Source organism: Streptomyces sp. NPDC088817, from assembly GCF_044750345.1.
In the GTDB taxonomy this organism is placed as follows: Bacteria; Actinomycetota; Actinomycetes; order Streptomycetales; family Streptomycetaceae; genus Streptomyces.
Map to the genome: position 1 here is coordinate 113,136 of NZ_JBIVJN010000019.1, position 57,671 is coordinate 170,806.

Below are 57,671 nucleotides of genomic sequence, written 5' to 3' on the forward strand. Positions count from 1 at the left end.
CCAGTACGCGGCCGCCCTGCTGAACTCCGAGATCGCCGCCTGGGTCACCCCGCAGAAGGACGTCCCCGAGTTCCGCCCGTCGCAGTTCGTCACCTCCACCGACACGCTCTACCTCCTGAGCAAGGACGGCGGAGGCGGAGCGAGCGCACTGATCGCGGCGTGCGCGGACTCCGTGATGCGGGCCGCGACCGCCCAAGCCGAGCGCGCCGGCGGGCGCCTCGACCCACCGATGCTCGCGATCCTCGACGAGGCCGCCAACGTCTGCAAGATCTCCGACCTGCCGGACCTGTACTCCCACCTCGGCAGCCGCGGGATCATCCCGATCACCATCCTGCAGTCCTACCGCCAGGGCCAGAAGGTCTGGGGCGACACGGGCATGGACGCCATGTGGTCCGCCTCCACCGTGAAGGTCATCGGCTCCGGCATCGACGACCCGGACTTCGCCGACAAGCTCTCCCGGCTGATCGGCGACCACGACGTCGAAACCACCTCCACCTCCCACTCCGAATCCGGCAAGTCCACCTCCGTGTCGATGCGGCAGGAACGGATCCTGCCCGCCGACGCCATCCGCGCCCTGCCCAAGGGCACCGCCCTGTGCTTCGCCACCGGCATGCGCGCCGCCATGCTCGACCTGCGCCCCTGGTACCTGGAGCCCAGCGCCGACGAACTGTCCGCGGCCTCCGCCCGCGCCTCAAAAGCCATCACTGCCCGCGCCGTCGCCAAGCACACACCCGCGCAGGACGGCTTCGGGCCTGCGGCCTGATCACAGCCCCCGCCACCTCCACTGGAGCCCATGGCCCTCACCGACCACCACGACGTCTTCATCGGGTCCACCGACGACGGATACACCTTCCTCGTCCTCAACCGCCGGCTGACCGACGCCGCTTCACCGCCCGTGCCCACCACGACCGCACCGTCTACCTGCTGCCGCCGGGAATCCCCCAGGACGCCCACGAGCGAGCCGGTCAAGCGATGTACGGGCTGCTGGAACGCACCCACGACCTCGTCGACCTCTCTTGGACAACCCGCTGGAGTCTGCACGGCCCACTGCCCGAGCCCGACCTGCGCATCCAGTTCACCGACGGCATCGTCACCGTGACCGCCAAGACCTCCGAGGCCCGCTCCCTCCTGGACCAGCACGACTTCACCCTTCACCAGACGGATCCTCACACCGGCCCCCGGCCGAGCTGGACGAGCGCGGCCTGCTCGGCGTCGTCGTGGGTGTCGAATCACACGCCTACGCCCACGGAGTCGCTGTCCGCGTCGGCCTCGGTATCGCGACCCCCACTGCGATCCCCGTCACCACACGCCGCACCACTTTCGCCACCGTCCCCACTGGCCCGGCTGCGAACCCGGCCCGGGGACGCACCCGCTGACCCCTACGCACCGGAGCCCCACCACCGCCATGCGCCAGATTGACCTGCTCGCGCAGATCGACCATCTCCGCAAGCTCGGTGCCGACTTCACCGCCCTGCACACCACCGTCACCGCCCTGAACGCCCAGCCGGGCAGCGAGATGCTGCAGCAGCTCGGCCCCAAAATCCTCGCCATCCACGAGCTGGTCGGCCGCGCCCTGGTACGCCTGTCCGCACTCGACGGCAGCCAGTACACGGCCATACCCGGCAGCCGTTCCTCCCTGGAAACACTCAGTGAGGTCGTCGCCTCCGCCTCTCTCGCCGCCTCGCAGCTGGCGAGAGCCGTGGCCGACAACCCGCTCGAAGCCGCCGCCTTCGCAGGAGGCCCACCAGTCGACGACGCTGCCTTGCGGCAAGCCCGACACGCCGAGGCCAGGCCCCTCCTGGCCGAGAGCCTGACCACGGCCGCCCACCACCTCGACCTGTGCGCGACGTGCTGCCAGTACACGGCGACCGGGATCGCCCGCGACCTGAAGGACCACCCAGAACACCGCCCGCTGCCGCAGTTGACCGACGCCCAGTACACGGCGCTCGACAAGATCGCCCAGGGCGGCGCCCGCCGCTACGAACGCCGCGGCGGAAGCAGGAGCGTCATGGCCGACGACGGCAGCAGCATCCACGCCACGCCCTTCGCCGTGCTGGAGAAACACCGCCTGGTCCGAATCGACACACAGCGCTCCGCCATCGTCGGTCAGGACATCACGGTCACGGCCGCCGGAAAGCTGGTGCTGGACACCCAGCGGCCCGGACCGACGCCCTCAGCGTCACCGGGCAAGGTACCCACGCCCGGCAAGCCGGGCGGAAGGCGCCGATGAACAGCCTTCGCCCCCACGAAGCGGGCGTCCTTGTCACCGCCGTCGCCCACGCGCTCCACGCGCAGCGCTGAGCAAGTCGGCCAACCTCCCTATCGTCTCACTGTCAGGACTCACCATTTCCCCCACTCCCCAGTTCCGCGCCATATCACTCGGCGCGGGAATCCAGTCCAGCGCCATGCTCGCGCTTTCCGCCGAAGGCATCCTCCCGAAGGTCGATTACGCCATCTTCGCCGATACAGGCTGGGAACCGGCTGCCGTATACGAGCATCTCGACCGCCTGGAGGCAGAGATATCCGCGCCTGCCGGGATCCCCGTGCTGCGCGTCTCCGCCGGAAACATTCGATCCGACGCGCTCGACCCGAATCACCGGTTCGCCTCCATGCCGCTCTACATCCTGAACCAGGACGGGAAGCAGGGCATGACCAGACGCCAGTGCACAGTTATCTGCACCTCTCCTCCTCGTTGGTCACAGTGACCAACAACTCGATCAAGGAGAGCGAAGTGGATCTACGTCACGAACTGATGGAGGGCCGGGCCCAACTGCCCCGAGCCGGCGCCGTGGTGGACACCGGTGAGGCGCACCCCCCATTCGTGGTCGTCAACGGCATCGGGCACGAAGTGGAGCCCGTGACCGCGTACCTGCGCGACCTGGCGCTGAGTGACAACAGCCCGTTGACCTCCCGAAGCTACGGATTCGGGATGCTGCGATGGTTCCGGCTCCTGTGGCTCCTCGATGTCGCCTGGGAACGGGCGACCGAGGCGGAGGCAGCTGTCCTGACCGGCTGGCTGCGTACGGCACCGAATCCTCAGCGTCGTCGGCGCAACCCTCAGTCGCCGCCCGCGGGGACGGTCAATCCGCGGACCGGAAAGCCGTATCTCAGCGCCGGATACGCCCCGACGACGATCAACCACGCATTGTCCGTGGTGAGCGGCTTCTACACGTTCCATGCGCACTACGGGCGCGGTCCGGTGGTGAACCCCGTCCCCGTTTCGCCGCAACGACGCCGGGCGTTGAGTCACCTGAGTCCGCTGGAGACTAAGCCAGTTCTGGGCCGGTCCAGGTTGCGCCAGAAGGTCGCACATCGGCCCCCTCGGTCCATTCCCGACCTCTTGTGGGACGAGCTGTTCACCGCGATGGGATGCGAGCGGGATCGGGCCCTGCTCGACTGCTACGTCACCAGCGGCGCCCGCGCGGAGGAACTGCTCGGTGTCGGTACGAACGATATTCACTGGGCCAAGCCGGGCCTCTACGTCATCTCCAAGGGCACCCGCGAGCGCGAACTCGTTCCGATCTCGCCGGAAGCCTGTGTCCGGCTGGCCCGCTACCTGGACAGCACCGGCACACCGCAGGCCGGTGATCCCGTCTGGCGGACTCGGCACGGGCAGGACCGCCCGCTGACCTACTGGGCGATGCGACGGGTGGTCCAGCGGGCTCAGCAGAACCTCGGCACCAACTGGACCTTGCACGATCTTCGCCACACGGCGGCCCACCGGATGGCCAACGGAGGCAAACTCACGCTGCCCGAGGTCCAGACCGTGCTCAGGCACGCCAACATCCAGACCACCAGTCGCTATCTGGCGGTGCGGGTCGAGGAGATCTTCGACGCGCTCCTGGAGCACTACAATCAGCCCCGGCCACAGACGAGTTACCCGACCGGCTACTCCACCGACGACATCGCGGCGGTGTTCGGTGCCTAAGACCGCCGCGAGCCCCACCACCGGCGTCAGCCGTCGGCACGGCCCGATCCCCGAGGGCCTCGACTATCCCAGCCGATTCGTCGGCGGCTCGATCGCGCCGCAGCCAGCCACCGCGGCCGCGCCGCCCCGCCCGTTCGGTGACCTCTCCACCACCAGCGCGATGTCGATCGCGAGGCTGGTCGTCGAGGTCTGGGAGGGGGGCGTGTCCACTCGGCAGCAGCGCGGCATGGCCGCCCGCGCTGTGCTGGACTACCTAGCCGGTTACCCCGGCCTGACCTGGCAGGAGCGGTGGGACGCCAGCCCGGTCGGGCAGGGGCTGGAGCACGTGAACGACCTGGAGTGCCGGCGCAGTCCCAGCATCAAGCTATCCACCGGCCTACGGGCGCTGATCTGCCTGCGGGTCATCGAGCCATCCCTGGTCGTCTTCCGGCGCCACCACATGTCCAGCTTCGCAACGATGTTCATCGCCGCCCAGGGCGACCCGCTGCTCGACGACTTCGTCAAGCAAGTCGAGGTCCACCAGCACTCCTATGCGCACCGCACCGAGGCGTTGTACGACCTCTGCGTGCTGCTGGCCTCCCAGGGCGTCGCACTGAGCGATGTAACGGCGCCCGCGCTGCTGCACTTCGCGCAGGAAAACCGGCGCGCGTGGGCGCTCGTGAATCCGGGGAACAAGGCCGGGAACCGGCTCCGCGGTCAAGGCGTATGGCATGTCCTGCACGCTGCGGGCCACCTGCCGCCGACCGTTCCACCAACCATGCGCGCTGCTCTCATGCGCGGCCAGAAGAGCGTCGAGGAACTCGTCGATCACTACCCCATCCGCAACCGGGCCGTCCGCGGCCTGCTGATCGAGTACTTCACCCGCCGCCGCGCGGACACCGACTACGGCACCCTGAAGAACCTGGTCCTGCACCTGGCTCACCACTTCTGGGAGAAGATCGAGCGCATCAGCCCTGACCAAGCCGACCTGCGCATCTCTCAGGAGACCTACGACGCCTGGCGAAAGATGATCGCAGTCAAGGACAACGGTGCTCCGCGCGCCGGGGCCGACGGACTGGTCATCTCGGTTCGCAGCTTCTACTACGACCTGCACACCTGGGCGGCTCAAGAACCCGAACGGTGGGCTACCTGGGTCGCCCCATGCCCGGTCCCTCCGTCTGACCTCCACGGGCTGGGAGCACGCCGTCGGCGGATCAACGAGCGCAGTGCCGACCGCACCCGACAGCGCCAGCCGCTGCTACCTGTACTCGTCGCGCACGTGGAGTCCCGCTACGACCACTCCCGTCAGCTCCTCAAACTCGCCGAGGAGACCGGCGAAGGAGAGACATTTACCTTCTCCGGCACCAGCTACACCCGGGTGCTGAGCGAATCCGATCGCAAGCTCAGCCGTCACAGCGCACCCATTCCACCCCGTCTACGGAACAACGACAGCGGCGAGATGGTCCACATCGCCGCCGAGGAGGAAACCGCATTCTGGGACTGGGCGGCGGTGGAGACGCTGCGGCACTCCGGCGTGCGCATCGAGGAGATGTGCGAGCTGACCCACCTCAGCATCCGGCAGTACCAGCGGCCCAACGGCGAAGTCATCGCGCTCCTGGTCATCGCGCCATCCAAGACCGACCGCGAGCGCGTCATCCCGATGTCCGCCGAGCTCTTCCACGTGATCGCCTCGATCATTCGTCGCCATGCCCGCACCGGCCGGCCGATCCCGCTCGTCACGCGCTACGACCCGCACGACAAGCTCTGGAGCCCTCCGATGCCGTTCCTGTTCCAACGGCAGAACGGCACAGTTCCCGCGATCTTCAACCCCGGCACGATCCAGAAGATGCTGGAGCGGCGCTGCCTCGCCCTCGCCGAAGTACACCCCGGATTCAAGGGACTGAAGTTCACTCCGCACGACTTCCGGCGGATCTTCATCACCGAACTCGTCAACAGCGGCCTGCCGATCCACATCGGCGCGGCCTTGCTCGGGCACCTGAATGTCCAGACCACTCGTGGCTACGTCGCGGTGTTCGACGAGGACGTCATCCGGCACTACCAGGAGCATCTGGCACATCGACGCCAGATTCGGCCCGAAGGCGAGTACCGGGACACTACCTCCGAGGAATGGACCGAGTTCGAGGAGCACTTCGATCGTCGCAAGGTCGAGCTCGGTTCCTGCGGCCGCCCTTACGGCACCCCCTGCCAGCACGAGCACGCTTGCGTCCGGTGCCCGATGCTGCACGTCAACCCCAAGATGCTGCCCCGTCTCTCGGAACTGGAAGAAGACCTCCTCGACCGCCGAGCACGCTCCGAAGCCGAGGGCTGGACCGGTGAGACCGAAGGCATCGACCTCACCCTCACCTTCCTCCGGGCCAAGCGCGACGAGACGCAACGCCGAGCCCAGCGACCACCCGTCGACCTCGGCATCCCCGTATGCCGCCGTCCGGAAGACCAGAAATGACCTTCCCCAGGCCGATGACGGTACTTTCGGCAGCGCTGAGGTCAGGAGCGCTGGATTCCAAGCTGGCTTGCGGCGGCGTTCACGGTCTGTGCGAGCAGGACAGCGATCGTCATCGGCCCAACACCGCCAGGCACCGGGGTGATCAGACGGGCGCGGGTGAGGGCGGTGTCGAAGTCCACGTCGCCGACGTTGCCCGGGTTGTATCCGGCATCGATCACAATCGCGCCGGGCTTGATGTCCTCACCCTGGATCAGCCTGGGGCGTCCCACAGCCGCCACCACGACATCCGCTTCACGGACGATCCCCGACAAGCCCGCCGTCCGGGAGTGGCAGTACGTCACCGTTGCGTCCTTGGCGAGCAGGAGCATCCCCACCGGCTTGCCGAGGATGGCGCTGCGGCCCACCACGACAGCGTGCTTGCCCGCGAGGTCGACGTCGTACGCCTCCAGCAGTCGCATGATCCCGCCCGGCGTGCAGGACACAAAGCTCGGCAGGCCAAAGCTCATCGCGGCGAAGGAATGCATCGTGACCCCATCGACATCCTTCTCCGGGGCGATCGCCTCGAACGCCGCGCGCTCGTCGATGTGCGGACCACAAGGATGCTGCAGAAGGATGCCGTGCACCTCCGGATCGGCGGACAGGCCAGCGAGGGTGTCGATCAGCTCAGCGGTCGTGGTCGTCGCGGGCAGAGCGATGTGCCGGGACTGGATACCTGCTTTTGCGCACCGCGCCCGCTTCATGCGGACGTACGTGACCGACGCGGGGTCCTCTCCCACCAATACGGTCGCCAGACACGGCGCAGTGCCCGTGCTCTGCGAAATCTCCGCCGCCTTGACAGCAGCCTCTTCGACGATGCGCTTGGCCAAGCTGGTGCCGTCCATGAGCTGGGCCATCTGAGTCGCGGACACGATTGTCCTCCAGGCGTTGCTGACTACTCGCCCAGGCGCACGGCAACGACGTCTCGTCAGACCGCTCCCCGGTGGTACTCCACCTCAGCGCCAGTCACGGCCCGCACCGCACTGTAGCCGACCGACTGCTCACACAGCGCAGCACCCTCACTCCTGACCCGCCCACGACCTGCTGGGCGGTCACCGATCATCCGACCCACCCCTATCCAACTCGGAGGCACTTTGACGAGTCACATACCCCCATTCACCCGTGAGAGTGAAGTGCAGAGAAGCACGGGCGAGTACAAGATCAAGCCGATCAAGAAGAAGGTCCGCGAACTCCTCGGATACCCCCACCCGCAGCGCATCCCGAAGGACGTGTACGTCGAGCAGTGGGTCGGCATTTCGACGGACGAATTCCATCGCGCCAAGGACGCCGACGTCCGCTACATGAAGAACGTCCACCCGTTGATCGAAATGGGCTGGTCCCGGAGCGACTGCATCCGCTACCTAACCTCACGCGGCGTCGCAGACACACCGAAATCATCGTGCCTCGGATGCCCTTTCCACGGAAACGCACAATGGCGCCACATCCGCGACACGAGCCCCGCAGAATGGCAGGACGTCGTCGCATTCGACGCCGCGATCCGCAAGGGGAACGCCCGCGCCAACGCCGCCGGCAACAAGCTGCTCGGCCAGGCGTTCCTCCACCGCTCACGCATGCCCCTCAGTGAGGCACCGATCGACCACGTCACCGCCGCCGAACGCGCCGCCCTCCAAGGCGAGCTAGCCGACGCGGAGGAGCTGGAGCACGGCGTGGTGGACGGCTGCTCTCCGTGGGCATGCCGCGGGGACGCGGACGCGCCGATGCAGGACGACTTCGGGCTTGCCTCTTGATCCTCGACCTCTTTGCCGGTTCAGGCGGCTGGAGCCACGCCCTGACGGTGCTAGGTGCTCGGGACGTCGGCCTGGAGTGGGACAAATGGGCCTGCAAAACCCGCGCCGTCGCCGGGCAGTTGACCATCCGGACCGACGTTGCCCTGTACCCGACATGGCCGTGGGTCGGCAGGACGCGGGGGCTGATCGCGAGCCCGCCGTGCCAGGCATGGTCGATGGCCGGCAAACGCCTCGGCCTGGTGGACCAGCCGCTCGTGCACGAAGCGGTCGCAGACCTCGCCGCCGGCCGAGACACACGTGACCGGATCCTTGCCGCCTGCCAGGATGATCGCTCACTTCTCGCGGCCGAACCGATGCGCTACCTCCACGCCCTGAACCTCGCCGGGGAGCCGGAATGGGTCGCCATGGAGGAAGTACCGGACGTTCTGCCCCTGTGGAAGCAGTACGCGGCCATCCTGCGGTCCTGGGGCTTCTCCGTATGGACCGGCATCCTCAACGCCGCCGACTACGGAGTCCCGCAGACGCGACGGCGGGCGATCCTGCTCGCCTCCCGCGTCCGCACCGCCGAACCGCCCCCACCGACCCACGCCCGAGAGGCAGAACCCGAGTCGCTGTTCGGGCCAGGCCGCGCCCGCTGGGTCAGCATGGCGGAAGCTCTGGGCTGGGGCGCAACCGACCGGCCCGTCCCAACAGTCTGCGCCGGCGGCGGGCCTGGAGGCGGGCCCGAGCCGTTTCCCTCCGGTTCCCGCCAGGCTCTAGCCAACGCTCGCGACCGCGGCCACTGGCAGCCCCAGCACGCCGGCGCACACGTGGTGCTCGAACCCCAGACCCGCGGTGCGGGCTGGACCGCCCGGCATGGTGCACGACCCGCCACTCCCGCCCACGAGCCAGCGCCCACGTTCACCAGCAAGGCCACCCACTGGAAGTGGTCCCTGCGCAGCAACAACCAGGCCAACGCCACCATCCGGCCAGCGACCGAGCCGGCAGGAACACTGTTCTTCGGACACCGCGCCAACGAGTGCACCTGGATCGCCGAGCCCGCCAGCACTCCACCACACGAGGAAGCCCACCCCAGGCCCGCTCCCATCCGGATCACCGCCCCGGAGGCCGGCATTCTGCAGAGCTTCCCCGCCAACTACCCCTGGCAGGGAAACAAGGGCCAGCAGTTCTCCCAGATCGGCAACGCCGTCCCCCCGTTGCTCGCCGCCCACCTCCTCGCACCGCACCTGCGCATGCCCCTCAACCCCGACGACTTCACTCTGGCCGCCTGATGCCCCACACCACCGACACTGACGAGGACGACCACCCCGACACTCATCCGCCGCAACCGGTGTACTACGCCGAACAGGCTCTCCTCGGCGCCCTTCTCCTTCAACCTCACCGCCTGAACGACATCACCGAGATCGAGCCCGACTCGTTCTCCCACCCCGCGCATCACGCCCTGTTCACCGCGATCCGCACCCTGGCAGCCCCCGACCCGGCCCAACATGCCAAGAACACAAAGTGGCTTGACGAGGTTCTCGCCACCGCGCGCGAGCACGCCCGAGGACTGACCGCCTCCTACCTGCACACGCTGATCCAAATCTGCCCCTCGCCCAGCCACGCATCCGCGTACGCACGGATGATCGAGACCGATCACGCCCGCCGCGCCCTGGAACACCACGCCCACCGCCTCACGCAGACCGCGACGGACGCCACCCTCTCCCAGCCCGTGGCAACGACTCTCGCCGCAGCCGACGCGCTTACGGCCTGCCTTGCCGATCTCGCCGCACGGTTCCCTCCACACCCCGGCGCCCTGCCTCGCACACCCGCGCCACCGCCGCCCCAGGCGCAGGACGCCGACGACGAAGCGGTCGACGAGGAACGGTTCCTGCTCGCGACCGCGACCGCCCACCCCGCTGAAACTGCGCAAATGCGGTGGTTGACCGTCCAGGACTTCACCCACCCTCTGCATGCCGGCCTGTGGCAGTGCCTGACCGCCCTGACCCGACGCGGCGCTCCCGTCGATCCGGTCACAGTCCTGTGGGAAGCCCAGCAGCGGGGCCTGCTCACCGCCGAAGTCGAGCCGGCCGGCCTGCTCAACCTCCTCACGGCAACGGCAGGTTCCCCGCAGTACTGGGGCGAGCGCATCCTCCAACGCTCCCTTCTCACGACCGCACACGAGACCGGTCGCCGCATCGAGGCATACACCGACGACCCAGCGACCACCCCGTACCAGCTCGTCATCGGCAGCCGCCGCGCCCTGGCCGACCTCAACACGCTCCGTACCCGCTGGGACCACGCCACCTCGCCGACACCCCCTGGCAGCCGTCCCACGCGCACCAGGGCCGCGACTCCGCCCCGGGCCGGACCGCCACGCACCGCCACGCCGCCTACCGCCCGCATCTCCCGCTGACCCCGACCGCCGATGGCCGGACTCCCGATGGCCCGGCCACCGGCAGAAGAGAGCGCCAACTTCGTGTCACCGCCTGTTGAAGACGCACACGTCCGCCTCGATATCCACCCCACGCACCCCAGCGCCGTGACCGCCGTCCTCACCGGCACCAACCAGGACCTGGCACGCAGTGTGCTGACCGCCTACGGCTTCGAATCCCTCGATGAGCACACCCTGGTCATGGCCCGCATCGACCACGAGGAGCCCTACTGGGCCGAGAAAGCCGCCCCGGCCCTCACCTCCCAGGGCATCACCACAGAGATAACCGCCCGGCTACGCGGAGCGATCGACGAAGAATGGGAATGGGCCAACTACCCCATGCCCTGGTGCTCACGAGAGGAGGTCCGCGAGGTCTCGACCGAAGCCCAGAAGATCTACGACGACATCCGCCACGGACGGCTCCTCATCCACGCCCACGCCGAAGACGGCCACACCATCGTCGCGGTCGGCACCTACCTCGACAGCGGCACGAGCGTCTACCTCCACGGCGAGAACCACCTGCGCCAGGTCGCCGACACCTTCGACTCACCCGCCCAGGCCCTGATGTCCTTCGAACGCGCCCACCAAGACACGATGCGCCCTGGCCCCGCACCGACGACCGACGCCGAGCGCCAGGCAGCCGAAGCCCGCACCTCGCTCACCACAACACCCCAACCCGAACCGGCCACCCCGGAGCCGGAGACTGTCCCGGCCTACACCGCAGATCCCGGCGACCACGACGCCGCCCTCGACCAGTTCCTCAACACCCACGGCGACTGGGAGAAGTGGCGGACCTGGTCCGACGCCACCACCCACGCTATCCACGAATCCCAGACCCTGCGCATCGAGCGCGTCCACGAAGCACATCCCCGCGAGGCCGCCTGGACCGTGGCCGCCTACGAGACCCCCGTCTCCGACCGCATGTGGCACCTCACCATGACCGGCACCACGCCCGCACCCATACTTCAGACCCTGCTGGACAGCCTCGCGGAAGGGGACGCATGGGAGAGGACGATCGGCAGCCCCACCACGGAGAAGACCGTCACCCAGGCCACCCGCGCCCTCACCGACGCCGGCTGGCGGCACACCGTGGACGGACGCTGGATTCGATGGGAGACCGCCCAGGGCGACGCAGGCGTCCAGTTCGACGCCTTCGCCGCCCAGAGCCCGCAGAGCACTCTCGCCACCTGGACCCTGTGGGCCGGACCCAGCATCAGCCACCCCGCCTGGGCCATCCACGCCTCTCCGTACACGCCCGCCCCGGTGATCGCCCGCCTGACCGAGGAACTCGCCCACGGCACCGGCACGCGTCAGTCCGCATCCGGCGCACGCCGGCAGCTGCCGCTCACCACACCACCGGTACCCACCGCTCGCTCCGCGTCCAGTACGGCGCCAAGAAGGTAACCACAGCATCACTCGTAACGGCGAATTGATACCAGGCGACTCAGGTTGCGCGCGTGGAGGTCGGCCGCTGCGACAGTGTCCGGGTGATTCCCGCAGACGTGAGTGATGCCCCGCCCCTAACCTACGCCGACAGCGTGGACGTGCCCGTGCTGTTCCGCAGCGGGCCAGCGAAGCGGCCCTACAAACAGTGGCGGACTGCCAAGCACCAACCGTGGACCTCACCGGGCGCGTTCCCGGCGAAGAACAGCTGGTACCTGCCGACGACCACGTGGCGGGAGATCGTCAAGGCTGCCACCGAAGTGGGCCGTGACGTCACACCTTGGCTGCACCAAGCGCAGCAGCTGGCCCGCGGCGAACTGGTCGCCCGCGTCGCCCCGCTGTACGCCTACCTCGGCATGCACGACGTCACCCCGAAGCATCCACTCCCGCACAGTGCCGGTCGGCGCCTGACCGTGAACGCCGTATACGAGCACGGCACCGAGCGCACCGCCAAGAGCATGCTCGGATACCGCCTGGGCATGACCATGGCCGAATGGGCCTGCCGCTCGCTGATGGGCCTCGGGCAGACTTGGCACCTGGAAGATGGTGGCCCCATCCCCTCCCTCGCCACTGACTTCAAAGATCCGGCCCGAACCCTTCCCGACCTGTGGGGTTTCCACGAGGCCGAGAACGCGTATTGGCTGATCGAGGCCAAGGGCGGCAACGTCCGCAAGAACCGGCTCGTCGAGGGATGGGAGCAGCTCGAAGAAGGCAGCAAAGTGCTGCACGCCTACGCACACCGCCGCATCCTGTGCGGCGCGTCCGTGCAGCCCCAAGGCGACCTGTTCATCACCATCGACCACGACCAGCACCCGGGCCAGCCACCGCAACCGGTCGGCGCCCACACCACCCCCGCGGCGCTGGGCGCCCCTGAGGACCGTCTCACTGACAGCGACGACGCCCTCCTGAGCACCGCCCGCACACAGATGCTGGCCTACCTTGTTTTGCGCTCCGCCCCGCCCTCGCAGCTGCGCACCGTCGGTCTGTCCGCAGACCGCTCCCCCCGCCGCCGCAGCGGACTCACCACGCCCCTGGAACGGGACCCCGCAACGCGTGCGCTACGGGCTCACGCCCGCGCCGAGACCACACAGGCCGATCCGGAGAGCCTTCGCCTGCACGCACGGACCATCGGCATGGACGACTTCCTCACCTGCCGCATCCCCGGCACCGAACTGCGCCTGGGCATGTCGCGCCGCCTGTTCGCCGCCTGCGAGCAACTGCACCGTGAAGATCGGCTGATCGCCGAACGCACCCCGGGCTTGCGTGCAGAGGACCAGCGCATCGCGGACGAGCCGGCCGACGAAGAGGCCGAGGAACAGCGCCGCCGCACCCAGCGGCGCATCTTCCGTGAGGAGTTGGAGCTGGGACGCCAACGCATCGAGCCACGGGTCCGCGATGCATACGAGCAGGCGACCACGCGCCAGTGGAGTGACCTCCTGTCCGGACATCCGGAGCCGCCACTGGACGTTGACGACCACCCTGGCCTTCTCGAAGCAGCCACCCCTGAGACCTATCTGGCGCTGCGCGCAGACGACCTCCCGCACCACCACCGCTGACTGACAGTTTCGCGCAGCCACCGCAGCGCAGACGCACGTGACCCCGCGGACGGGGGACACCGCAGGGTCACATTCGCAGGGTAGCGCGCAGGGTCACCTGTGGGCGTCCGCCGCGCAGAACTCCCCATGCATGGGCTCGGTCGGCAGAGCGGCGGGCAACGCACCGTGGGATTGCTGGTTGGCCAAACCGGCGATCCCGCGGATCATCAATGGCCCACTGCCGCTACCTATCCCAGCGTTGAAAGAATCCGCGGAGCTCCACCGCCGGCTGCCGAGCCGCTCAGGGCCTCTACGCCTCTCCGTCCTGCACACCTCATGCCGCCCCGTATGCGAGTCGGAACAGATCCTGAGCCCGACCCAGGTCCCGCTCGCCTCGCAGCTGGACCTCCAGGTCACCTGTGCCATGGTGTCCGAGACCCCTCACGTCCCGCGTGAATCCCGACACCAAGTCGACCTGCCTCGGGTCGGCCTTCAGAGGGCGTTAAGTCCGTTTCCGGTAGCGGCCGCGTCCGGGTTGTTCGAGGAGTCCCTGACGGACGAGTCGTCCCAGGCGGGAGCGGGTGACGTTGATCGAGGGCTCGTCGGTGGGCAGGCCGAGGTGCTCGTGCAGGTCGCGGACGCGGAACACCTTCTCGGGGCGCTCGTTGAAGGCAGTCGCGATGCGCTGGTAGACGGTACCGGTCTCCGCGGAGGCCGTTTCGTGGTCGGGCGGGGCGAGGCCATCGATGACCTTGCGGGTGGCGGTGAGCTCGGCCAGGCGGGCCTCGACCTCGGTGAGGGCGGTGGTGAGCTGCTCGATCTGCTCGCGCAGGTTGTCGGCTCGTTGGGCGGTCTCGTCGTGTTCGGTCTGCAGCAGCCGCAGGAGTTCGCAGACGTTCACGCGGCCAGCTCCACGTCGTCGCGCCAGGCGGGGGTGGGGGTGGTGAGGCGGCGGAGCATGCCGGCGGTGGAGGCCCAGTAGACGCGGGAGGCCGCGTTGTCGGGTCGGTGGTCGTAGTCGCGGGCGAGGCGCCGGTGCAGCATGAGGGTGCCGTTGACCTGCTCGACCACCCACCGCTTCGGTTGCGGGACGAAGCCCTTGCCTGCGTCGTCGGGGTTGCGTCGGACCACTTCGACGGTGATGTCCTTCACCGCCCCGTGGATGATCACGGCGTCCTTGAAGCCCTGGTCGACCAGGACTTTCTCCAGGCGCATCCCGCATCGTTCGGCCGCCTGGTCCAGCAGGGCGATGCCGGCCTCGTTGTCGTGCGCGCTCGCGGCCAGGACCACCACGCCGATGATCAGGCCCATGACGTCCACGGCGAGCCCACGCTTGCGGCCAGGCGTCTTTTTGTTCGCGTCCAGTCCCGTCGTTTTCTTCGGCACCCCGGCCGCCACGCGGACGGACTGGGTGTCGATGATCACGAGGGACGGGTCCTCTAATCGTCTGGACCGCTCCCGCACCTGGCAGCGCAGGATCTCCTGGATCCGCTGGTCAAGTCCGTCCTGGCGCCACAGGGTGAAGTAGTAGAACACCGCCGACCAGGCCGGGAGGTCGTGCGGCAGGAGCCGCCACTGACAGCCCGTCCGGTTCTGGTAGAGCAGCGCGTTCACGACCTCGCGCAGGTCGCAGGAGCCCGGGGCCCCGGTCGCCGACCGCGCCACCCGCTCCTGCTTCCACGCGGTGACCAGCGGCTCGATCAACCCCCACTGCTCGTCGGACAAGTCGGTTGAGTACGGCATCCGTTCCATGCCCGCGACTCCACCATGCACACGACATGACGCGAGGATGGAACCGTCCCATCACCCACGAACGGGCGACACCACATCACCAGGAACGGGACTTAACGCCCTCTCAGATAGACCAGAAGCTTGGTCTTCTGCGGCGGGCACACGCAGGCGAAATTCCGCAGACGCTGATACGCCCGGTAGTGCTTGCGCTGCACCCGGCTCACCCCGTCCCCGAGGCCGAGCAGCGTCTCGTCAACCGCCTGCGCAAGGCTCGCCAGCGCAGCGCCCTGTTCATCACCCACGGAACCGGCTGTCGGCGATTCCTGAAAACTTCGCGAAGCGTTGACACCGGCCGACTGCCGCGGCACCCGCCGTACGACCAGCGCACGCCCGCTGACGGACGCCACCGTCTCAAGGCCAAGCAAGTCTCTGCCGAAGAGCCGGTAGCGGACCAGGTCGATGCTGCGCCGGTGCTCGCGCACAGCGTGCACGTCGTAGCGGGTGAAGTCGCCAGCGATGCAGATCAGCCTCGGTGCGCTCCACAGCACCTGAGCCGCGACCGTAACCCCGAGCCGGTCGCGGACCAGGTGTTGGAACTCAGCACGGTGGTCCATCAACCAGCTGAGGTAGAAAAGACCCTGATTGATCACACCCGAGTCGACACCGCGCTTGTACTCGACAATGACGGGCGCCCCGTTCTCATCGAGACCGAGCGAGTCGATCCTTCCGCCGTGGACCGGCCCAGTGCTGTACTCACTCGCCAGGAACCGCACGCCGAGAAGCGCCTTCATATTTGTGAACGATCGCGTAATTCCCCAGGGCGAGCGTCACGTAATTCCCCAGGTCCTGGCCTTGTCTATGTCTACTTGATCGAGGGCTTGTTTGTCTTCTCGGTGCTGCCGCGAGGCCGCTTGTTGGGCCGGTAGCTCGGACCGTTCATGATCACCTGATGGCTGGTGTTGATCAGCCGGTCCAGGAGTGATTCCGCGACGACGGGGTTGGGGAAGAGCGGATACCAGTCACTCGGTGCCCGGTTGCTGGTCAGGATCAGCGACCGGCCCTGCCGCTCGGAGACGAGTTCGTAGAGGTCATCGGCCTGGGCGGCGGTGAGCTGGCGCATCGCGAAGTCGTCCAGGATGAGCACATCGGGCCGTACCAACTCGCGCAGCCGGCGGTCCCAGGTGCGGTCCGCGTGGCCGCCGGCCAGGTCTGCCAGGACGCGGCTGGTCTTGGCGAAGCGGACGTTCGCGCCCTGCCGGATCGCCAGGTGCCCGAGGGCCTGGGCGACGTGTGTCTTGCCGACGCCGACCGGCCCGAACAAAATTACGGACTCTCCGGTGTGCAGCCAGCGCAGTGCCGCGAGGTCGCGGATCTGGGCCGCAGGCAGTTTCGGGGAGGCGGAGAAGTCGAACTCCTCCAGGGTGACCTGCTGCTCGAACTTCGCCCGGGCAAGACGCCGTTGGAAGGCGACGGTTTCCCGGCGGGTGATCTCGTCCTGGCAGAGGATCTGGAGGAACTCCAGGTGCCCGAGCTCGCCGCCGTGGGCCTGGGCCAGACGGGCGTCGAGGGTTTCCAGCATGCCCGAGAGCTTCAGTGCGCGAAGCGCGTCCCGCAGGGCGGTGTCCATGATGCTCATCACGCCACTCCTTCTTCGTGACGGTGGTCATCACGGTCGTCGTTCGTCATGTCGGGGGTCGCGGCGGTCGCAAAGAGCCGCTGAGGTCCGTGCAAGAAGGCCGCGGCTCCGCCGTCGCCGGAGGTTTCGGGAGCCGGTTCACTCTCGGTGCCGGCGACGAGGATGCCCTTGATCGTGCGATAGGACGGGTCGCCGACCAGGGTCGCCTTGGCGCAGGCGGCCTCCAGCCGTGTCTCGCTGTACTTCTTGCGCAGGCCGAGGATCCCCTGGGCGGCGCGGAGCCGGTAGAGCGCGTTGACCTCCAGCAGTCCGTCGATCACCTGCTGGCAGGCGGCGCCGACCTGGACGGACTGCGTGCGGCACCAGGCCGGGGTCCGCATATGGAAGGCGATCTTCTCCGGCGGGTAGTCGCTGGAGTGCGTGCGTTTGCCCTGCTCAAGAGCCGCGTGGGTCTTGACCAGTTCACCGTCGTGGAAGATCTGCACGAACGCCGCCGTCGAGCGGACATCGACCCGCTTGCCGATCAGTTTCCACGGCACCGAGTAGAGAGTGCGGCCGACCTTGACGTGGATGTCCGGCCCCACCGTCGCTCTGGACCAACGAGCGAGCACGAACGGTGTCTTCGGCAGCGGCAGCAGCGTGGACGCTTCGACGGCATCGAACACTGAGGCCGGGGCGGCCCCGCCCAGCGGGCGGCACTGCCGCTGCCCGGCGACCTCCCGCGACCAGCGGACTGCCTCGGACTGCATCTGCTCGAGCGAGGCGAACTCCCGACCCCGCCAGAGCGAATCCCGGACATAAGGCATAGGGCGCTCGACCCTGGGCTTGTCCTTGGGCCGGCCAGCGCGGGCCGGATCTACCAACGCGCCGTAGTGACGGGCGAGTTCGGCATACGCTTTGTTGATTTTGGGGTCGTAGAGGTCGGGCTTGTCGACCCCGGTCCGCAGGTTGTCGGGCACCAGCCGGCGCGGGACACCGCCGAAGAAATGAAACGCTTCGACGTGGGCTTCGGTCCAAGAGTGCTGGTCCAGATGGATCACCGGACGGACGAACATGTGCCGTGAGCATGGCAGCACCATCACGAACGCCCAGATCCGGTGTCGCTTCCCGCTGCGCGGGTTGATCCACGGGCCGAGGAAACCGTAGTCGATCTGGGCCTCCAGGCCCGGCTCGACCTCGTCGCGCAGGACGGTGACCTGCGATCGCTTGGTCTCCTCGGGCAGTGTCGCCGCTATCCACCGCCGCAAGCTGGACACCGACACCGTGAGCCCGTGCTCGTCCCGCAGGCGTTGGTGGATCGTGGAGACGGTCACCGTCCCCAGCAGGCTCTTGATGTAATCACCGTGCTTGTCGATCTCGGGCCAGGTCACCTGCCGCAGCCGCCTGTCGGCGAGCTCGGGGAACCAGCCCTTGATCAGCCCGGCCCAGTCCTGCTCGGTCATCGCCGGGCCGCCCGGGGTCATCCCGGCGGCCTCCGCCGGGGCCAGGTACTTCCTGATCGTCTTACGGTCCAGTCCCAGCGACGCGGCCAGCTCGCTCTTGGAGCGGCCCGCATACCAGTGGACGTAGATCTCGGTCACATCGACCACGTTGAACGTTCTCCTTGCCATCGTGCGCTTCCCTCGACCTCGAACCACTGATCGAGGAAGCGTCCGTCTTCTCGACGGCCAGGACTATGACCCCCACCACCCGCGATCCCCCTGGGGAATTACGTGACGGCGGGGGTGGGGAATTACGTGACGCGGAACCCGTCCCACCTGGGGAATTTCGTGATCGCCGACAATATTCGATTCCACCAGTCCCTGCACATCCGCCTCGGCCTCAGCAAGACGCGGCGTGACCTCCGTCACGCCGCTGCCTGTCGTCTGGAACAGCCTCAGGCTCGACACCTTCCCCTCCCCGGCTCGAAGATCACCAACACCGAGTAGGTACGGGAATGTTTCCGTCAACGGCCCCCAGGCCGTGAAGATGATGTGAAACCCGGCCTGTACGTCCAATCGGACACTCGCCGTCCACGTACGCATCCTGACCGTCAGCGAATGCCGGCGGCTCGCTTGAATGCAGCCGTCCGCTCCTTCTCGGCGGCAGTCCTGCTGTGTCCGTGCAGAGTGCGCCGCAGTGCCGTGGCAACGTGAGGAGCGGGCCGTACGGCGTGTCCAAGTGCGGTCGCAGTGGGAACAGTCGCGTTCCGCAGCACAGGGGAGATCTCGTCCGCGAGGTTGCGGGGCGCGGTGTCAGGGGCGTGTGTGAAAAGCGCTGCGATGACGGGGCTGATGCGTTCAGTCGTGCTCTGGCCCTGCGAAAGGGCCGCCACGAGGGCCTTCCAAAGGCGTTCGGGGTCGGGGCAGGCTGTGGCCATTAGGATGGCATGCTCTTCGGACCATTCGCGTCCCGTGATGGCGTCATCGAGGTAGTCAGTGATGGCCTGGGTAGCCTGCGGGCTCGAGGAGATGAGTGTGAGCAGCGCCGGAAGAGCGGTGCTGCTTGCTGTGCCCAGCGCTGTGATGAGGGTGTCTGTCGATGCCTGGGCTGCTTGATCGGCGAGGGCGGGGCAGCGGCCGTCTGCGGCTACGAGCAAGGCCGCTTGGCGGTCTTGGCTGATCGCGGGCCACAGACTTGTGGCGTACTGCCACAGTGCTGCGTCGTTGGTGGCCAGGAGGTGCTGGACGAGCAGTTCAGGTAGTTCGTTGCTCTGTGCCAGCTCCGGGCGGTGTGCCGCGGCCATGGCCAGCGAGCGCTCGTGTTCCGGAATGCCAGTCCAATGCTGGGCGATCCAAGTAAGCCATTGGGGGCTCACGGCTTGATCTGCTGCGTAGTGGGCGGCGAAGGCCGCGTTCTCAGCCGGCTGTGTACCCATCCGGTTGTACATCTGTTGCAGCACCTGACCGAGCCGGGCGGCACGGGTTGCAGGATCGTTCAGCAGGACGTGCAAGCTGGAGAATAGGTCCGGGCCGAGGGGCAGATGGTTTTGACCGAAGTGTGGGGTGAACTCGTCGATCAATGCCGTGCCCGCCTCCCGACCAGCGTCGGTACTCATGACGGCGGCAAGGTGTCCGCGAGCGAAGGCGCCTTGCTCGCCGTCGGCGGTGAGGCCGGCAGTCAGTGCCGTCCGGCAGTTGCGCGCGGCTTCCTGGGTTGTGGGGTCGTTGGTCGTGACACGCATGAAGGTTAGGAGAGCTTCCGCAAGCGCATTGGCCACGGTGCTGTCGGAAGCAGCCAGCGGTCCAAGGTGACCGGCTATGGCAACGGCGCAGGTGGCCGCGTCCTGTTGCTGCAAGTCAGCCAGAATTCCGGCTGCCGCCATAGCGAGTTCCTGACAGGTGTGCGCCGTTTGAGCAAGCGCGTCGGCGACAACCACGCTCACTTGGCGACCGCTGGGGGCTGTGCGGTCACCGAAGATCCGCAGCCAGTGGTGAAGAAGCGCAGCCGTCTGCTCGGAACTTGCGGCATCGTCGTCGTCGATGAGGAAAGCAGCCGCGTGCTCCAGCAGTTCGGTGGCAAGCGTCGCACCGAACTCAGCATTCGAAGCCGTGGCGCTCCCCCATCCGTCGTCGGGAACCGTGCGCTGACGCAGGAGTTCCACCGCGTGCACGCGCAGCGCATCGTCGTCCGAGGTCAGCCATTCCAGAATCCCGTGCACGACCGGTCGTTGCCACTGGTGATGTTCGGATGCCTGCTCGACGGCCTGACGCACCTCCGCTGCCGTAGCAGCCTTGTCTGTAACGCGGGCGGTCATTGCCAGCAGGGCGTGGTACGCGCCGGCGGGCCACAGGGCGCGTTGCACCGCGGACGCTTCAGCATGGCTAACGAGCCAGGCTTTCAACTCCTCGGTGCCGCCCGTGCGGACAAGGATGCGGAAGTACTTCTCCAGGGCGGGACGCAGTTGGCGGCCGTGATCATTTGCAGGCAGGGGAATCAGGGCCTGGGCCCAGGCGAAAGCAGGCTGTTCTGCCGAGGGTACATTTCCTGGCTCCTGGGCAGGCGGGGCGCTGAGGCTGACGTAGAGGGAAGGCAGGTGGGCGGGTGGCACGAGGTCGAGGATGCCAATGAGGTGATGGGCTGCAACGGGGGTACCAGTCTGCGTCCGCCGGCTCGCGACGCGGTCCGTCAGGGTGAGCAGAGCGCGGCCGACTGGGTCGGCGTCGGAGCCGAGATGGTCGGCGAGGCCAGGCATCCGCGCAAGGGCTTCCACGGTCGCTGCCATCGTGTTGTCGAGATCCTGACCGGGTCGTGCTGACTCCAGGGAGTGGATTGCGGCGAGCAGTACTCGTTCGCGCATGTCAGCTACCTTGAGGCGGTCGCGGAAGGCGTCGGCATCGCGTTGGAGGAGTTCACGTTGGACGGCCGCGGCTTGGTCACTGCCCAGAGCCCGACTGGCAGGGGTGGAACCCAGAGTGAGGAGCGGCATCAGGTGTGCGGGACGGCCTGCCCGCATCCTGAAGGCTGTAGCCCGCAGATAACGCAATCCGGGGTGCGCTGCAGTGTCGAGACGGGGCAGGACACCAACGTCCTTGGACCCTTCTGCCGTACTGTTCCCCTCTTCGCTGTCGTCCTCGGAGCTGTCTACTGGGCTGCTGTCCTCATTGTCCTTGCTCGCGGTGTAGGGGGCGAGCAGAGGATCACGCAGCGCACTGGCGGAGCCCAGCAGGGCGTCGTCCAGGAGCGCGAGCAGGTCGTGCTCGGCGCGGATGTCGTCGTACAGGGCACGGAAGTCGTGCCGTAGCACGGTCAGCCGCGCCAGGGTGATGGGGTAACCGGTGACTTCGCCGTGTGCGATCCACGCACGCGTCCCGTGCTCGCGTCGGATTGCGAGACCGTAGTCGGCAAGGAAGGCGTTGAGAAGGCGAATGGCATGCCGGGGATCACGGACCTCTGGGTGGATCAACGTTTCAACTACGTCGCGCACCGCCGAGATGCCACCCAAACGGGCCACCACCTGGTGGGGCTCGGGATAGGAGAGGAGGTGCTCGATGTATTGCCTGAGGTCTGCGTCGTGATGCGCGGGCAGGACCAGGCGGACAGTGAACAGTTTGTTCAAGTACTCCTGAGCGGCCTCTTCTGTCGCCTTGCGTTCGGCGGCCCTGGTGGGAGCAGGAAGACTACCGCGGTGTGCCTGATGCGCCGGCCGGTGGGCCAGGCCGGGACGTACCCCGACGATCGCCTCGCGAACGATGTCTTCGTCGCAGGAGAGCAGGAAAACTGGCGGGTGCCTGTGATACGTGCCGGTGAGCAGGAGGCTACGGACGGTGGTGAGCGCTTCGAGTACCTCACTTGCCGCCAGACGGTCGATGTCGTCGATGGCAATGACCAGTCGGCGGTCAATGGCGTCAATCAGACCGGAGAACACCTGCTCCAAGTCGTCGGTGGATTCCGGGCGTGGTGAGGTGAGGGTGATCTCGTTTCTCTTCAGAGCGGACAGTGCCCCGTCCCTGGCGGTGCCCAGTACACACGCCACGACCGCTGCGCCCGACAGGGCAGTAGTCAGTGGGCGGGCGCCGGCAGCGGCGAACCAGGTCCAGGCCGGCACGTCGCCTCCGATACCGCTAAGGTGGCCGACCGCGACAGCGGCTACGCCGAGCAGCCAGATCGTGACCAGGGAGGCGAGAAGCCATCCCAGAGCCGCGCCAGCCGCGATGGGGTAGCTGTACCAGGAGCGCTTTCCCGGCTTGGCGGACTCAGCGGTAGCGCGCGGTGCGGTGCGCTGTCGGCCGCCATCCAGACATGCTCGTTCGGACTGCCACTGCTCGCGGCTGATGAGGCGCTGCCGCAAGGCTTCGTCAAGCAGTCCGTACAACAGCCCTCTTGCTCGCGCTGAGCCGCTGTGCCGTTCAGCGCTCAGGTGCAAGATCGCCCACTGCCGGTCGTCCTTCAGATCCGCTGCCAGCAGACGCACGACGGAGGACTTGCCACTGCCGAACGGCCCCAGCAATCCAATCGCCAGCGGTTGGGTGGCACCACGGACAATGTCAAGAAGTTCACGGCCCACTGATTGATGGTCAAAACGATCCTGCTCACGTGAGGCAATCGCACAGTCCTCGATGATCCACGGACGCTGTCGTGCCATGTCGTACCGCTCCGCTCCGAACCTGTTCCACACGGGTGAACGGATGATAGGAGCCAGCACTGACAACCGGCGCCCAGAACGTTGACTGAGCAGCAGACATGCATGCCGGACACAGCCAAGGTGCGGCACAGAGGCAGCGGGGACACCGGCGCCCGACTCGTAGGTGACAGCGTTACAGTGCGAGCTGCACGGGAGACCCAGGTGTACCAGCCGCGCAAGGACCGTAAGCTCGGCCCCGTCTGCATCGGCCCAAGCCAGAACACGACTGGCACCCACCCCGTAACCGCCTGGGTTCGCTTTCTACCTCGGCAGATACGGGCTCGCCTTGCCGTGCCAGCTGATGCGCAGGGTGTCGCGGGCGCGAGTGGCTGCCACGAAGAGCAGGGAGCGGGCCTTGAGTTCCTCGCGGGCGAGGCGGTTGGGGTCTGTGTCGCGGTAGCGCTGGATGAGGGACGTGCGGGGGATGACGCCGTCCCGGGCACCGACGATGGCGAGTTTCTGGTATTCGAGGCCTTTGAAGCGGTGCATGGTGCCCACGTGGATGTCGCCGTCGCCCTTGACGCCGTCCTTGGTCAGCTCGGCGACGGTGAGGCCGGCCTCGGTCGCCAGGTAGTACATGACCTGGTTGACGGCTTCGCGGTCGGCGACGCAGACGGCGATGTTGCCCCGCGGGTCGCGGGGTTTGCCGTCGGCTCCGCCGGTGGCGAGTTCTTCGCGCCAGGTCCGAAGTGTGGTGGCCAGCTGGGTGAGTTCGTCGTCCCAGGAGTCGCAGGGGACGAGTTCCGGGGCCGGGCCGCGGAGGACCGAGCGGTAGCCGTCGAGGGTGTCGGTGCCGTCGTCGAGGTCGTCGAAGGTGATCTGGGCGCTCTTGGGGTTCACCACCTCCATGGCGCGGTTCAAGATCTCGCGGGTGGTGCGGTAGCTGAGGGTGAGGCGGGCGGCGCGGCCTCGGATCTGGACACCGACGGTACCCAGGGTCACCTGCTGGTCGTAGATGCGCTGGTGGGTGTCGCCGGCGATGAACATGTCGTCGTCGCCGGGGGCGACCATGGCGCGCAGCATCTTCCAGTGGGCGGGGCGGAGATCCTGTGCCTCGTCGACGACGACGTGCTGGTAGCGGTGGCCGAGGTAGTACATGCCGGAGCTGTCGTCGCGGTGGATGAGGTCCTTGCCGCCGACCTCTTCCTTGTGTTCCTGACGAGCCTTGATCTTCGAAGCGCGCTGCATCTCGAAGCGGGCGGCGCGTTCGGCGGCCTGGCCCCAGGTCTCGCGGTTGTCCTTGTCGAGGCGGGTGGTGAACTGCTCGAGGATCTTCCAGATCTGGGCGCGGTCGGGGCGGCTGAGGGAGCGCCCGCGTCCTGCGCGGCGGGCGTCGAAGTACGCCTTTCGGGTGCCGAGGGACTGACCGAGGATCACCTGTTCCCATTCCTCGTAGAGGAATTCGGCGTCCCAGCGCTTCTCGTCGAGTTCGAGGAGGATCTGGCGGAGGGTGTTCAGAGCGACGCTGTCGTAGATGCGCTGCTTTCCGGCGCCGGAGAGATTGTTCTCGTTGAGGACACGGGCGGCGAGCTGGTCGATGTGCGTGATGTCGACGCGGGCGAGCTGCTCGGGTTCGAGGAGGGAGGCGAGGCGGGCGCGCAGGTCGGTGGTGAGGTTCTTGGTGAAGGTGGTGAGCAGGATCGGCTTGCTGTGGCCGGGGGTCAGCTGTTCGGCGAGGTGCTTGACGCGGTGCAGGGCGACGATGGTCTTGCCTGTGCCGGGGCCGCCGGAGACGCGGAAGGGGCCGCTGTAGCGGCGGTCGACGAGCTTGGCCTGGGCGGGGTGGAGGAAGACCTTCCAGGCGCGGAAGTCGCCCTCTTCGAGGATGTCCTTGAGGGCGTCGTCGACGGTGGTGACGGCGGTGCGGGCGAGCGCCGCGTCCAGGTCCTGCCGCTCGGACTCGTCGAGTTCGACCTCGACGGGGGCGGTGATCTCCTTGCGGACGTCGTCGAGGGACAGCCCGGCGGCGAGGCCGTACAGGATGTCCTTGGTGAGGAGGGGGGCGCCGGAGACGAGGGCGTCGAGCTCGTCGCTCCCGGTGACCGCGAGGGCGAGGTCGATGAGCTGCTCGGCAACACCGAGTCCACGGAGGTCGTCCGCAGTGAAGCTGGCCAGGAGCGGCTCGGCCGTGTCCGGTACAGGGGTCGGCGTCTCCGGTTCGTCTCCGGCTTCGGGCTGCTCGGCCGGGGTGAGCGTCATTCCGGCCCGCTGGAGAACGCTCTGGCCGACCACGGACAGGTCGACGAACTCGATCTCTCCCGTGATGCGGTTGATCGCGACGGAGAGTTCTTCGTAGACGTGCTTGCGGTGCCGTACGGCGACGACGAGCCACTTCTGGTGGCCGCGGCCGTCGATGCCGATCTTGGCGAGGAGCGCCCGGTAGGACTGGTCGATCTTGGCCCGGTAGACGCGGCCGTCGCCCTTGAGCGGCTTGAGGTCGAGACCGGGGTGGTCGGGGTTCTCCCGGAAGCGGTGGCAGAAGTCGTAGAACTTGCCCTTGACCGAGCGGTCGAGCTTGTACAGCTCCTGTTCGGCCTTCTCGTACAGGCTGAGCCGGGCGGTCATCGGTGCGTCGGGCCTTCCGTGTCGGGGAGCAGGGTGAGCAGGGTGTCGAGGTGGTCGAGCCAGTCGGCGGCCGTGCGCAGGGTCCAGCCGTCGGCGGTGTACGCGGCGTCCCGCTTGCGGAGTTCCTCGCTGTCGTGTCCGTCGGGGTTGACGACCACCGCGACCTTGATGCCGGAGCCGGACCAGGCGAAGTCGGCCTGCCAGCCGCGCTCGTCGAGTTCGTGGCCGAAAGCGGGGGCTTTCTTGCCCCGTTCGGCCAGCTTCCTGGCAAGCCGGGTCAGGTCGGAGTCGGGTTCGTCCTCTTCGAGGATTTCGAGGATGTCCTCGTCCCAGGCCGCGTCCCGGAGCAGGTCTTCGAGTGCCTGCTCGGCGACAGAGGACGACGAGGATGCCGAGGACGAGGTGGTCGAAGACCGATCGGTCTCTGCCGTCTCCGCCGGAGCTGTCGGGCCGTCCTCCACCTCGTCCGCCACGTCTGCCGTGGCCGTCTCAGGGTGCAGCTGGGTGATGAGCGTCTCCAGTTCGCCGAGGCCGCCTCCGACGCGGAGGACGTCCACCTCGAAGTCGGCGGCCCGGCTGCTGGCGAGTTGTACGCCGTCGCCGCCGGTGAAGGCGAGGAACTGGAGCAGGTTGGACCAGTAGAGCCAGGACCGCCAGCGGAGCCTGTGCTCGGCGGTGCCGAGCCGGTCACCGTCGTGGTCGTCGAGTACGGCGATGGCGCACCAGCCGAACCCGCCCGTCACCTCCGGTCCGCCGGTGGGGTCGACGGTGTGGAGCAGCGGCAGGGCGTGCTCGTCGGTGGCGAGGAGGACGAGGATCTCCCCGTTTCCGGTGACGGGTTCGACGTCGGCCGCCGGGTTCCCGCCCTTCGCGAGGGAGCGGAGGGCGCTTCGCAGCGTGTCGCGGGCCTGCGCGCGGTCGACGTTCTGTGCCAGTGGTTCGGGGGCGCTGAGGAGGCCGCCGACCAGGGCCGCGGCCCGTCGTCCCCACCGGGTGCGGGAGGGGTCGCGGAGGTAACGGAGGAGAGTGTCGATGGGGTTGGTGAAGACGGCGCCAGCGAGGTTGGCGCGGTCGCCGCCGAACTGCTCGTACCAGTCCTTGGCGGTGTCCTGTCCGGTGCGCCGGTAGGGCGGCCACACCGGGCGGGCTTTGGCGCGTTCGCCCTTCTCGAAGAGGAGAAGGTCGTCCCAGGTGATCTGGAAGACGAGGGCTCCGCCGGCCCGCAGCTCGTCCCGCTTCCTGCCGTCGGCGGCGATGCGGTTGTGCTCGCGGGTGGCGTGGTAGCGGTGGCCGTCGAGGAAGACGTGCACCTTCTGGGGGGTGCCGTTGGTCCTCTCGAAGGTGAAGTCGGTACGGGTGAACTCCTCGTCGCGCTGGGCGGTCAGCCGCCATGCCGTGGAGCCGGCGAAGCGGAGGTGGCCGCTGTGCGCGCCGCTCTCCTCCAGGGCGGTGTCGTCCTGGTCGGTGCTCCAGGTGCGCAGGGCGGCGAGGAAGCGGGCCTCGAAGTCGGACTCGACCTGCCGGTCCAGGCCGATCGCCTCAGTCGTGGGGACTTCCTCGACCTGCCAGTGGTCGACGGCGTTGCCCTCGTCGTCGGTCGGGGGGCGGCCGTTCTCGTCGACGGGGCCGAGGAGGCTGTTGATGATCTCCAGGGCCGAGCGGCGCGAGACCTCGTCCTGGTGGCGCTCCTCGGCGTAGCGGTGGAGGCAGCGGTGGCAGGCGCGGCGCCCCTCGTCCTTGCAGGGACACTTGAGCAGCATCTCGCGCGCCTCGGCGAGGGTGTCGCGGAAGGCGGCGGGCCGGGTGAGCCGGTCAAGGTAGCCGGTGCCGCCGGGGAGGCGGTCGTACAAGACGAGGAAGTGCCGTTTCTCGCCGGTGGCCCTGTCGGGCATCTTGGCGAGGGTGGTGTCCAGGTGGGCGGGGTCGCCGCCGAAGTGCCGGTCGACGCCGAGGCGCAGTGCGGCCCGGAAGGAGTGGATCTTCTCGTCGACGAGCACGGTCGCGGCCGGGAGCAGGATGCGCAGGGCCTCGGTGGTGAGCTGGTGGGCGAGGAGCACCGGTTCCTGCTTCGGTGCGTCCGGGCCCCTCTTGCCCCGGCGCAGCGGGCACCAGGGCTGGTGGTGCTTGACGGCCGGGTTGCGTACGGCGGAGGTGTCGAGGGCGTCGGTGTCGTGGTCGAAGACGGGTCTGCCATCGGCGGTGGCCGCTCCGCAGGCGGTGCACACGTGGAAGGGTGCCATCCGGACGTCGTGTCCGGCGAGCTCGTCCTCGGGGCGTGCGTCGAACCGGAGCGGGCCGACGTTGATCTTCCGGATGACGGCCTTGCGGGAGTAGTCGACGCCGAAGGTCTCGCGGGTGTGCCGCCAGGACGCTCCGGGCTCGATGTGCTCGGCCGGGATGTCGACTGCGTCGACGACGGTGTAGAAGCGCTGTTCGCGGTCGTCCTTGTCGTCGCCGATGCGGGCGTCGTCGCGCTTGTCGCGGGAGGTGACGACGGTGGGTTCGATCACCTGGTGCAGGCAGGAGCCGTCGTCGGCGATGGCGGTGCTGTGGCAGCGGGGGCACGGACTGCGGTCGTCGGCGGCGTTCTCGGTGCGGACGTAGCCGCACTCCCGGCAGAAGCGCCAGGGGGTCCAGTCGGGTCGGGTGGAGCTGCCGATCTCGATGCCGGTGATCTGGTGCTTGTAGCCGTTGACGTAGAACGTGTTGCCGGGCGCGAGTTCGGACAGCGCGTAGCGCTGGGGGCGGTCGTAGGGGCGCATCTTGGAGTTGAAGCGCTCCCGCCCGGTCTTCGGGTCGGGGCCTTCGGGCCAGTACAGGGTGGCGTTGAGGGTGGTGACGGCGTCGATGAGGGCGTAGTTCGGCAGCAGGCCGAGGTCGCAGAGGGCCTGCTGGGCGGTGGTGAGGCCGCGTTTCATCAGGCGTTTGCCGACGGCCCGGTGTTCCGCTTCGAGTTCGGCCTTGCGGCTGCGCTGTTCGTCGTCGTTCTCGTGGAGTTCGCGGATGGCCTCGTCGATGAACTTCAGCCTGCGCCGCAGTTCCTCCTCGCCGCGCTTCCACTGCCGTCCGGCTTCCTCGACGGCGCCGCGCAGCCCGCGTCCGGCGTAGGCGCGCAGGTCGTCGGCGGCCTTGGGACTGACGCCGGTGGGGAACAGGTCGAGGAACGTCTCGACGAGTTCGGCGGCGCCGCCGAGCGCGGCCTCCACGAGGTCGGCGAGGTAGCCGGAGGGGCCGAACAGGGCGGGCGCTTCGTGCGGGATCGCGGCGAGCGGCTTCCCGTCGGCGCGCTTGAGCCGGCCCTGCGCGGCGAGGTCGAGGAGGTGGGCGAGGTACTGGCGGCGCAGGATCTCGATGGCGGACAGGTGGCTGCCGGGCGGCACGATCTGCCCGGCGATCATCTCGCGGGGCTGGTCGAGGTAGTACAGGTCGCGGCGGCTGCGGTCGGGGATGGTGAGGAGGAAGGCGTTGCCGGTGCGCCGGCCGGCGCGGCCGACCTGCTGGACGTAGTTGGCGGCGCGGCGGGGCAGCGCGGCGAGCACGACGGCCGACAGGTCGCCGATGTCGATGCCCATCTCCAGCGTGGGGGTGCAGGAGAGAACGTTGGGGTCCTTGAACCCGCTGCCGTCGCGGAACGCCGCCTCCACCCGTTCGCGTTCCGGCCGGGTGAGCATGCCGGTGTGCTCGGCGGTGATCACCTGGTACGTGCCGGCCTTGCGGTAGAGCCTGCGGTAGTAGTCCTCGCGGTGGTCGCGGTCGCGCCGGTGCCGGCCGAGCCCCTCGGGCCGGTTCCCGGCGACGAGGCGGCCGGTGCGGCAGCGGTACGCAGGGCACTTCTGGCCGTCCCACTGGGGCAGCAGGCCGGGGTGGACGGTCTGTTCCCAGAAGCAGGAGGGGCAGCGGACGAACGCCTCGTTGACCTCGCTGTCCTTCAGGAGCTGCACGTCGACGGCGCCCGGCTTGAGCCCGTAGATCCGCAGACTGCTGTCCTCCGGGGTGCGTACGGCGAGCAGTCCGGCGGCGACGAGTTCGGGCAGCAGCCGGGACCAGAACTCTGCGGCCTGCTCGCGCGGCAGCCCGAGGCTGCGCTGAGCCCACCGCTCGTACCAGGAGAGCCGTCCGGTGGCGAAGTCGAACTCACTCCTGGTCTTCGGCGCGCTCAGCAGGAACACGGGTGCGGCGATGCCCTTAGGGAAGGCGCGCATGCCGGGGGTCCGCCCGCCCCATATGAAGTACCGGCTGGTGCCGGCCTCCTTCAGGTACCCCTCCAGCCAGCGGTGGCCGATGGCGCCCCGGGTCCGCAGCCGTTCCAGGAAGATCCGCAGGAAGCCGAGGTAGCGCTCGTCGTCGAGTGCGTCGGGGACGGGCAGTTGGCCGCCCTTCCCGTACGGCGCGGTGTGCGCGGATCGGACGAGGTCAAGCGCGGCCTCGGGGTCGGCGATGCGCACCTGGGCGGCGGCGGTGCGGGTGAGTTCCAGGGTGCGGCCGTTGCGGGACCGGAACCCGAACTCCATCAGCGCCTCGAAGGCGAACCGCTCCCCGATCAGCTCCCAAGTCTTGCGGTCCCCGCCGCGTCCCTCGCCGGACAGCAGTCGCTTGACGCCCTTGAAGTCGTGAAGGTCGGTGGGGACGACGGCGGCGAGGGTCGCACGGTCGGTGGTCGCGGCGACCACGTCGGCGATCAGGTCGTTCAGCGCGGTCGGAGCGTCTTCGGACAGGTGGCTCTTGAACAGGGCGCGCAGCGAGAAGGTGTAGGAGCGGCTCGCCACGAACCCGGCCCGGTGCGCGGCGTCCTGCACCGAGTCGTTGAACATCAAGGTCTTCGTCTCGCCTTGCTTCTCGTCGAGCTCCCCGCCGGTGAACAGCTGGGTGACGGAGGCGGCGGCAAGGGCGGCGGCGCCGGTGCCGAGGAAGCGGATCGTGTTGCGCGAGCCGCAGGCCGGGCACCAGTCCTCCTCGGCGGCGGTGGTCGCGGTCTCCCCCAGGAACACGAGCACGAACGCGGAGTCGGAGCCGGCCAGCCGGGGGCTGCCGGTCTCCTGGTCATAGTCGGCGACCGGGTCGGGCAGACGAAGCCTGCGCTTGGGGCCGTCCAGGACACGGAGCTGTCCGGCGCCGGTCACGCTGAGGGCGTTCGCGTCGGCCCGTCCGGCGGCGCGGCCTGCCCCCTCCATGGGCGCGGCTCCGGAGCCCTCCCTCGCCTCGCCGTCTGTGGCGGCGATCAGGTTGCGGACCCGCATCTTGTCCTGGCTGACCGACGCCCGCCGGATCTTGTGCGTGTCGACCTCGACGTCCAGGTCGTCGGACTCCGGGGTGAACACCGCCCAGCCGGAACGGCCGCAGTCACGGCAGTACACCGCGGGCAGGAACAGGTTCGCGGCCTGTCCGGCGGTGGCCGTGGTCACCGGAGCGGTGCGCGCCGTCTCCCCCTCGGCGGTCTCCGGTGCGCCAGCCGTGTCCCACTGGAACTCGGCCTTCGGCCAGGGCAGCACACCACGTACGAGACGGGACACCGACCGCGCCCACTGGTGGACCTCGACCTGTACGAAGGGGCGCGGCTTCTCCGGAGTGGAAGCAGGATCGCGGGCCACCGAGAGCAGCGCGACGAAGCGGGCAAGCGCTTTTGCCGCGACCTCGGGCCGCAGCGTGATGGTGCGGCCCCAGGCCTGTGCGCCGCTGCGCCACATCAGGTCGAGGACCTCGGGCACGGGACGCACCTGCCCGTCCAGGGCGTGCAGCACGGCCGAGGTCAGCGGGTGCTTCTTGAGGACCCGGCCGAGCGCGTACGGATCGGTGTCTCGGCTACCGGTGACGGCCTCGGCGAGCGCGGCGAACTGCTCCTCGCCGAGGGTGGGGTCGGGCAGGGCCGCCAACTCGTCGGGGGTCGGCGCGGGGACGAGTGGGTCGAAGTCGTCGCGCGGGACGAACTCGTCAACGGTCAGCCGCTGTTCGCCGACGACCGCGTCGGGATGGAACTCGGTGCCGAACACCTGGGTCGCCACGTCGAGCAGTTGCCGTACTCCATCGGCGTCCGCCCCCGAGGCGAGGGTCGCCGAGGTGGCGACCGGGCAGATGCGGCCCAGCGGGCGCCCCTTCTCCGAGGCCCCGACGGCGGAGGCGAGCCGGCGCAGCAGCATCGCCACGTCGGTGCCCTGCGCGCCGTCGTAGGTGTGGAACTCGTCGACGACGACGTAGCGGATGTCGGAGTCCGCCCACAGCGGGGCGTCGGCGGCGCGCTGGAGCAGCAGGTCCAGCATCTTGTAGTTGGTGATCAGGATGTCCGGCGGCGTCACCTGCATGTCGGACCGGTCGGTGAACACCCGCCCGTACCGGGTGGCCGCCCGATCGCCGATGTAGAGCCCGGCCCGCACCTTGCTCAGTTCGGGGTGCTCGGTGAGCAGCCCGTTGATGCGCTGTGCCTGGTCGGTAGCGAGGGCGTTCATCGGGTACAGGAACACAGCCTTGACCCCGCCGCGGCCTGCTGCCCGCTCGCGCGCGCAGTGGTCGAGAACAGGGTAAAGGAACGACTCCGTCTTGCCGGATCCGGTACCGGTGGTGACGAGCGTCGGCCGGGGCGTCCGCCCGCCTGCCGACGACAGCCGCTCGAAGGCGACGGCCTGATGCGCGTACGGCGTCCAGCCGTCCGTACGCCGCCAGTCCAGGTACTGCTCCCACGTCCCTGGGGCGGCCGTTACGAACGGCGTCCGCAGCCGCAGGAATGGCCCCCGGAACATGCCGGTGTTGTCGTCCCCCAGGAACCGGTGCAGCGCCTTCCGCGCGCCCTCGTCGGTCAGCGCGTACGTGGTGGACAGGTACTGGAGCAGACTCTCCTTGAGCCCCTCGGCTTCGAGCGTGGGCCTCACGGCTTCGGCACCTCCTGCTTGACCGGGTCCCACTCGCCGGCGGCCACTGCGTCGTCGAGCCGCTTCTGGAAGTAGGCGTGCGCTTCCCGCATCTCGGTCTCGCGGTCGGCCTTGTAGAAGGGGGCGGTGTAGCCGTCGGGGACGGGGGTTTGGGGGGCGGGGTTGGTGGCGGGGTCTTGCTTGTGGGCCTTGAAAGCCGGGTCGGCCTGGTACTTCTCGAACTGCTTCCAGTGGTCCTTGTCCTGGCCGTGGCCGAACGTGTACCGGTCACCGGCGATCTTGCGTTCGGCGGCGTCGAACCAGGTCACCCGGTCGAAGTCCTGCATGATCGGGAAACGGGCACGGTACATGGTGATGAGCGTGTCGGCGTCGATGCCGAGCCACACCGCCACGAGGGCGTCGATCTCCACGAGGGCGGCGCGGCGGGCGTACTCGGTACGCAGGGGGGTGTCACGCTGCCAGGTGGGGGTGGTCTCGTGGAGTTTGGTGGACATCAGAGGCCAGGAGTACGCCCAGGGCTCGTATCCGGCCCACTTGGGGTCGTGGAGTTCCTTCCAGAGGTCGGCATAGGCGGTGGTAAGGCAGTTGAGGCGGAGGGTGCGGAGGAGGAGGGCGGGGGCGAGGGGATGATCGGCCTGGGGTGCAGGCAGCGACTTCGACCGCGTCTCGTGCAAATGCGAGGCATTGATCGTACGAAGGAAATAGTCCAGTGGAAGCGCCGACCACATGCCGCTGGCAAGGACCGTTTCGACCTTCCTTGCCACCATAGCGCTCCGCAAGCCACCCACGTGCCCTGGCTTGGGCGGGAGCAGGGAGACGTAGAGAGCACGCTCAGTGTCCGGCGCGATCTGATTTCTCCATGCCATACGGTAGAACTCCGTGTACGGCTTCGTTGCACGCGCCACAAAGACCTTGTCAACCGAGTCGTACGGAACCTCCCTCGGCAGACACCCCAGCCCCTCCGCTAGCGTCCCCTTCACCGCCCGAATTTCTTCGTCCGAAGCCCGTAGCCATTCCAGCTCCTCGTAGTCCAACCACCGGTCTTGCGCATCCCGATACGTGACCTCGTCCGCGACCCTCCGGTACTCCGACTCCGGGACCGCGTTCGACGGCAGCTCCAGGTGATTGAGTCCGCGTACCTCGCCGCCACCCTGGCTGGGCTGCTTGAACAACGGGTTGGCCACACCGATCTGCGGGCCCTTGAGGACGACGTCCTCCCAGGTGTCCGCCTGGTAGTCGTCCCTGTCCTTGAGATCCTTGTTGTAGTCGATCAGCGGCGTGTCCTCATTGGGACCATGGACAGACTTCTTAGCTCCGCTCTCGTCGAATCCGCGCGTGATCTGTGGAGAAAGCGCACCAAGCCGCAGCGGATACCCCGCGAGCGCGTCGATGGCTGGGTCCTCGGCCGTACTCACCGGAGTCAGCAGACGCGCTCGTTCGACGGGGACGTCCTGCTCCCCCGAAAGCCTCTGCCAACGCGCCAGGGTGTCCGTGGTGACCTGAACGACACGCTTGCTGTGCGGCCGCTCGTCCCAGTCCCCGTCGAACTTCACACCCGGCGCGTCGCCCTTGCCGTCGTGTGTGGCGGACAGCCGCAGCACATCAACGGAGAAAAGCCAGGACAGGTGCTGGAAATCGATCTCGCCCTTCGTGCCGTAGATGTGCACCCCGAAGTGGCTGGACCGGCCGACGGGCGGCGGGAAGAACCGGTTGCCCGCGTTGACGAAGTCCCCGTGCATCCGCAGCCTGCGGTAGGTGGCCTCACGGAGCGCGGCCTCCTTGTCCCCGTTGAAGTGGGTATCGGGGTGAACCAATCCTGTGCTGCCGAACGCCGCCGTGTGGTCCCACACCTGACACATGAAGGCGCGGTAAAGGTCGGGCTGGCTGCCCGAGATCAGCGGATACACCTGCGGTGCCGCCAGATAGTCGGCCAGCGTGACCGTGGTCGTCACCTCCCGCAGGGTGTACGCCGCCACTTCCTCCCTGGCCAGCTCAGCCATGCGCCGCCGCTGCTTCTCCGCCGCCGAAGGCTTCTCGGTCAGCATGAACCACGGCTCGAACTCCGCTACGACGGCGTTCTCCTTCCACTCCGGCCGCACCCACGGCGGGTTCCCCACCTGCAGGTCGAACCCCCCGCTCTCCGTAAACGCGAGCGCGAAGTCCAACTCCCAATGCAGGAAGCCCTGTTCGGTCGCAATGTCCCGTACGACGCGCATCCAAGGAAAGCGGTCCTCAGGGTTACCCAGGTCCATGCCCATGAGACGTGGCAGCTTCTGCTCGAAATCTTGAAGCGCTTCGAGATTCTCGAACTCGCTAAGCAGGTTCGCCTCGGCCACCGAGAACGTTCCCAACATAGCTTCGAGGAAGTCGAGCCAGTCATCGAGTGTCTGCAACGGGATGACCTGGCGGCGTTCGGCCTGACGCTCTGCCTCCTTCTCAGCGTTCTGCTGCTTCCTGCGCTCATTCTTGGCAGCGCGTTCTTCCTTCTTGCGTGCGGCTTCCTCGTCCAAGTACAGCTTCTTGTCGAACAAGCCGCCCTTGCCGTCCTCTTGCTGCTGGACGTCGCTTCTGGACACCTCCGGTGCCGGGCCTTCGTGCTGCCCTGTGGTGCCCAGAAGAGCGCTAAGTCCCTCCACTACGTCGGTGCCGCTCACCGGCGTGGTGTACTCACTGTCCGTACCGTCCAGCAGCCCTGCCTGGTGCGACGGCCAGAACCACAGTGCGCACCAGGCATCCATGACGTTCTTCAGTCGCCAATACGGGGTGTCGATGGCCTCGAAGAGGTCCCTGTACACCTTCTCCTTCGACAGCCGAGCGCCGCTGCCCTCTGTCGCGCTCTCCCGCTCACGGCGCAGGAAGGCGTACTCCTCGTCCCCGACCGGATCGGCTCCCCAGACGTCGATGCTGCGGGCGATCTCCCGTTCCGACAGTTCCATCCGCTTGACGACGAGCTTCCACAGAAACTCCACGCGCCGCGCTGCGTCCCGCAGCCTGGTGTACTGGGAGGCGACTTCGTCACCGGTCTTCCGGTCGATCCTCGGCGTACCAGCCTGGGTGTATTTCCGCTCCGGCTTCTTGAGGATGCCCTTCTTCCACTCCTTCAGCTGCTCGACGTTGTCGCCCGCCAACAGCCCCAGCAGCTTCTTCGCATCGCCACTCGCCCCCGTCACGGCTGCCCACCCCGGCGTCGGCAGCAGGAACTGGTGCACCGCCCCGTCTGGCAGCGACTGCCACTGCCCGCCCGCCTCGTTGTCCCTGAACGGCAGCGGGGTCGGGGCCTGGGTGTCCTTGGCGTTCAGCCACAGGGCCTTGCCCTTCCCCGGCGCGACGTCCTCCGCCGCGTACACCGCCCGCTTCCCGCCGATCAGCGAGTTGCCCCGCCGCAGGTGGAGCCCAAACCAGGGCGCCCGCATCCCCGGGTGCATGGTGTTGAGCCACAGCGAGACCTCGGCGAGCTCGACGCCCGTGGAGTTGAGGTCCACGCCGTACGCGTTGTGCAGCGCGATGTATGCCTTGACCTTCTGCTTCTCCGTCAGGGCCTCGGAGGTCGGGATCGACCTGCCCACCTCGTCCTGCCGTCGCCGCAGGTACTCCTCGGCGACCTGGTTGATCGCCTCGTTGAGGAACGCCCCGGAGCCGAGCGCCGGCTCGCAGATGCGGTACTTCAGCAGCTCGGAAGCGCGGGTCTTGACGACGTTCCCCGCCTCGTCCTTCTCCTGGTCGAGGCGGTGCTTGAGGGCCAGTTCGACGGTGACCTGGGTCAGCGACTCGGGGGTGTAGTAGGACGCCGAGGTCTCCCGGTCACGGCCCGCGAGGCGGTAGACGAAGGTCCCCGCGGGGTACTTCCTCGGTCCGCGCAGGCCCTTCTCCTCGCGGTCCCGCTCGTCGTACTCGACCCAGGTGTTCTCCGGGTACTCCTTGAGCCGGTGCGAGGGGACCAGCCAGGAGCCCTTCTCGGGGTCGCCTCCCTTGGCGACCTCGCACAGCTCCTCCTCGGCGATGATGCCGGTGTAGGACATCAGGCCCTCGTAGACCGCGCCGAGCTGGTTGATGCCGAGGTTGCGGTACGAGATGAAGCCGCCGCGTTCGCCGCGCCGCTTGGCCTTCTTCATGGTGAGCAGGCGCAGCACCTCGTGCAGGGCGCTGTTGCGCAGGCGCAGGTCGAGCCAGGCCGGGCCGTAGGGGCCTTCCTCGTCGGCGCGCGGGTCGCGGGTGCCGAGGCCGATGAGTTTCACCGACGCCGGTTCGAAGAGTTCGCTGCGAAGGGGCTCGAAGCGCAGGCCGCGGCCCTCGCTGCGCTGCTTGGCCTTCTTCTTGCGGGTCTCCGTGTCGTCGCCGGGTCGCTCGTCCCACGGCTCGGTGCCGTACGCCCGGTGGCCGTGGTTGACCTTGTTGAACAGGACGTCGAGGGATGCGTGCAGGTGGAATCCGTTGCGGGCCCTCTCGTCCGTCAGCTGGGTGTCCCGTTCGACGAGTTCGCGCAGGCGGGCCACCGAGTAGCCGGCCTCGTAGGTGCCGTCGTCGGCCGGGAGGATGCCCAGTTCGGGGCGGGCCTCGGCGTAGAGGAGGAACAGGATGCGGTAGAGGTAGCGCAGTGCCTCGCGGGTGAGCTGGCGGGCGAAGGGGTCACCGGGGGTTTCGAGGTCGCGTGGTTCGAGGCCGGCCTGCTCCAGGCGGGCCAGGACCTCGTTGGCGATGATCTCGACGGACTTCTGCAGGCCCTGGCGCAGCTCGCCGGAGACGCCGACCGCGTTGTCGCGTGACGCCTTGACGAGGGCGTCGAGGGCGGGGCCCTTGCCGTCTTCGGCCGGGGCGAGCGCGTCGTGGCTGAACAGTCCGGCGATCGTGGCGAGTTCGCCGTACTGCCTGCGGTCGTAGCGCTCCAGGGCGGCGTCGAGGTTGGCGGCCAGGTAGCGGCCCTCGCCCCATACCTGCCGGTCGGCGAGGACGATCACGCCGCCGCAGAGCAGCAGGACGAAGCGCGGCGCGCTGCCGCCCTCGCCTCCCAGCTCGCTCTGGAACAGCCAGGTGGCGAGCGCGTGGCCCGACTCGTAGGTCTCGCCGCTGCCGACCGTCCGCACCGGGTGGAGCAGACGGCCGTAGGCGTCGGCGTCCAGGGCGGTGTCGTTGCTCGCGGACCAGCCGCAGTCGACGGCGACGATGTTGTCGCCGTGCCAGGCGACCTGGACGGTGTGGTCGCGTCCGGCCCGGTGGACGGTCAGTTCGCGCGGGCCGGGGGCTGCGTCGGCCTCCGGGTAGCCGAGGGCGGCGAGGACCTTGCGGTGCCAGTCGGCGACGCGTTCGCGCCACTCCTCGTCCTCGTAGGTGTTGAGGCGCTTCTCGAAGTCCTCCTTCTCGGGGTACTCGTCGTCCTCGGCGTCGGCCTTGGCCTGCTCGGCGAAGAACCCGCGGTACTTCTCGTCGAGGTAGACGGACCGCAGGCCTCGCAGGGCGACGCGCGGGGTGGGATGCGTGACGTTCTCGTCGGACTCGCGGTCCGCCCAGGTGGCGAAGACGCCCTTCTTCAGGCCGTCGGCGAGCTGCTCGGCGAAGTAGTGCGCGGAGAGGTACTCGCCGCGGTTGGAGAAGGAGTCGAAGTCGGTGCTCATCGGGCGCTCGTCTCTCCGGCGTCGGGCAGGGCGGTCGCGGCGGGCAGGGCGGTGGGCGGCGGTACGGGGGTGGCGGTGAGCGGTTCGAGGACGGCGAGGAGCCGCAGCAGCGGGGCGCCGGAGGTCCGCAGGGAGCGGATCAGCGTCCTGCGCCGGTCGGCCGTGAGGTTCACGTCGTTCTTCGCCTTCTGCGAGCGGCGGGCCGCGGCGGTGAAGAGCGCGGTCTGCTTCCACTCCGTCACGCGCTTCTCGTACGGCGCGAGGACCGCGTCGATCTGCTGCGCGTACTCGGCCTCGCGATCGGTCAGGAACCGCCGAGCCTGTTCAACCGCGGCCGGCACCAGCGACTGGAGGTGTGCGAGGTTCACGGGCGCGGCCCGGCCGGGCATGGCGGGGCCGACCCGGCAGGCGGCCAGGAACGCGTCGTCGATCCGGTGGACGCGGGGGGCGTCGGGCAGACCGGTGACGGCCATCCACTCGACGACGGTCGGGCGGCCGGCCTTGTTCGAGTAGATGCCCTGGAGGAGGTACACGGGGCCGTCGAGGGCGGCGGGCAGTGCCGGGTCGATGTCGGCCGCCTTATCGGCGTCGGGGTCGAAGGCGAGCACGAACGCCTCGTCGTGGCGGAGCGCCGCGAGCGCCTTGTCGGTGACCCAGTCCAGCACGGGGTGCACGTCGGAGACGTGACTGACGTTGGGCCACTGGCTCTCGGAGTCCTCACGGGCCACCTTCAGGCGCTTGGCGGCGAGGCCCTTGTCGAAGGTGAGGCGGATGCGCGCTTCCTTGTTGGCCGTGGGGAGGATCTGCTGCTCGGTGAGGTACGACTTGGGCAGGGCCTTCAGACGGTGGAGAAGGTCCGGCGGGGGCTCGAAGGCGATGGTGCCGTCCTTCTCGCGCCGCAGCTTGAGGGCGATGTCCGGGCTGATGGGGTGGCAGACCTGGCGGAGGGCCTCGTCGAAGTAGTCGGCGGTCGCCGCCGTACCGCCGCCACCGCCGCCCGTGCCGAACAGGCTGGGCACGGTGGCACGCGGTACATCGTCCGTCGGCTTCTTCGCCCCGACGTTGCCCAGCAGCCGGCCGAGCATGGCCTTGGCACCGCCGCCCGCCGCCGAAGACTGCTTGATCGACTCCTCGACAGTGCGGCCGGCGATGAGGTCGCGGGTGAGGCGGTCCTCTTCCTCCTTCGCCCGGTAGATGCCGGTGACCGCCTCCGCGGTGCCCTCGATGCGGTGGGCCTCCTCCTCCCTGGCGAGGAGCTTGGCTCCGACCAGGCGGTCGTCCAGCGGCAGGGACTCGCCGGTCTCGGCGTCGGTGCGCCACTCCACATCCCCGGTGAGCACCAGAGCCCGGAACTGCGGGTTCTTCTCCTGCCCGTAGCGGTCGATACGGCCGTTGCGCTGCTCGATGCGAATCAGCGACCAGGGCAGGTCGTAGTGGATCAGCTGGTGGCACTGCTGGTGCAGGTTGACGCCCTCGGAGGCGACGTCGCCAGTGAACAGGAGCCGGACGGGCGCGGTGCGCAGGCCGAACTCCTCGACGATGCGCTTCTGCTCGTCCTCACCGGTCGCGTCGCCGTGCATGACCTCGACGACCCCGCCGTACGCCTTCCACGGACGGGACTTCCTCTCACTCGGCTCCAGCTGCTTCGCCGCGGAGAAGCCGAGCCGGGCCGGAACGGTCTCGGCCAGCCACTTCAGGGTGGGAACGCGCTCGGAGAAGACCACGACCCGGGTGTCCGAGCCGGGGCCGACGCCGATCTCCTTCAACGCCTCGACCAGGGCGTCGAGCTTGCACGAGTCGTCGTCGCCGATGTCGTCCGCGAGGCGGGCCAGGTCGACGATCGCCTTCCGCTCGATCTGCCGCGCAGCCTCCAGCTTGGCCGGATCCTGGTTCCTGCGGCCCTTCAGGGGCTTGGCGAGGGTCTTGGTCCGGGCGGCGATCGAGTCCTGCAGCGCCCGGTGGGAGGAGAGGAACCCCTTCAGCAGGTTGTAGGCGACCATCGGGTCCGCACACACGGAGGAGGCCGCCGGGTCGCGCGGGATCCAGCGCGCGGCAAGCTCCTCCAGGACGGCCTGCTCCTTCGCGGTGGCCTTGGCGACCACCGGCCGGGACGGGCCTCGGTCCGCCCAGGCGCCCTGGAGGGAGTCGCGTACCTCGGGGTCGGTCTTGGTGCGCCGGATGTAGAGGTGGCCCAGGTCCTTCACGTCGTAGTCGGAGGTGTCCGCGATCGCCGCCTCGTCGAGCATGCCGATCAGCTCGGCGAAGGACTCCCCGTCGCCGTTGTGCGGGGTGGCCGAGGCCAGGACGAGGGCGTCGGTGCGGCGGGCGAGGAGGCGGGCCAGGGTGTTGTTCTTCGTGCCCCGGTTGACCAGGTTGTGCGACTCGTCGATGACGACGGCGTCCCAGTCGGTGTTCTCCAGGTGGTGGGCGTAGACGTCGCTCTTGAGGGTGTCCACGGAGATGATCGCCCGCTTGAAGTAGGCGAACGGGTTCCGGCCGGCCGGGATGTCCTGCTGGATTCGCTGAATGCCGGTGGAGTCGAGGCGGACCAGGGGGATGGAGAAGCGGGTCCACAGTTCGCGCTGGAACTGCTCCAGGACGTGCGCCGGCGTCACCACGAGGATGCGCTCGCCGCGGCCCCGGCGGATCAGCTCGGCGAGGAGGATGCCGATCTCCAGGGTCTTGCCGAGACCCACCACGTCCGCGACCAGGATGCGGGGCTGCGGGTTCTCCATGGACAGGGCCAACTGGGCGGGGCGGAGCTGGTGCGTCTGCTGGTCCATGAGGAAGTTGTCGGCCAGCGCGAGCCCGTGCTCCGTCTGCGGCAGGGCGGTCTTGCGGATGACGGCCTCCAGGTAGAGGCGCGCCGTGCGGTGGTTCGGGGAGGAGTCGGGGACCAGACGGGTCTTGTCCGGGTCGAGCGGCTCGATCTGGTCGAGCCGCTCGTAGAAGACGGCGTCCTTGCCTCGCACCAGGGAGGAGACGCCGGTGACCTCGACCATCCAGCCGTCGTACGTCGTGTCGGCGACCCTCTTCACCAGCCACTGCTCGTCGCGCACCAGGACCTGGGAGCCCGGGGCGAACCGGGGGCGGCGCGAGCGCGTCGCCGCACCGGCCGGGGCGTCGGCGGAAGCGTCGGCCGCGGCCTGCTCGCGGTCCGCCGCGTCAAGGGTCCCCTGGACCGTGGCCGCGCCACCGGCCTCCCCCGAACCGTCCACGAACCGCTCCGTCCCCTTGTCGTCCCTGATGTCCCGCATACCGCTCCCACCGTTTCTTTCCAGACACTTCTCGCCCGCCACGGGCCGTGACGCGGCGGCGCCTGTCACCTTGTCGCTGTCTGCCCCGTCTGCCTGGCGCACGACTCGGACGGCACGCCGGTGCCGTCCGCTCGCTTCCCGTTCACAAGGCCGGTTGCATCGCGTACCTGGCCCTCAGGTCCTCGGCCACCTTCTGCGAGGCTGGCTTCCGGCCGGGCCTGCGGGGAGGCTCAGGCGGTGTCCGGTCCGTGGGGCGGGACGTCGTCCGCTCACCGTCGTCCCGGTCCTTGCCCGGCTGTGCGACGACGGGTTCGGCGTCAGGGCTCTGCGCTCCCGCCGGGGCCAGAGGCGGCAGCTGCTCCTCACCCTCGCCCTCGTCCTCGGCCAGGTCGGGGCGGGCAGGACGGTCCAGCGGGCTATCGTGACCTTCCTCATCCACGACCAGGGTGTGCACATCGGGCGCGTCACCGTACTGAGCGACGATGCGTTCCCACACCGTCGGCGAAGGCCCCGTCCGGCCGTGCTCCTCGGTCTTTCCGCCGGGCAGGGCCGAGACGTCGATCAGGGCGTGCCGCGCCTCGACCGGTGTAAGGCCCGCGGCCTTTATCAGCGCCACGCACTGACCGGTGACCTCGTCGAGCGTGGGCCGGTCCTCCGGAGCGTGGGAGAGCATCGCCGTGACCAGCGGGGTGAGCGCCCCGGGCAGCCCGGAGAGGTCCGGCGGGTGGGTCTCGTCGGTCACCTGGGCGACGATCGCCGGCCAGCCGTTGCCCTCGTACGGGTAGTGGCCGGTCGCCGCGTACAGCAGGGCCGTGCCCAGGCCGTACACGTCGGCCGGGGCCTTCACCCGGGAACGGCCGAGCGCCTGCTCCGGCGGCATGCAGCGCACCGTGCCGACGATCATGCCTTCCTGGGTGAGCGTGTCCTTGCCCGCGTCCATGAACGCGCCGAGCCCGAAGTCGATCAGGATCGGGCCGTACTCGCCGAGCATGACGTTCTGCGGCTTGAGGTCGCGGTGCAGCAGATCGACGGCATGCACCGCCTCCAGGCCCTCGGCAAGCAGCGCGCCGAGGCTGGCGACCAGCGGCACCGGCAGGGTTCCGGCGTGCTCCACCTGCTCTTGGACGGTCCGGCCGGGCACGTACTCGACGGCCATCCACGGCTGGTCTGCATACGGGTCGGCGTCGAGGAAACGGGCCACCCTGTTGGTCCCGACGACCGTCCGGGCGATCAGAGCCTCTTTCTCGAAGCGCGCTCTGGTCGCCTGGTCGAGCCTGTCGTTCCTGATCACCTTCACGGCGACCGGGTCACCACCGGGTGAGTAGGCCAGATAGACCTGCCCCATGCCCCCCGCGCCCAGCTCGCGCTCGACCGTGTACCGGCCGATGTGCGTGGGCACCTCACTCATGTCTTCTGCGTCACCCTCTCGTGCCGGGCTGTCCGGGCACGTCACACTTTCACCGGAGGTTCACCCTATCGCTGCGGTTGGAGTGCCGTCAGGGGCCTGCATCGCTTGACATGCGCGATCGCAAGGAGCGTCGGCCCTGACGACCGGATCCCGACCGATGCTCACCGTACGCAGTCCCGTAACCGCCGGGCGAAGGACATCAGCTCCCGCATATCCCCCGGCGGCAGCAGGTCCTCGTCGAAGTGAGTGATCCGATTCCTGATCGCCTGCACCCGCTGGAAGTGATGGAGGAACTCGCCGTGGTCCAGCGACGGACGGCCGGGGCAGCCCAGTTCGCGTCCGCGCCCTGGGCCAGGGCGGTTTCCTCTGCTGAGCACCAAAAGCGGAGCAAGCTCAGTGCTGAGCGTCTCCAGCAGTAAGGGAAGTAGCAGGTCAACAGGGATTTCGCCCTACCCGGCTGGGATTCTCCCCCGTACGATGCACGTCACCGGAGAGATCTTGGACTGCTCGCGGAGGGGCTCGCAGCGAATGATGGGGGCGGACGACACTGTCGAGGCATTGGTCGAGGTATTTCGCACCGACCGTGAGCGCTTGCGGAACGCCCTGTCGAGGCTCGCGGCCAGCCAGGTGACGTGGCAGGAGGGAAGAGCGCTGCGTCATCCGGAACTGCGGGCGCTGCGCCAGGGAGCACTGGCGTACCTTCAGGCCGAAGCCCGTGGGGCCGAACTCGTCGGGATCCTGGGTAAGCAGAACCGGGACGAGCGTCGCGTGCTCGAAGCCAGGCTCCGCTCGCTCCGGAAACTGAGTAGTACGCCGCTTCCGCATGTGGATGCTGGAGAGCCGCGGCCTTTGAGGCTGTCCCTGGCGCATCGCGTCTTCGCCCAAGTGTGCGGCCCGGCTGTCGGACAGGAGCTTGCAGCGATGGGCCAGGAGAACGGTCTCGGCCTCGCGGCGTTCACGCCGCCGTCTCAGGACCTGTGGCGCTGGGCCGCGGACAACGGTTGGGTAAAGAACTCCCTGCCGCCCCGCGCAAGCCGTTTGCGCACCATTCCGACAGAAGATTTTCTCCAGGAAGCTCTCCAGGACGCGGACTCGCCGCACCTCAGCATGATGCACCCCGCCGTGGTGGAGCGCAGGGTCGCAGCATCCCGCAGGGCGACCGAAGTTCGCAGCGCCGTCGTCCAAGAGGCATTCCAGGAGGCCAGGCGACTGCTCCGTGCAAGAGCCGATCGTCATCAGGTCCAACAGGCCGTGACGGAGCTGCGCCGCGCCACTACGGCTCTCGCTCGAGTGGTGGAGCGCAACGCCGAGGCGCTCATGCTGTACCGGGACTTCAAAGCGCAGTTCGACGAGTCCGGCACCATGCCGTCGACTCCGTACCAACAAGCCTGGCACGCTTGTGTGCCCAAGGCCATCGCCTGGGCCACCGGCCGCGAACCGGGACTGTGGCAGCGCGTCCAAGCCGCTGCAGCCACTCATAGCCAGCGGACTGGGCACATAAGCAGAGAATCCTGTCATCAGTGTGTTCCGTCGGTCGTGGCCATCCTGTCGGAGCCAAAGCGGACCGCCAGAACTCCACCAGTATCGGGCGGTGCCAAAGCCCAGGCCGAGCCATCGCGGACGCTGTCACCTGAACCGGACGAGCGGCTGGTGGTGGCCTCTGGCGTCTACCGGGCAGACTGCGAGGCAGCGGGCGTGGCGTGGGTGTGCGACGACGGCCGCAAGGGCAGCCGCCAAATCAACGCCAGCTCGCACATCGACGCTGAGATCCTGGCCATAGTCGAAGCCGTGACAGTCCTGGCTTCCGGAGGGCCGCTGTTCATCGCAAGCGGCGAGCCACTCGCCGTTCGTGCCGTTGGACTGGTCCTGAGGTCCGGCCGTCTACCCATGGACAGGACCTACCGGAAAGTGTCCTCTGTCGCCCGTCAACGGCTGGCCGGCCTCGCCGGGGCGACAGCCGAGGTCCGCGTAGCGCACACCGGCTCCCGATGGAAGCCGGAACGAAAGGCAGCCGGCCGTTCCGCGCGGGCTGTCCTCCCGCCCCTGCCCACGGCCAAGAACAACAAGACAGCCACGACTGCCGAGGTCCATGCCTCAGACCCGACGATACTGCTCGGCGCCGACGCGGACCTCGGACAGCCCTACGGCCTGAACGTCAAGGAGGATCAGATCACCTGGTCCCAACCAGTGACAGCACAGCACCTCTCCGAAGGCTGGGTGCCGATGCCCGGGCATGTCGGCGGCGTGTTCGACGACCTGACGCAGTTCGCAGACAAGATCAAGCTGCGTGTCCACCACGACGGCCTCGCGCTGAGGACCATCCCCGGGCAGCAGCGAGTCCAATTGCAGACCACCCCGAGGGGCCGGCGCCTGTCCAATGTCTCCTGGCCGAGCAACCTCGGCCCCGGGACGCTCCTGCACTGTACGTGGCGTCGGGGCAGCTGGGAGCTGAAATTCGCTACCAAGGCGTTGAAGCTCCCGATCGGTGCGGACGGGAACTGGCTCACCCACGAGTACGACCTTCAGGTACTCACCCGAGACGGCCTCGGCGTCACCGCTTTGGACGGCCTGTCCCAGCGGCAGTTGGTGATACGCACACTGCGAGGGCTCGGCTACCTCGATGAACATGGCCGAGCACTCCTGACCCAGGAAGACCTGGTCCGAAACGTCCTGAACGACGTCATGGCACGCCGTCAGAAAACGACGGTGCAGGCGGTGGAGGGGGCCATCCAGGACCTTCTCGGCAGCGGTCGACTGACCAAGGTCCAGGGCAGCCGGAATCGCATCGGACACCTCAGGTATCCACCGCGCGCCGGCGAACCCAAGGTAAACCTGCTGTGCTGGACCCCATCAGCGCCACGGCCGCATCACGACGAGCCAGAGAGCGAAGGAGGACTCCCGGAACACCTGCTCGGCAGACACGGCGTTCGGGGGCACCTGAGGAAGATCGACGGTGATGCGTCCCCGGAAGCAGTCGATGCCTTCCGACGCGACTACGACCTCACCCGTCTCGTCGGCAGCAATGTCCTGCCCGCCGGAACGACCTACGTCCGTCGGCACGAACGAGGCAAGTGAGGGGCACATCCGGATCTCCTCCGAGTTGCCCCGTGAGCTTGCGTCGCCACAGATGACCCGCGTACGAGCTGGAGGAGAAACTCGTGAATCTCCACCGCTCCATGCGCCCCAAGCCCCGGTTCGTCTGGGACTCCGACGCGTGCGCCGACGTCGAGCGCGAGTGATGTGACCTGGGCGAGCACATGGAGTTCAGCACGTGGTGGGACCAGGTGACCCGGTACACCTGGCGGAGCACCACTTCCGGCTCCGCTCCGTCCCCCCTCTCGCGGCTCGGATAGCTTCTACGGCTCCGGCAGCTACATGCCCGACGACTTCGGACCCCATTCCTGGCGTCAGGCAGACCGGAACGGGTCCCCGACGCGCCCGACGCGCGCTGCGCGCCCTCCCATGCCGGGTCCTCCTCGTAGATGGGGGTTGAGACTGGTGAGCTCGCATGTTGAGGTGTCGCGTATGCGGCGTGCGTGTTCGGCGACTGATTTCTGACTGTCGCCGGTAACGGTGGTCCAGCGCGGGTCGATGCGGCCCAACCAGGCCTCCTGGCCGTCTGCCAGTGGCTGCTTCAGAGGAAGTGGGAGGAACCGGCAAGCGAAGATGAGACCGGCGTCGTCTCCGTCGCCGTGGACGTGGTGCTCCCAGGCATTGGGGGTGTCTGCGGGCACCTGGAGGTAGAAGAAGCTGGTTCGTCGTGGCTGTCCCGTGTCGGGGTGAGGCTTGTCCTCCACGGCGATCTGCCGGAGCACGGTGGCTGTCTGCAGACCGGTCTCCTCGGTGACCTCTCGAAGGACCGCTTCTTCGAGTTCTTCCCCTAGGTTGACTCCTCCCGCAGGAACTTGGGTGCCAGCTTCCGGCATACCGATGTGGTCGAACGTCAGGAGCTCGGGAACGACGCGGTGCCGGATCACGTATGCGGCGACACGGATTCTGGGTCGGGTCATCCCGATATTGTCAGTCATCGGCGCCCTTCATGATCACCGGGAGCGTATCGGCTCCAGTTCCGCCGGCTTGAGTGACCAGCCGATGGCAGGGTCCCTCGCACCCGCTGGGCGTGCTCTCCGGCTCCAGGGCGATACTCACTGCGGCGGCACGTGATCGACGGCGGGCGGCACCAACGCAACGCCAGCAGCGCCGGAGGCGGCATGTGCTAAATCCAGCTAGCCAGAGACGATTCGGACCCGTGCGGGTCTTCCGTGCGGGTGTGCTCGTCTGACAGGCTCTCTTCGTTTTCGTCTGCTGCGCACTGCTGGAGCGTTTATGAAGAGCCCCTATGGATCTGTGTTCAATCTCTTTGGAAACACGTTCGGCAAGTGTTCCGGCTGTCAAGGCGAGCATCCACTCTGGCCTGCACGTAAGTATCACCTCGACTGGAATGCCACGGGTCACGACCCAGACGCTGTCAGGGCAGCTCTGGAGGTCTTGGCAGCTGCCGCGGACGGATCGCCTGAGTGTAACGTTCCGCTCCTCACGGTCCAGGTGTGGGCCGTCTACCAGACGATGACTGACATGCGTATGGGACCGATAGCTCGGCGGTCGTACCGCAAGCGGCGTGAGAGCGGGAAAGATTCAATGCTCGCGCAGGAGACCATATTGTTTGCTTTCTTCGCGATGACGCTGCAATGGTCGTTCCAGTACGCAGAGCGTTTGGGTAAACGTCCGGACGAGGTGTTGGAGTACATTACGGACATAGCAAATGCGACCGCAGCGTCCCTCCCGGATCTTCACCGGAAAGCTGCTGAATCAATGCTAGTAGCCGCGGTGCAAAATGCCTCCGAGCACGGTGAGGGGCTTGACGGCCTGGTCTCTGCTCTAGGGCTCAGTTGCCGGATGTTGGAGAAACTGTCACTGCGCTTGCCTGGCGACCGCAACAGTAACCAAGTCGGCATCCTGCTGGCGGCGGGAAACTACGCACTGTGCGCTGGCGCGCTTCTCTCCAGACTCGACGAGACCTGACCGCTTACCTTTCCAACTCCGGGGGGATGACTGAGACTGCGAGCAGACGGCACAAGCGCGAGTATGCTCAATCTTAACCACTGCGGCGAGGTGGCAGCAGCCGCGTGCGGGACGGCGTGGGGGCTGCCTGTCAGGGGCGCATTCCCAACTTGAGGGACGCTTCTCGGGCCTTCTCGTCGGCCATTGCCACGAGCCTCCTCCGCATGCCGTGGGTTTGGAAGTCCGCCTGCGACTTGCGAAGGAGGCTCGTGGCCTGTTCCGCTAGCTTGTGTGCCGTCTCCAGAGCCTTAATGGTGTCCTTGGTGTATCGGTTGGACGGCAGAGCCCGACGTTCATTCGTGCGTGCAAGAATGCGGCGGATCTGTTTGTGCACGGTCTCTCGTTGGGCCGCTAGGTCGGCCGCGCGCTGGAGAGTGCGCGTGTCGGGCGCTGAGCTCCACCCGGACGTGGCGCCTAGACGAGCCGACAGGTTTCGGGCCGTCGTGTTCAGCGGAAGGATATCGCCGGATGGCAAGATGGAGAACAATGCAATGTCTCTCTCTTCGGCGAATTCGCACGCTTTGTCCGTGTAGCCGCCAGATGAATAGAAGAGTAGGTGCTGGCCCAAATCCGCTACTCCCCGTAGTTCTCTCACCGGGCCGACGCTGATCGGCTGGCTGTGGTGCTTTACCTGTGCGACGGCGTGGTCGGCGATAACGTCAATACCCCCGTCAGCACCAGCGGCTGTCGTCCGGGCATCAAAGAAGCCCATACTGCGCATATGGTCGACGGCAGCGAGTTCGGCGTCCTGCCAGGTCTGGATGCTTCTTGGCCGGAATCCGCTTTCTTGTACGCGCATCGGCTCCGCGGGCGGAGGAAGGCGTGTCCGCATGCTTCCCGTCGATTCTTCTCCAGGAGTCGCAGACTCGTCGCTGTGCGGTCCATGCATGTGAATAGTTGGGGCGTCGCCGTCTCCCTTCGAGGTGGCGTCTATCAGCGTGCGAGCCACACGGGCGGACAAGGACTTGAGTTCAATCGGACCTTCGGGACCAGCCAGGACGACCGTCTCCGCAAGATTCCCGTGACGCCCAAGAAGCAGAAGAGGGCGTCGTAGTTCCAGGTGTGTCATCTTGAAGGTGCCTCGCCACAGGAAGAGTCGCTGGCGGGTCAGCGCGCCCTGGTACCGGAGCGTGGTGAAGAGAAGATCGACCTGCTCGCCGGGCGCCAAGTACGTAAGCAACTGGTCGCCCTGCGGCGATTTGGCCAGCCAACCGCTGCCGGAGAGTGCAACAGACGTACGAGGGTCGTGACGGAGACTGTTCACGAAATCATTCTGGCATCAACACTCCACGCTAGTAAGCCATTTGTCGGGACACTGATCGGTTCCACCGAAGTGGTCCACCTCGGACGGCCCGCAGGCGGCCCCGTATCACTACGCAAGTTTCATAGGTGGTGAGGTCACAGGCGGCCCATCCAAACCCGTGTGGCATCCGGTCCAGGACCCCCGCAGCACCGTCAGCTGGAGCCACTCCCCGAGCCTGGACACGCCCCACGTAGCCACTGCCCACCACGGTGCAGCGGCACCACACCGGCAGCCCCCAGCACCCCGACCATGAGCCCGACCGCAGCAGATCACGGCGTTGCGCAGCAAGTTGAGCCCTCCAGTGCCGGTTACTGAGGTTGAACTCGTGATGTCGTGCCGTTGCTCAGGCGGGTGTGATGGGCAGCCCAGTTTCGGCGAGGCAGCCGTCTATGAGGTCGCTGCGCTTCTGGATGTGCCGTAAGCCGCGTCGGATGCGCTGGACGAGGTGTTCAGGGGTGCCGAAGGCGACGTTGGAGAGCCAGCCGCGCCGCAGGAGCGACCAGATCCCTTCGACGGGGTTGAGATCGGGTGCGTAGGGCGGCAGGTAGTAGATGGTCAGCCAGTCCCGGGAGGCGGCAACTCCTGTAGGCCGCCGGCGTTGTGGACGTTGAGCCCAGATGAGCACCATCGGGCCGCCGAGCTGTTAGTGTGCGGCGATCAGCTGGTCCCGGTAGTCGCGCCAGGAGAAGCTTTTGCGGCCGTCGCGGCGTCCGTCGTCCCGGCGCGGCCTGTAGATCAGCCGGGACCGGTGGCCAGGTTTGTAGCAGGTCAGCGACGCGATGGGTACCCTGAGCTGCCCCGAGTTTCGTGGAGTCCGGTGATCTTGTCTCAGGCGGAATGCGGGGCGGCTTCCTGTTGTCGCCACCAGTCGCGTTCGTACTCGGCGAGCGGTACATAGTCGAGGGCGGAGTGGAGTCGTTCCTCGTTGTACCAGGTGACCCACTGGAAGATCGCCCGCTCGACCTGGTCGACGTCCCTCCAGGGGCCCTGCATCTCGATCAGCTCGGCTGTGAAGGTGCCGTTCAGGGCCTCGGCCATCGCGTTGTCATAGCTGTCGAGCGACCAAGCCGACCGAGGCCGAAGCCCCGATGTCGGACAGCCTCTCGGTATGCCGAATTGATACGTATCGCGACCCACGGACGCTGTGATGAATGAGACCGGAGTCCTTCTTGATCCGGCGTCTCCACAACGCCATCTCCAGGGCATCCAACGGCAGTTCGGTCCGCATGTGGTTCGCGACCTGCCAGCCGACGATCATCCGCGAGTACACGTCCAGGACGAACGCCACGTACGCCCAGCCGGACCAGGTGCGCACATACGTCATGTCCGCCACCCACAGCTGATCCGGCCGCGAGGCGGTGAAGTCGCGGTCGACCAGGTCGGGCGGGCGGTGCGCCGACGGCTCCGACACGGTGGTCCGCCGCCGCTGCCCGCGGATGACGCCCTCCAGGCCCAGCTCGCCCATCAGCCGCTCGACGGTACAGCGGGCCACGACGACGCCCTTGCGCCGCAGGGCGCGGGTGATCCACCGGGCCCCATAGGTGCCGCCCGACTCGGCGTGAACCTGCTCGATCAGCCGCATGAGCTGCTCGTCCCGCAGCCGGCGCGCGGACTTCGGCCGCTTCTTGCGGGCGTGGTAGGCGGACTCGGACCAGTCGAGCACCCGGCATACGGGCCCGACCCCGAAGCCGTCTTCCTTCAGGCTGTCGATCACCTGATCGGCCTCGTCCAGGGACGGTCGAGGCCCTGGGCAAAAAGCGCACTCGCCGCTTTGAGATCTCGTTCGCCCGCCTCAACGCCCCTACCCTTTTGCGAAGTTGCTTCAACTCCTCGTGCTCCGCGGTGGTGAGCCGGTCATCGCGTTCCCCGGCGTCCGCCTCGGCCTGGCGGACCCAGCCGCGCAGGGCCTCCTTATGAACGCCCAGGTCCTTGGCGACATGGGCGATCGGACGGCCGGTGGTGCGGACCTCGCGGACAGCCCGCTCACGGAGCTCGTCCGGGTACTTACGTGGTGCTGGCACTGCTCGTGGTTCTCCTTCGCGCCAGGATCATAAGCCTGGCTTCAGGGACTCCACGAAACCGGGGTCAGCTCAGTCCCGCAGTACCCACTCACGCAGAGTGGCCCGGTTGATGCCCAGGTCAGCGGCGATGCTCTTGTACGTCGCCCCGGGCGTGGACTCGTACAAGGCCACGGCATCGGCCTTGAACTCGTCCGAGTAGTCCTTCATCGCCATCGGCGGTGTCTCGCTTCCTCCGGATCAAGCAGATCCAGTATCAGCGTGTCCACCACTCAGGGGGAGGCTCCCCCTCCATGACGGGGAGGCTGCCCAGTTCGGCTACCGCGTCTCCGTCGAGACCGGGGCAAGGCGGAAGACGCACTGGACCGTGTTGAACTCAACCACCTCGGCGACGAAGCGGAACTTGTCGCCAACTGCAACGGTGGCAGGGACCTGCTTGCCGGTCAGGTGCAGGTTGCCGGTGTTGACGTCCTCGTACTTGAAGTTCGGGCCGTCCGTCGTCTGCGGTCCCTTGTCGCCCGGGCCGAGAAGGAAGTCGTAGCGGGTCCGGTCATCCCCGTAGGACGCCATGTGCCTGATTGACCCGTCGAAGGCGACCACCTGCCCCTCGTGCTTGGTTGCGAAGTTCACGTTCGCCTCGTCGCACGGGTCCGCCTTCAACAACGCTGCGAACTCCGGATTGTTCTGCGCCGTGATCACCTCAGCGGCAGTCTGCTCGTCTGCGGTCGGCGTAGCGGAAGGCTTCTCGCTCGTAGCCGTCGAACTGGCTGCCGCGTCCTTCTCCTCGTCGCCGTCGCTGAGCGCAACGCCGGTGCCGATGATGGCGGCCAAGACCACGAGGACGGCAGCACCCGCCCCGATCAGACGCCACGGCAGGGGCTTCTTCGGCCGACGGAAGTTGAGGGTGGTGCGAAGTCTGCCCGGGAGCTGTTCCACGAGCTCCCAACCGTCCTTCTGCATCTTCGAGATCACCAAACCGTCGGTCCCCCGAACCGTCTGCAGGGTCTTGTACTCGTACTTGATCTCATCGGCCATGCGGCTCCCCGCCCCCTGAAACGAACTGGTCATATCAACTGGGCGCGAGCATAGGTGACTCCGCGAGAAGCCCGGCATCACGAACTGGCGGCTCATCACCGAGACCTGTCGCGACAAACTCGACCAGGAGCAGCGAAACGCCCTCCGACAGCTGGGCCTCGACTGGGCGGGACCGGCACCGGCCGCCCAGGCCGCCCCGGACCAACCCGCCCCCTTCCGCGCCCTGAAGCGTCGGCAGGGGGCGTCATGGGTTCATGATGCATCGACGCCGACATCGCCTACGGGCAACTCCTGCGCCGTATGACCAGCGAGTCACCGGACATACGGTACGTACTGATCGCGCCGACCTCCTCGGTCAAGGCCGCGGAGCGCGTCCCGGCGCATGTTAGACGTCTGCTGCGCGTCGACCTCTACGAGGTGACAGACGACAATCTGGTGCGTCAACTGCCGCAATAACCAGCCCCGTGCCGTCTCGTGAGCAGTTGAGACTGCGGCGATGGTGGATTCGGTGCTGCAGACCCGGCCATGCCGTCGAGCCCGTCACCTCAGGGCACCGCCGCATCATCCATGTAGCGATTACGCATCGAAATTGTGGCGTAGGTGTGATGAGCTGTGGTTTTCAGCAAAATCGATGCCAAGTGGTTCGCTGAGGTGCGGATCAGGGGGACGGGAGCGGCGTGCATGGCGGGTACCCGGCGTCGTGCGGTCATCGCGCAGGAACAGAGGGGCGTGGACTACGCGTACGCGTGCCTCGAGCAGCGGCAGTCACAGGACGCGGCGACCGCTGCCGTCTACCACGCGCACAACGAAATGCCGGCACCGGGCGCGTCAGGCGGACAAGCCAATGCCCGGGCACGAGGCGGTGAGCCGCTGGTGATCATGCGGGTCAGCGTTCGCGGCGGCGAGTCGTTCCTCATCGGGCGACAGCCTGTGTGGAACGACGAACGCGACCTGGTGGTCGTCTCATCCGCTGCGCAGCAGGCCATCGAGTGGCGATTGGCGACCAAGGAAGATCCCGGCGACCTGCTGCTGCGGCGAAAACTGGCCTTCCAGCGCCGCAAGCCGCAGACCGTGACCGACTACCTCGACCAGCTCGTACTGCGCCAGTACGACGTCGATCTGGACGATGGAGCGGCGACCGAGGAACCCGCACAAGTCGACGTGTCGGACGTCCCGGCCGAGGAAGGACCGGGTTCCGCAGCCGGAGCGTACCCGGAGGAGGGTGCCGCGGCTCCGTCCCTGGAGGCGCTGCTCCTGGACGACCTGGACCTGCCTCGCGACGGGGCCATGCGGGACATCGTAGACACGGTGCAGCGCGAGCAACTGCTGCTGGTGGCCCATCAACGGCCCGGCGCTCTGGTCATCCAGGGCGGCCCGGGGACCGGCAAGACCGCAGTGGGCCTCTACCGCGTGATGTGGCTCCTGGACAACCAGCACTGCTCGGCCCAGGACGTCCTCGTCGTGGGGCCGCACCAGGGCTTCCTCGCTTATGCCGGACAGGTCCTGCCGGCACTCGGCGGAGGAGACGTCACCACCCTCACCCTCGACCGCCTCCTGGCCGGCGACCGTCCCACATCCGCGACGGGCACCGACTCCCCCGAGGCGGCCTTCCTCAAAGGTGACGACCGGATGGCTGACGTGCTGCGGCGGGCCGCGGAGGCGCACTGCCGACCCCACCGTGCCCGCGTCTCGCCGCTGCTGACGGCCGGTGAGGACGACGAGGCGATCTTCCGCTTCGTATGTAACGGCCGCACCTACGAAGCCGACGCCGATGCCCTGCTCGCCATCGCCCGCGAGGCGCTGCGTGAGTCCGGCCCCTTCAACGTGCGCCAGGCCAACTTCCGTCTTCGCCTGGCGGGCAAACTCCTTCTCTCCGTTCCCGGCGCCACACCGGAGAACATCCTGTCGAGCCAGGAGGTCGCCGCCTTCATCCAACGCGTTTGGCCTCGGCTGAACCCTACAGACGTGTACACGCGCCTCCTGGACAGCCCCAAGACGCTGGAAGCGGCAGCAACACTGCTCACTGCCGACGAGCGGTCCGCGCTGCGGCGATCGAAGCCCGGCAAGGCCGTGTGGACCGCCGCTGATCTTGTGTGCCTGGACGAGCTGGAATGGCTGCTCAACGGCTCGCACCAACGGCGTACCTACGCCCACATCGTCGTCGACGAGGCCCAGGACCTGACCCCGATGGAGGCACGAGCCCTGGCACGCCGATGCCCTTCGGGCTCCATGACTATCCTCGGCGACCTGGCCCAGGCCACTGGACCGCACGAGTATCACTCCTGGCGCGAGCTGGCAGGACTGCTGACCGGAGGCTCGGCGTGGACGGTCGAGGTCCTCCAGGCCGGCTTCCGGCTCCCGCCCGAGGCTGCGGAGTTCGTCGAACCTCTGGCCCGGGCTGCCGCACCCCGCGTGCCCGTCGCCCGATCCGTCCGGCCGGCCCGCGGGCACGCGGTGCACGTGCAGGGAGCAAGCAGCCTGGAACACTTGATAGAAGCTGTCGCCGGACGCGTCACAGAGCTCACCTCAGCACGGGACGGGCGGTCCACAGCAGTCATCGTCCCGGCCGATCAGACCCTTCAAGACAGGCTCCGCACCGAACTCGGCACCATCCACGGCAGCACCGTACCGATCCTCCAGCCACACGAAGCCAAAGGCATCGAGTTCGACCACGTCGTAGTCGTGGAGCCCACCGCCATCGCGGGTGAAACACAGTCGGGAATGCGTGGCCTGTATGTCGCTCTGACGCGCTGCACGCAGTCGCTCAGCATCGTCCACCACGCCGCGTTGCCTGCGCCCATCGACGGGGACGCGACCTCGGCACCACCCTCTACGTCCCAGGAGACCCTTTCCACCGTGTCCTCGGCATCGACTACCGCTTCATCTCCCGCACCCTCCCCAAACTTCGAGGGCTTTCTGCAGACCGCAGTGGCGTCCGACAGGCAGCAGCCCATCCACGAACGACTCCGTCACCGGCTCCTGGCACAGCTCTGGGAAACCGGAGCCCCAGAGGACGGAAACATCGCGGACATCATCCAGTCCGGTGAGAGCGGCACTCTTCTCTTCGAGGTGCTGCACTCCGAGGAGCCCACCTACTCCGATCTCCGCGCAGCAGCCACGCGTACCGCCGAGATCCGCTTCGCCCTCGGCCGCCCCATTGACCGGATCTTCCTCGTCTGCGCTGCTGAGCCGTCCGAGCCCTGGGCGGTCTCCACCATTGAAGCCGTGTTCGGGGTCTCGGTGATCTGGTGGGAGAACGGGGCATGGCACGGAGCCGACGTGGATACCGCGATGCCGCCGTCGAGCAGCACGTGAGCGCGAGCCCTTGCTCAGGGCAAGGTCTCGGGAGCAGGGGACCGCAATCGACATCAATCTGGTGCTGATTGCCGAACTCTTGGCGCGTTTGTACATCCGGGCGATCTGCACCGGTCCATGGACTGAGTTGGCCTGGGCACGCGCCCGCCCGCTCAGCACCGCCCGGGCCGCGTTCTGGGCGTCGAGCGGGTCCGACTTGCCGCGCCGGCGACGGTCGGTCCGGTCCGGACGGTTCACGTCGAACACTTCCACGCCCTGGGCCAGCAGGTAGCGGGACAGGGCCGCCCCGAAGGAGCCGGAGTCCCGATCCGCCCTCCCCCACCCCGGGGACGTGACGGGGCCACTGGGCGCGCCAATCCGCGTTGCGTTCCTCCCTGGCGGATTTCTTCTTGAACCGTTCCGGGTTCGATAGGGACTCCTCCGGAGTGCCCCGGCACATTGCGCAGATGCGCGGCGTTGACCAGCCAGCAGGTCAGCCAGCCCTCCAGCGCCGTGAACACCGGCTTCCAGTAGACCCCGGGATGGCGGGTGATCCTGCAGACCTTTCCACAAACGGCATCCGAACCTGCAGCCCAGGGCCCTGTCGCATCAGGTCAGTCTTCGTCGCCTCCCGCGATCGTAGGCATGTGATGGATGTCGTCCAGAGCGTCCTCCCCCCACGCACCATCGCTCGTGACAGCCGGTGCCCAAACCATGTCGGCGACGGCTCACCCGTCGACGACAAACCACTCGCTGTTCGTCATAACCGCTGTTCACCCACCCTCTTCGAGGTGTCAGCCACATCACAGAGGAGAGTCATCGGAAACAGGTGCGGCTCGCAATTCGTCTCTGGTGACTGCTGCCCTTCGTCGCAGTGCTGAGAAATGGCGTCATGTCCTGGACGCTGACCGCTCCTCCCCTGCATCGTTCGTCACGCCGTCAGAGAGGGCTCTCTACGAACGGGCGGTGCAACATAGCCCCGAATCGCCGGTTGGCCAAACCGGCAATAGCGCGGAGTATTGATGGTCCCCCCGATCACCTGCGCGTGCGACGTCCATAGGCCCGGCACGGGGTACCCGCCGCCAAGACGAAAGAACCCGGAATGCACACAAAGATCGACGAGACTCTGGGTCCTCGCTATAGCCCTGCTCACATCCGCGCCACCTGGCACGGAACGGGGAGCGTGGAGGACGCCTCAAGGGCGCTTGGATTCTCACGAGCGAAGGGATACGACCTAATCCGCAGCGGGCAGTTTCCGTGCCGTGTGCTACGCATCGGCCGTAACACGCGTGTAGTCACGGCGTCCCTGCTCCGTGTGCTCGAAAGCGGAGATCCGGAGTACAACGATGCCCGCATCGGATGCCGCCCGACGTCCTAGGCCAGTTACGACGAGGCCCCGCCGGACTCCCGGCGGGGCCTCGTCGTCTCACGCACGCCCTCACACTGCCTCTATTTCGGGGGCTGGGTCATTCGTCCCCCAACTCGCTACTCCCGAGCACGCAGGGTAAAACCTTTCGCGATCTTCCGTCGACGGTTTGGGCACCGCCTCCTGACAGCGCTCTGAAGGCCCACTGGCCTGTCGAGGGACTAGATTCGTTCGCTGAGGCAAAGCAATTCCGCGAGCTGGGAGCGAACGACGTGCCGTGGGGTCGCCTGGGCCTCGTTACGACCCGCACCCTGGCCCCCAGTGCTCCGGAGCGGGGAGTCCGCGTACGTCGGTTCCTGTGCCGGACGCCGCACCACGTCATAGCCCGCTCCGTGCAGAAGCCGCGCGGGGTGGTTCCCGACGGGGCTCGGCCTTATCACCCGCTATCACAGACGCCCCTATAACGCAGGGGTGCGGGAAACCGGTCTGACCAGGTTGAAGACCTCGCGGGCCGCATATCGCTTGAGGCATCGGACGATCTCACGTCGGGTCTTGCCCTCCTGCGTGCGGCGTTCGTATTACGCCCTGGGTGCGCGGATCGTGGCGCAGCCGGGTGAAGACGATGCGGTGCAGAGCGGCGTTGGCCTGCCGGTCGCCGCCGTAGTTGAGCCGGCGCGTGCACCGACGGCCCGACGAATACTCGATGGGGCTGACTCCGCAAAGGGCAGCAAAGGACGCCTCGGTGTTCAGCCGCTCGGGGTTGTCCCCCATGGTGATCAGGAGAGTGACGGCGCTGTCCGGACCGATGCCCACCGGTACGAGCAGCTGTGGGGCGTGACGTTCGACGAGCCGGGTCAGGCGTTGGTTCAGCTCATTGAT

At 67.8% G+C, this 57,671-nt stretch carries 30 protein-coding genes, 7 pseudogenes and 1 riboswitch (2 of these 38 cut by a window edge); of the genes and pseudogenes, 14 read left to right on the top strand and 23 right to left on the bottom strand.

Features of this window, described 5'->3' with window-relative positions; all coding sequences use genetic code 11:
* The 5 genes and pseudogenes from ACIP4X_RS29875 to ACIP4X_RS29895 form a co-directional block, all read left to right on the top strand.
* Positions 1–763: the 3' portion of a TraM recognition domain-containing protein gene (locus tag ACIP4X_RS29875; RefSeq protein WP_391455142.1), read on the top strand. The gene continues 1,025 nt to the left of window position 1, outside the view; only the last 763 of its 1,788 coding nucleotides appear in the window; its start codon lies beyond the left edge, outside the window; it ends in the stop codon at positions 761–763.
* 642 nt (positions 764–1,405) lie between these two features.
* A complete protein-coding gene (locus ACIP4X_RS29880; protein WP_391455144.1) occupies positions 1,406–2,230 on the top strand; it encodes a hypothetical protein in 825 nt (274 codons plus the stop codon).
* A gap of 175 nt (positions 2,231–2,405) precedes the next feature.
* Positions 2,406–2,669: pseudogene (locus ACIP4X_RS29885) on the top strand (hypothetical protein); the annotation flags it as partial.
* A gap of 62 nt (positions 2,670–2,731) precedes the next feature.
* Positions 2,732–3,928 carry a tyrosine-type recombinase/integrase gene (locus ACIP4X_RS29890; RefSeq protein WP_401351381.1) on the top strand — a complete coding sequence of 399 codons (1,197 nt, stop codon included), beginning with the start codon at positions 2,732–2,734 and terminating at the stop codon, positions 3,926–3,928.
* Complete coding sequence (locus ACIP4X_RS29895; protein WP_401351383.1) at positions 3,921–6,371, top strand: tyrosine-type recombinase/integrase; 2,451 nt, start codon at positions 3,921–3,923, stop codon at positions 6,369–6,371. The genes ACIP4X_RS29890 and ACIP4X_RS29895 overlap by 8 nt, the downstream gene beginning before the upstream one ends.
* Before the next feature lie 41 nt (positions 6,372–6,412).
* On the opposite strand, the gene ACIP4X_RS29900 is transcribed toward ACIP4X_RS29895, so the two are convergent.
* Positions 6,413–7,279 carry a bifunctional 5,10-methylenetetrahydrofolate dehydrogenase/5,10-methenyltetrahydrofolate cyclohydrolase gene (locus ACIP4X_RS29900; protein ID WP_401351385.1) on the bottom strand — a complete coding sequence of 289 codons (867 nt, stop codon included), beginning with the start codon at positions 7,277–7,279 and terminating at the stop codon, positions 6,413–6,415.
* A 22-nt stretch (positions 7,280–7,301) separates the two neighbouring features.
* Positions 7,302–7,387, bottom strand: a riboswitch (ZMP/ZTP riboswitch).
* Positions 7,388–7,540: 153 nt separating this feature from the next.
* Between ACIP4X_RS29900 and ACIP4X_RS29905 the strand changes: the two genes are divergently transcribed.
* From ACIP4X_RS29905 to ACIP4X_RS29925, 5 genes are all read left to right on the top strand, one after another.
* The gene (locus ACIP4X_RS29905; protein WP_401351387.1) at positions 7,541–8,155 is read left to right on the top strand and encodes a hypothetical protein; all 615 of its coding nucleotides are present in this window, start codon (positions 7,541–7,543) and stop codon (positions 8,153–8,155) included.
* A complete protein-coding gene (locus tag ACIP4X_RS29910) occupies positions 8,101–9,426 on the top strand; it encodes a DNA cytosine methyltransferase (RefSeq protein ID WP_391455147.1) in 1,326 nt (441 codons plus the stop codon). Before ACIP4X_RS29905 ends, ACIP4X_RS29910 begins: the two co-directional genes overlap by 55 nt.
* Positions 9,426–10,550 carry a DnaB-like helicase N-terminal domain-containing protein gene (locus tag ACIP4X_RS29915; RefSeq protein ID WP_391455148.1) on the top strand — a complete coding sequence of 375 codons (1,125 nt, stop codon included), beginning with the start codon at positions 9,426–9,428 and terminating at the stop codon, positions 10,548–10,550. Before ACIP4X_RS29910 ends, ACIP4X_RS29915 begins: the two co-directional genes overlap by 1 nt.
* Positions 10,551–10,676: 126 nt before the next feature.
* A complete protein-coding gene (locus ACIP4X_RS29920) occupies positions 10,677–11,972 on the top strand; it encodes a DUF317 domain-containing protein (protein ID WP_391455150.1) in 1,296 nt (431 codons plus the stop codon).
* 134 nt (positions 11,973–12,106) lie between these two features.
* Complete coding sequence (locus ACIP4X_RS29925; protein WP_401351390.1) at positions 12,107–13,567, top strand: gamma-glutamyltransferase; 1,461 nt, start codon at positions 12,107–12,109, stop codon at positions 13,565–13,567.
* A 313-nt stretch (positions 13,568–13,880) separates the two neighbouring features.
* On the opposite strand, the pseudogene ACIP4X_RS29930 reads toward ACIP4X_RS29925, so the two are convergent.
* The 13 genes and pseudogenes from ACIP4X_RS29930 to ACIP4X_RS29990 form a co-directional block, all read right to left on the bottom strand.
* A pseudogene (locus ACIP4X_RS29930) lies at positions 13,881–14,042 on the bottom strand (transporter); the annotation flags it as partial.
* A gap of 6 nt (positions 14,043–14,048) precedes the next feature.
* Entirely contained in the window at positions 14,049–14,447 is a 399-nt protein-coding gene (locus ACIP4X_RS29935) for a type IV toxin-antitoxin system AbiEi family antitoxin domain-containing protein (protein WP_358738421.1), read from the bottom strand.
* Positions 14,444–15,298: an IS5 family transposase gene (locus tag ACIP4X_RS29940; protein WP_358738423.1), complete on the bottom strand. Its 855-nt coding sequence runs from the start codon at positions 15,296–15,298 to the stop codon at positions 14,444–14,446. The genes ACIP4X_RS29935 and ACIP4X_RS29940 overlap by 4 nt, the downstream gene beginning before the upstream one ends.
* Positions 15,299–15,399: 101 nt before the next feature.
* Positions 15,400–16,071 (bottom strand): annotated as a pseudogene (locus ACIP4X_RS29945) (transporter); the annotation flags it as partial.
* Positions 16,072–16,139: 68 nt separating this feature from the next.
* Entirely contained in the window at positions 16,140–16,913 is a 774-nt protein-coding gene (gene istB, locus ACIP4X_RS29950; protein WP_391455155.1) for an IS21-like element helper ATPase IstB, read from the bottom strand.
* Positions 16,913–18,502, bottom strand: a complete 1,590-nt coding sequence (gene istA, locus ACIP4X_RS29955; protein ID WP_391455282.1) for an IS21 family transposase — start codon at positions 18,500–18,502, stop codon at positions 16,913–16,915. Before istA ends, istB begins: the two co-directional genes overlap by 1 nt.
* A 192-nt stretch (positions 18,503–18,694) precedes the next feature.
* Positions 18,695–18,802, bottom strand: a pseudogene (locus tag ACIP4X_RS29960) (transporter); the annotation flags it as partial.
* Between the two features lie 143 nt (positions 18,803–18,945).
* The gene (locus ACIP4X_RS29965; protein WP_391455157.1) at positions 18,946–22,977 is read right to left on the bottom strand and encodes a P-loop NTPase fold protein; all 4,032 of its coding nucleotides are present in this window, start codon (positions 22,975–22,977) and stop codon (positions 18,946–18,948) included.
* A gap of 300 nt (positions 22,978–23,277) precedes the next feature.
* Positions 23,278–25,581: a UvrD-helicase domain-containing protein gene (locus ACIP4X_RS29970; protein ID WP_391455159.1), complete on the bottom strand. Its 2,304-nt coding sequence runs from the start codon at positions 25,579–25,581 to the stop codon at positions 23,278–23,280.
* Positions 25,578–32,441, bottom strand: a complete 6,864-nt coding sequence (locus ACIP4X_RS29975) for a DEAD/DEAH box helicase (RefSeq protein WP_391455161.1) — start codon at positions 32,439–32,441, stop codon at positions 25,578–25,580. Before ACIP4X_RS29975 ends, ACIP4X_RS29970 begins: the two co-directional genes overlap by 4 nt.
* Entirely contained in the window at positions 32,438–38,050 is a 5,613-nt protein-coding gene (locus ACIP4X_RS29980; protein WP_391455164.1) for a hypothetical protein, read from the bottom strand. Before ACIP4X_RS29980 ends, ACIP4X_RS29975 begins: the two co-directional genes overlap by 4 nt.
* Positions 38,047–41,307: an SNF2-related protein gene (locus ACIP4X_RS29985; RefSeq protein WP_391455166.1), complete on the bottom strand. Its 3,261-nt coding sequence runs from the start codon at positions 41,305–41,307 to the stop codon at positions 38,047–38,049. The genes ACIP4X_RS29980 and ACIP4X_RS29985 overlap by 4 nt, the downstream gene beginning before the upstream one ends.
* Before the next feature lie 142 nt (positions 41,308–41,449).
* The gene (locus ACIP4X_RS29990; RefSeq protein WP_391455168.1) at positions 41,450–42,715 is read right to left on the bottom strand and encodes a protein kinase domain-containing protein; all 1,266 of its coding nucleotides are present in this window, start codon (positions 42,713–42,715) and stop codon (positions 41,450–41,452) included.
* Positions 42,716–43,243: 528 nt separating this feature from the next.
* Between ACIP4X_RS29990 and ACIP4X_RS29995 the strand changes: the two genes are divergently transcribed.
* Entirely contained in the window at positions 43,244–45,790 is a 2,547-nt protein-coding gene (locus tag ACIP4X_RS29995; RefSeq protein ID WP_391455170.1) for a hypothetical protein, read from the top strand.
* A 332-nt stretch (positions 45,791–46,122) separates the two neighbouring features.
* Here ACIP4X_RS29995 and ACIP4X_RS30000 read toward each other — a convergent pair whose 3' ends face one another.
* Positions 46,123–46,743, bottom strand: a complete 621-nt coding sequence (locus tag ACIP4X_RS30000) for an NUDIX domain-containing protein (RefSeq protein ID WP_391455172.1) — start codon at positions 46,741–46,743, stop codon at positions 46,123–46,125.
* Between the two features lie 610 nt (positions 46,744–47,353).
* Here ACIP4X_RS30000 and ACIP4X_RS30005 point away from each other — a divergent pair.
* Entirely contained in the window at positions 47,354–47,737 is a 384-nt protein-coding gene (locus tag ACIP4X_RS30005; RefSeq protein WP_391455174.1) for a hypothetical protein, read from the top strand.
* 130 nt (positions 47,738–47,867) lie between these two features.
* Here ACIP4X_RS30005 and ACIP4X_RS30010 read toward each other — a convergent pair whose 3' ends face one another.
* From ACIP4X_RS30010 to ACIP4X_RS30040, 7 genes and pseudogenes are all read right to left on the bottom strand, one after another.
* Positions 47,868–49,040, bottom strand: a complete 1,173-nt coding sequence (locus ACIP4X_RS30010) for a restriction endonuclease (RefSeq protein WP_391455176.1) — start codon at positions 49,038–49,040, stop codon at positions 47,868–47,870.
* A gap of 382 nt (positions 49,041–49,422) precedes the next feature.
* Positions 49,423–49,911, bottom strand: a pseudogene (locus ACIP4X_RS30015) (transposase).
* Complete coding sequence (locus tag ACIP4X_RS30020; protein WP_391455178.1) at positions 49,908–50,117, bottom strand: integrase core domain-containing protein; 210 nt, start codon at positions 50,115–50,117, stop codon at positions 49,908–49,910. The pseudogene ACIP4X_RS30015 and the gene ACIP4X_RS30020 overlap by 4 nt, the downstream one beginning before the upstream one ends.
* A 7-nt stretch (positions 50,118–50,124) precedes the next feature.
* Positions 50,125–50,793, bottom strand: a complete 669-nt coding sequence (locus ACIP4X_RS30025; RefSeq protein ID WP_391455180.1) for an IS3 family transposase — start codon at positions 50,791–50,793, stop codon at positions 50,125–50,127.
* A gap of 127 nt (positions 50,794–50,920) precedes the next feature.
* A pseudogene (locus ACIP4X_RS30030) lies at positions 50,921–51,100 on the bottom strand (transposase); the annotation flags it as partial.
* 81 nt (positions 51,101–51,181) lie between these two features.
* Positions 51,182–51,313, bottom strand: a pseudogene (locus ACIP4X_RS30035) (transposase); the annotation flags it as partial.
* A 102-nt stretch (positions 51,314–51,415) separates the two neighbouring features.
* Positions 51,416–52,132, bottom strand: coding sequence for a DUF4839 domain-containing protein (locus ACIP4X_RS30040; protein ID WP_391455182.1), 717 nt, complete (start codon positions 52,130–52,132; stop codon positions 51,416–51,418).
* Between the two features lie 681 nt (positions 52,133–52,813).
* Between ACIP4X_RS30040 and ACIP4X_RS30045 the strand changes: the two genes are divergently transcribed.
* Both ACIP4X_RS30045 and ACIP4X_RS30050 read left to right on the top strand, forming a co-directional pair.
* Entirely contained in the window at positions 52,814–55,447 is a 2,634-nt protein-coding gene (locus ACIP4X_RS30045; protein ID WP_391455186.1) for a UvrD-helicase domain-containing protein, read from the top strand.
* Positions 55,448–56,528: 1,081 nt separating this feature from the next.
* Positions 56,529–56,804 carry a helix-turn-helix domain-containing protein gene (locus ACIP4X_RS30050; RefSeq protein ID WP_391455188.1) on the top strand — a complete coding sequence of 92 codons (276 nt, stop codon included), beginning with the start codon at positions 56,529–56,531 and terminating at the stop codon, positions 56,802–56,804.
* Between the two features lie 528 nt (positions 56,805–57,332).
* Here the strand turns inward: ACIP4X_RS30050 and ACIP4X_RS30055 are convergent.
* Positions 57,333–57,671: the 3' end of an IS110 family transposase gene (locus ACIP4X_RS30055; RefSeq protein WP_391455191.1), read on the bottom strand. It continues 678 nt past the right edge of the window; only the last 339 of its 1,017 coding nucleotides appear in the window; its start codon lies beyond the right edge, outside the window — the gene reads right to left on this strand; its stop codon occupies positions 57,333–57,335.

Coding starts and splice junctions, on each gene's coding strand:
- ACIP4X_RS29880 (WP_391455144.1), top strand. CDS start 1,406: ATGCGCCAGATTGACCTGCTCGCGCAGATCGACCATCTCCGCAAGCTC.
- ACIP4X_RS29910 (WP_391455147.1), top strand. CDS start 8,101: ATGCCGCGGGGACGCGGACGCGCCGATGCAGGACGACTTCGGGCTTGC.
- ACIP4X_RS29915 (WP_391455148.1), top strand. CDS start 9,426: ATGCCCCACACCACCGACACTGACGAGGACGACCACCCCGACACTCAT.
- ACIP4X_RS29940 (WP_358738423.1), bottom strand. CDS start 15,298: ATGGAACGGATGCCGTACTCAACCGACTTGTCCGACGAGCAGTGGGGG.
- istB (WP_391455155.1), bottom strand. CDS start 16,913: ATGAGCATCATGGACACCGCCCTGCGGGACGCGCTTCGCGCACTGAAG.
- ACIP4X_RS29965 (WP_391455157.1), bottom strand. CDS start 22,977: ATGGCACGACAGCGTCCGTGGATCATCGAGGACTGTGCGATTGCCTCA.
- ACIP4X_RS29970 (WP_391455159.1), bottom strand. CDS start 25,581: ATGACCGCCCGGCTCAGCCTGTACGAGAAGGCCGAACAGGAGCTGTAC.
- ACIP4X_RS29980 (WP_391455164.1), bottom strand. CDS start 38,050: ATGAGCACCGACTTCGACTCCTTCTCCAACCGCGGCGAGTACCTCTCC.
- ACIP4X_RS29985 (WP_391455166.1), bottom strand. CDS start 41,307: ATGCGGGACATCAGGGACGACAAGGGGACGGAGCGGTTCGTGGACGGT.
- ACIP4X_RS29990 (WP_391455168.1), bottom strand. CDS start 42,715: ATGAGTGAGGTGCCCACGCACATCGGCCGGTACACGGTCGAGCGCGAG.
- ACIP4X_RS29995 (WP_391455170.1), top strand. CDS start 43,244: ATGATGGGGGCGGACGACACTGTCGAGGCATTGGTCGAGGTATTTCGC.
- ACIP4X_RS30000 (WP_391455172.1), bottom strand. CDS start 46,743: ATGACTGACAATATCGGGATGACCCGACCCAGAATCCGTGTCGCCGCA.
- ACIP4X_RS30005 (WP_391455174.1), top strand. CDS start 47,354: ATGCTCGCGCAGGAGACCATATTGTTTGCTTTCTTCGCGATGACGCTG.
- ACIP4X_RS30020 (WP_391455178.1), bottom strand. CDS start 50,117: ATGGCCGAGGCCCTGAACGGCACCTTCACAGCCGAGCTGATCGAGATG.
- ACIP4X_RS30040 (WP_391455182.1), bottom strand. CDS start 52,132: ATGGCCGATGAGATCAAGTACGAGTACAAGACCCTGCAGACGGTTCGG.
- ACIP4X_RS30045 (WP_391455186.1), top strand. CDS start 52,814: ATGGCGGGTACCCGGCGTCGTGCGGTCATCGCGCAGGAACAGAGGGGC.
- ACIP4X_RS30050 (WP_391455188.1), top strand. CDS start 56,529: ATGCACACAAAGATCGACGAGACTCTGGGTCCTCGCTATAGCCCTGCT.